Origin of the sequence: Natronohydrobacter thiooxidans (assembly GCF_001884735.1) — a bacterium.
Lineage (GTDB): Bacteria > Pseudomonadota > Alphaproteobacteria > Rhodobacterales > Rhodobacteraceae > Roseinatronobacter > Roseinatronobacter thiooxidans_A.
Window position 1 is genome coordinate 340899 of the sequence record NZ_MJAP01000034.1, and the last position, 56167, is coordinate 397065.

The window sequence follows — 56167 nt, forward strand, 5'->3', positions numbered from 1 at the left end:
ACCCCGTGGCCCGCGCGCAAGGGGGCCACCAGCGTCAGCGGCCCCGGCCAGAAAGCACCCGCCAGCGCCTCTGCCGGTTCGGGCAGATCCGCGAGCGCCCGCGCGCCCTCAATCGCGGCCAGATGCACGATCAGCGGGTTATGCGCGGGCCGCCCCTTGGCCGCGAAAATCCGCGCCACGGCTTCCCCGCTCCGCGCATCCCCCGCCAGCCCATAGACGGTTTCCGTGGGCATCGCCACCAGCTCGCCCGCCGCCAGGAGCCGCGCCGCTTGCGCGATCCCCGCATCCGAGGGCCGCAGGATTTCAGGCTTTTCGCTCATGTCGTGACGCCGCGTTTTTGTTCAGGACTGCGCCCAAAACCGTTATGGCTGGGGCAACGCGCTGTCTTTAGGCCCTCACGCCGGACTTGCCAAGCCAGCGCATGCCCTGACCCTGACGGAGCCTGCCCAATGCCCTACCGCGCCCCCCTTCGTGATTTCGCCTTCCTGCTCGATCAGATCGTGGGTTTCGATCAGGTCCGCGCGACCGAGCGTTTCACCGAGGCGACGCCAGAGACCACACAGGCCATCCTGACCGAGGCCGCGCGCCTCGCAGAAGAGATCATGGCACCGCTGCAGCGCGTGGGCGATCTGCACCCGGCGCGGCTGGAAAACGGCGTGGTGCGCACACCGCCGGGTTTCGCCGAGGCGTTCGGCGCCATTGCCGAAGGCGGCTGGCTCGGGCTCGCGGCCAGCCCCGATCATGGCGGCATGGGCCTGCCGCAGACGCTGGCCACCGCCGTCAATGACATGATGGCTTCGGCCTGCCTCGCGCTGCAACTCGCCCCCCTGATGGCACAGGGCCAGATCGAGGCGCTGGAACATCATGCCAGCGCCGAGATCAAGGCGCTTTATCTGCCGAAACTGGTCTCGGGCGAATGGCTGGGCACGATGAACCTGACCGAACCGCACGCGGGCAGCGATGTGGGCGCGCTGCGCACGAAGGCCGAACCGAATGAGGATGGCAGCTATGCGATTACCGGCCAGAAGATCTTCATCTCCTGGGCCGACAATGATTTCACCGAAAATGTCTGCCATCTGGTGCTGGCCCGGCTGCCCGACGGGGGCGAGGGGACGCGCGGCATCTCGCTTTTCATGGTGCCGAAATTCATCCCCGATGCGACCGGCAATCCCGGCACCCGCAACAGCCTGCGCGTGATCTCTCTCGAACACAAGCTGGGCCTGCATGGCTCGCCCACAGCCGTCATGGAATATGACCGCGCGACCGGCTGGCTGGTGGGGGCCCCGCACAAGGGCATGGCCGCAATGTTCACCATGATGAACAATGCCCGCGTCGGCGTCGGCGTGCAGGGGATCGGCGTCGCCGAAGGCGCCTATCAGCAGGCGCTGGCCTATGCGCTGGACCGCCGTCAGGGCAAGACCCCGCAGGGCGGCAGCGGCGCGATCATCGCGCATGCCGATGTGCGCCGCATGCTCGCCCAGATCAAGGCCGAGATCTTCGCCATCCGCGCGATCGCGCTCGCCAATTCCACCGCCATCGACATGGCCAGCGCCACCGGATTCGAGGAATGGGCCGCGCGCGCCGCCCTCCTGACCCCGATCACCAAGGCCCATGGCACCGATATTGGCGTCGAGACCGCAGGCATGGGCATTCAGATCCATGGCGGCATGGGGTTCATAGAGGAAACCGGCGCCGCGCAATATCTGCGCGATGTGCGCGTGACCACGATCTATGAGGGCACGAATGGCATTCAGGCCATGGATCTGGTGGGCCGCAAGATGATGGACGGGGGCGAGGCGGCGTTCCGTCTGCTGCAGGAAATCGAGGATGGGGCCGAAGCCGCCCGCGCCCAACTGCCCGATCTGGCCGAACCGGTCTGGCAAGCCGCCGAATCGCTGCGCGAGGCGACCGAATGGCTGGTCGCGCAGGAGATGCCCGACCGTTTCGCAGGCGCGACCTGCTATCTGCGTGCCTTCGCCCGCGTTCTGGGCGCGCATTACCACCTGAAAGCCGCGCAGACCGGGGAGGACGCGCGGCGCGCATTGGCGCAGGTCTTCATCACCCGCATCCTGCCCGATCATGCCGCCTGCCTTGCCGCCTTGCGCGCAGGCGCCGAAGGGCTCTATGCGCTGTCGGACGAGGATCTGGCCGCGTGAAGGATACGCCCTTGACCCTGCGCTACCCCATCGAGACCCCGCCCGACGAAGGCTGCGTCACCGAGATTGCCGAGGGCGTGCTCTGGGCGCGACTGCCGCTGCCGATGGCGCTCGATCACGTCAATATCTATGCGCTGGACGAGGGCGATCACTGGACCATCTTCGACACCGGCCTCAACACGACCCGCACGCGCGATATCTGGGCGAAACTTCTGGCCGGTCCTTTGCAGGGCAAGCCCGTGGGCCGGGTCATAGCCAGCCATCACCATCCCGATCATATCGGCCTTGCGGGCTGGTTTCAGGCGCAGGGTGCCAGCCTCTGGACCAGCCGCACGGCCTGGCTCTTCGCGCGGATGTTGGTGCTCGATGCGCAGGACAGGCCCTTGCCCGAAACCCTCGATTTCTGGCGCCGCGCCGGGATGGATGCCGCGATGCTCGCAAGCCGCGCGGCGAGCCGCCCGTTCAATTTCTGCGATGTGGTGGCCCCCCTGCCACTGGGCTTTCACCGGATGGAAGAGGGCCAGACCATCCGCGCTGCAGGGCGCGACTGGGAAGTACGGCTGGGGCAGGGGCATGCGCCCGATCAGATCACGCTCTGGAGCCGTGACTGCCCGCTGGTGCTGGGTGCCGATCAGCTTCTGCCCGGCATCTCGCCCAATCTCGGCGTCTATGCGACCGAACCTCAGGCCGATCCGGTGGCCGAATGGCTGGCAAGCTGCACCCGGTTCCAGCAGATCGCGCGCGAGGATCATCTGGTCCTGCCCGGCCACAAGCTGCCCTTCACCGGCCTGCCGCTGCGGCTGCATCAGAAGATCGAGAATCACCACGGCGCGTTGCGGCGGCTGCTGGATCATCTGCAGGAACCTCGTCGCGCATCCGACTGTTTTGCCTCGCTTTTCAAGCGCACGATCACCGAAGACACCTATGGTCTGGCGCTGGTCGAAGCGCTCGCCCATCTCAATCACCTTGTCGCACAGGGGCAGGCCAGCCGCCACGCGGGCCCGGACGGGGTCTGGCTCTGGCAGGCGATCTGAGACGCTCTGACCCGTCAAAGCAGGGGTGACAGGCGCGGAAAGATCGGCTATCGGAAGGCCAGACAACGCGATTGCAGGAGGCCGGTCATGGCAGAGCACAAGCACGGTTCGATGGATACCCGCGAACAGGAAAAAACCTTCAACGGCTTCATCCGTCTGGTCGTCTGGGGGGCAGGTATCAGCATCGGTATCCTGATCTTCCTCGCGCTCGTCAACGCCTGATCCGGGCAGAATTCTCAAGTACAAGGGTGTCGCGATGACACGGCTTTCCCGTGACCCGGCCTTGCTCCGGGCCTTCCTGCCTGTCCTTGCGCTGGCAGCGCTGCTGATCCTCTCTGCCTGCGGTCAGCGTATCTGGGCCAGTGACGAAGCCGTGCAGGCCGCGCGCTACCAGCATGGCGGGCAGGCGAAACTGACCCTTGTCACCATCATGAACTACAACACCAAGCGCGGCGATCACACGGCGCTCTTCATCAACGGCTCCGAGCGGGTGCTCTTCGATCCGGCGGGAAGCTGGAAACTCGACACCATCCCCGAACGCAATGACGTGCATTTCGGCATGACCCCCTCCGCAGGGGCGTCCTTCTATATCAGCCATGTGCGCCCCTCGCATTACGCCGTGGTGCAGCGCCTGATCGTCACGCCGGATGTGGCGGAGCAGGCCAAGGCGCTGGCGCTGCAGGCCGGTCCCGTGCCGCCCGCGCGCTGCGCCTCGGCCACCTCGGGCTTGCTGCGGCAATTGCCGGGCTTCGGCAATATCAGAAGCACATTCCACCCCCATTCCCTGATGCGCAGCTTCGGGCAGATCCCCGGCGTGCAGAGCTATGAGCTGCACCACGACGACCCCGAGATTCAGACGCGGATGCTGCATGTGCAGCGCCCGCTCTGACGCGGATCACAGGTCCGTTTCGGCAGCGCGCGCGGGGGCAGGCGGGATATCGCGGGTTTTCACATGGAAATCCCACAGCGTATCCGCCCACCAGGCGAATGTATCGTCCAGATTGTAGAGGCTCACACCCCGCGCAAGATTGATGATCAGATCCAGTGAGATTTTCGTGTCATCATGGTCGATATAGGCGCGTCCAAGCAGCCGGTGCCGGTTCCAGGCATTGACGAAAGCAAGCGTGTCGATCCCGTCATTATCCCATTCCGCCTTCAGCAGCAGATGCCTGCAATCCGCCCCCTCGATGCAGCCATAGAAATAGATCCGGTAGACCACGCCATGAATGCGGCCCTCGATCATCGGATCGCCCGCGTCATCGCGCTGGATCAGGGCCGAACCGAAACCCCGCGCGACCTCGGCAATCGCGGCAACATCGCGGCCATCGACCAGCGCGGCCTCAAATCCGGGCGCGGCGGCCTGCCGCTCAAACCTGTCCTGCCCGATCCATGCCGCCAGCACCGCGGCAGTCATCACCGCTCCGGCCGCTGCAAATCCGATCTCTCGCTTCACGTCCTGCACTCATAGGCTACCTGCTGCGCGACTATCGGCCATTTCCAAAGGCTTGGCCAGCCGCTAAAGGAGGGGGCGTGGTAAAGCCAGCCTGTTTCAGGCAAGAAAGCATCTATGTCCGGTTTCATCTATACCCCGCCCGCCGGTGATCCGGTGATCCTGCATGAAGATCATGAACTGGTCTTTGTCGACAAACCCTCGGGGCTTCTGTCGGTGCCGGGCAAGGGCGAGCACATGGCCGATTGCATGATCGCGCGGCTGCGCGCGGTCTTTCCCGAAATCCTGCTGGTGCACCGGCTGGATCTGGACACTTCGGGCGTGATGGTTTTCGCCCGCACCCCCCATGCGCAGCGCCATCTGGGCCTGCAATTCGAAAAACGCCAGACCCGCAAGATCTATGTCGCGCGCGTGGCGGGCCAGGTCGCGGGGCGCGAGGGCAGGGTGGATCTGCCGCTGATCGTCGATTGGCCCAACCGCCCGCGCCAGATGGTCTGCCACGAGACCGGGCGGCCTGCGCAGACCGACTGGGCGCTGATCCGGCAGGACGCAGACGAGTCGCGCCTGCGGCTGATGCCCGTCACGGGGCGATCGCACCAGTTGCGCGTGCATATGCTGGCCATCGGGCATCCGATCCTCGGCGATCCGCTCTATGCAACCGGAGCGGCATTGGCGCATCCGCGCCTGATGCTGCACGCCCAAAGCCTGCGCCTGCGCCATCCCGATGGCGGGAAGGGGCTGACAATCTCGGCGCCAGTTCCTTTCTGAGAGGGGGCAGGGGGCTGCCGCCCCCTCACCAGCCCCGCAAGGGGGCTGGTTTCACCCCTGCGAGTATTTTCCGGCAAGAAAATGATAGGCTATGTCTATCGAATAACGGATATTCAATATTGATTGCACGCCTGCACTTTGGCAGGGCTAGGGAAGCAAGCGAAAAGGGGTGCGCGCATGGCTCTCGATCAGGCAAGCGGCAAAGGCGTATGGAAATCCGGTCGCGGCAAGGGCCGCGCCACGCCCAAGGGGCGGCAATATGAGGATGCAGCACTGGATGAGGTGCTGGCTCTGCTGGGGGACCGGCCCCGCAACCGCGATCTGCTGATCGAATTCCTGCATCTCATTCAGGACGCCCATGGCCATCTCTCGGCCCGCCACCTGCGCGCGCTCGCGCATGAAATGCGCCTCTCCATGGCCGAAATCTGGGAAGTGGCGTCCTTCTACGCCCATTTCGATCTGGTCAAGGAGGGCGAGACCCCGCCGCCCGATCTGACGATCCGGGTCTGCGACTCGCTCTCCTGCGAACTGGCCGGGTCCGAGGCGCTTTATGACGCGCTCTCATCCGGCATGGACCCCGCGCACGTGCGCGTCTTGCGCGCGCCCTGCATGGGCCGCTGCGACACGGCCCCGGTGCTGGAACTGGGCCATAACCATATCGACCACGCGACCCCTGAAAAGGTCGAAGCCGCGATTGCCGCAGGCGACACCCATGCGCATCTGCCCGACTATCAGACGTTTGAGGCTTATGGCGCCGAGGGCGGCTATGCCGCCCTGACCGATCTGCGCGCGACCGGCGACTGGGAAGCGGTGCAGGAAAAGGTACTGGCCTCCGGCCTGCGCGGGCTGGGCGGCGCAGGCTTCCCCTCGGGCAAGAAATGGGGCTTCGTGCGCGCCAATCCCGGTCCCCGCTATCTGGCCGTGAATGGTGACGAGGGCGAGCCCGGCACTTTCAAGGACCGCTACTATCTGGAACGCACCCCGCATCTGATGCTGGAGGGGATGCTGATCGCCGCCTGGGCGGTCGAGGCCGCGCGCTGCTATATCTATATGCGCGACGAATACCCCGCAGTGCTGGAGATTCTGCGCCGCGAGATCGCCGCGCTGGAAGCCGCAGGGCTGGCAGAGCCGGGCTATATCGAGCTGCGCCGCGGCGCGGGCGCCTATATCTGCGGCGAGGAATCCGCGATGATCGAATCCATCGAGGGCAAGCGCGGTCTGCCGCGCCACCGCCCGCCCTATGTCGCGCAGGTGGGGATCTTCGACCGCCCGACGCTGGTGCATAATGTGGAAACCCTGCATTGGGTCGCCCGCATTTGCCGCGAAGGCCCGCAAATCCTCTCCGATGTGGAACTCAATGGCCGCAAGGGGCTGCGCTCCTATTCGGTGTCGGGCCGTGTGGCGAAACCGGGCGTCTATCTGCTGCCCGCAGGCTCGACCATCCGCGATGTGATTCAAGCCGCAGGCGGCATGGCCGCAGGGCATGAGCTCAAAGCCTATCAGCCCGGCGGGCCTTCCTCGGGCCTCTTGCCCGCGAGCATGGACGATATCCCGCTCGATTTCGACACGCTGCAGCCGCATGGCACTTTCATCGGCTCCGCCGCCGTGGTGGTGCTGTCGGATCAGGACTCGGCCCGCGATGCCGCACTGAACATGCTGCGGTTTTTCGAGGATGAATCCTGTGGCCAATGCACGCCCTGCCGCGCAGGCTGCGAAAAGGCCGTGAAGCTGATGCAGGCCGAGCATTGGGATCAGCCGCTTCTCGAAGAGCTCTGCACTGTGATGCAGGATGCCTCGATCTGCGGGCTGGGGCAGGCCGCGCCGAACCCGATCCGCCTTGTGATGCAACATTTCCCGCAGGAGATCTGAGCCATGGTCACATTCACCCTTGATGGCCGCGAAGTCACCGCAGAGCCCGGCCAGACCATCTGGGAAGTCGCCAATGGGCGCGGGCTGAAGATCCCGCATCTGTGCCATAAACCTGCCCCCGGCTACCGCCCCGACGGCAATTGCCGCGCCTGTATGGTCGAGATCGAGGGCGAGCGCGTTCTGGCCGCAAGCTGCATCCGCGAACCCTCCGAGGGCATGGTCGTCCATACCGAAACCCATCGCGCGAAAACCGCGCGCAAGGCGGTGATCGAGCTTCTGCTGGCCGACCAGCCCGAGCGCGCCGCCGCCCATGACCGCAGCAGCCACCTCTGGGACATGGCCGAGGCCACGGGCGTCAGCGAGAGCCGCTATCCGACGCTGGAAGCCGAGCGCATCCCGCTTCTGGATGACAGCCATGTCGCCATGCGCGTCAATCTCGATGCCTGTATCCAATGCGGGCTTTGCGTGCGCGCCTGCCGCGAGGTGCAGGTCAATGACGTGATCGGCATGGCCGGGCGCGGGCATGACGCCTATCCGGTCTTTGATTTCAACGATCCGATGGGCGATAGTTCCTGCGTGGCCTGCGGCGAATGCGTGCAGGCTTGCCCCACCGGTGCGCTGATGCCCGCAACTGTGCTTGATGATGCGCAGCAGGGCGACAGCCGCGATTTCGACCGCGAAGTGGCCTCGGTCTGCCCCTTCTGCGGTGTGGGCTGCCAGGTCAGCCTGAAAGTGAAGAATGACAAGGTGATCGCGGTTGACGGGCTGAACGGTCCCGCCAATGAAGGGCGGCTTTGCGTCAAGGGCCGCTTCGGTTTTGATTATATCCACCACCCCCACCGGTTGAACGTGCCGCTGATCCGCCGCGAGGGCGCGCCGAAGGGGCTGAATGTCGACCCCGGCAACTGGGGATCGGTCTTCCGCGAGGCGACATGGGACGAAGCGCTCGACGCCGCCGCCAGGGGCCTGGGCGGGTTGCGCGACAGCCATGGCGGCAAATCCGTCGCGGGCTTTGGCAGCGCGAAATGCTCGAATGAGGAAGCCTATCTGTTTCAACGGCTTATCCGCGAAGGCTTCGGCCATAACAATGTCGACCATTGCACCCGGCTCTGCCACGCTTCCTCGGTCGCAGCATTGATGGAAAATGTGGGCTCCGGCGCCGTGACCGCGACCTTCAACCAGATCGAACATGCCGATGTGGCGATTGTCATCGGCGCGAACCCGATCGAGAACCACCCCGTCGCCGCCACCTATTTCAAGCAATTCACCAAGCGCGGCGGCAAACTGATCGTGATGGATCCGCGCGGTCAGGCGCTCAAGCGCTTCGCCACCCATATGCTGCAGTTCAAACCCGGTGGCGATGTCTCCATGCTGAACGCGATCATGCATGTGATCGTCGAAGAGGGGCTGTTCGACACCCAGTATATTCAGGCCATGACCGAAAACTGGGACGCGATGCGCACCCATCTCGCCGACTATGCGCCCGAGAAAATGGCCCCGGTCTGCGGCATTGATGCGGATACCCTGCGCGCGGTCGCCCGCGATTTCGCGACCGCCAAGGCGGGCATGATCTTCTGGGGCATGGGCGTCAGCCAGCATATCCACGGCACCGACAATTCGCGCTGCCTGATCTCGCTCGCGCTGATGTGCGGCCATGTCGGGCGTCCGGGCACGGGGCTGCACCCGCTGCGCGGCCAGAACAACGTTCAGGGCGCCTCCGACGCCGGGCTGATCCCGATGTTTCTGCCGGATTATCAAAGTGTTACGGCGGAATCTTCACGTAACCATTTCGGCAATCTCTGGGGCACGGATATCATCCCGGAAAAGGGCCTGACCGTCACCGAAATCCTCGATGCGGTCCATGCAGGCCAGATCCGGGGCATGTATATCCTTGGCGAGAACCCCGCCATGTCCGACCCCGACGTGACCCATGCGCGCGAAGCCTTGGCCAAGCTCGATCACCTCGTGGTGCAGGATATCTTCCTGACCGAGACCGCGAATTACGCCGATGTGATCCTGCCCGCCGCCGCCTTCTACGAGAAATCGGGCACAGTGACGAACACCAACCGGCAGGTCCAGATGGGCCGCCCGGCTGTCTCCCCGCCCGGACAGGCGCGCGAGGATTGGGCGATCACCGTGGAACTGGCGCAGCGTCTGGGCCTCGACTGGGGCTTCACCCACCCGTCACAGGTCTTTGCCGAGATGAAACTGGGCATGAAAAGCCTCGACAATATCACCTGGGAACGGCTGGAGCGCGAAACCGCGGTCACCTATCCCTCGCTCACGCCCGAGGATCCCGGCCAGCCCATCGTCTTCGCCGATGCCTTCCCGCGCGAGAATGGCCGCGCGCGGTTTGCCCCGGCGAAAGTCATCGCCCCCGATGAACTGCCCGATGCCGAGTATCCGATGGTCCTGACCACCGGCCGCCAGCTGGAGCATTGGCACACCGGCGCGATGACCCGCCGCGCCAGCGTCCTCGATGCGGTCGAGCCAGAGGCGAATTGCTCGCTGCACCCCTCCACCCTGCGCCGCTTGGGCGTGGAACCGGGCGGCATGGTGCGGCTTTCGACCCGGCGCGGCGCGATCACGGTCATGGCCCGCGCCGACCGCGCGGTCAGCCCGGATATGGTCTTCCTGCCCTTCGCCTTTGTCGAGGCCGCAGCCAATATCCTGACCAACCCGGCGCTGGACCCCTACGGCAAGATCCCCGAATTCAAATTCGCCGCCGTGCGGGTAGAAGCGGCGGAAAGCCCGGTCGCGGCAGAGTAACTCTTCCACATTTTCTTGCCGGAAGTACTCCGGGGTCCGGGGCAGAGCCCCGGCCTTCCCCGAAACAAGAAAAAGGGCGCCCGCTTGGGGCGCCCTTCGCAATTTCAGGCCGATTTGCGCGACCGCTCGCGCCCGCCGCCGGGCTTGCCAAAGCTCTTGCGCGGCCCGCCGGGTTTCGCGCGCGCCGGACGCTGGCCTTGCCCCTCAGGGCGTGCACCCCCCCGACCGGGGCCTTTCTTGCGCGCGGCCGCGCGGGCTGCCACCGCCATGTCATCGGGCCATGCCGTGCCGCCCGCAATGGTCAGATCGCGCTTCATCAGCCGCTCGATGGCGCGCAGATCGCCCATTTCCGCAGGCGCACAGAAGGCAATCGCCCGGCCAGAGGCGCCCGCGCGCGCTGTCCGCCCGATCCGGTGAACATAATTCTCCGGCACTTCCGGCAGCTCGAAATTATAGACATGGCGCACATCGGGAATGTCGATGCCGCGTGCGGCCACATCGGTCGCGACCAGCACTTTCAGCTTGCCCTCGCGAAACGCTTGAAGCGTGCGCTCGCGCTGGCCCTGCGATTTGTTGCCATGGATCGAGCCCGCCTCGATCCCCCAGCCGGTCAAGAGCTTCATCAGCTTTTCCGCGCCATGTTTGGTGCGGGCGAAAACCAGCGCCAGTTCCTCGGGATGCTCTTTCAGATAGCCCTCCAGCACCCGCGCCTTGTCGCCTTGGCTGACGTAATGCACCGACTGGTCGATCTTGTCGGCAGGCTTGCCCGGCGCTGCCACCTGAATCCGCTCGGGCCGGTCCAGATAGGCGCTGGCGATCTCGTTCATCTGCTTGTTCATCGTCGCCGAGAACATCATGGTCTGGCGCTCTTTCGGCAAAAGCCCCGCGATCTTGCGCAGCGCATGGATGAAGCCCAGATCCAGCATCTGGTCAGCCTCATCCAGCACCAGCATCTGCGTCTCCGAGAGCGTCAGCGCGCGTCGCTCCAGCAGGTCCAGCAGGCGCCCCGGTGTCGCCACCAGAATATCGCAGCCCTTGGCCAGTTTCTGGATCTGCGGCTGCATACCCGCGCCACCGACGACGCGCTGCACTTTCAGCGGCGTCTTGCGCGCGAAACCATCGAGCGTGGTCGCGATCTGCGTCACCAGCTCGCGCGTCGGCGCAAGGATCAGCGCCTGCGTGGTCTTGGGGGCAGGGCGGCCCGCACTCAGCAGATTGTGCATGATCGGCAGGCCGAAGGCCAGCGTCTTGCCAGTGCCGGTCTGCGCCAGACCCAGAATATCACGGCCTTCCATGATCACCGGAATCGCGCGCGATTGAATGGGGGTAGGGGCCTTGAAACCTTGGGTTTCCAGGCCGGTCATCAGAACGGGCTTCAGCCCGAACATGGTAAAATCAGTCACGTCTCAGTCCTTTACTTGCCCGAACAAACAGGCGATTGGCCCCGGACGGATGCCGGGGCGGGTTTGGGGGCACATCGTCACATGCGCCGCCCCCCACGCGTGATGTCGGGAAGCAATTTGCGGGCAGGCTGCCCTGACCACAGCCGCGAATATGCTCACGCGGCATGGCTGTGGATGGCACGCAGATGGGGCCACCGGCGCGATAAGTCAAGCCTTTAGTGTGGATCGGGCTGCCGTGCGACCAGCGCCAGCACCCCGGCCAGCGCGCACATCGCAATCGGGAACATGGTGAACACCCCAAAGCCGAAGGTCACATACATCCCCGCGCTGGACGCCAAGAGCAGGATCCCGCCGACCATATTGACCGAGCGCGCCATAGAGGCCCCCGCAATCGCCAGAACCGGCGCGATCAGGCTCATCGCCCGGATCAGCGCCATATTCGCAACACCACCGGTAAACTCAGCCAGTTCCGGGTAGCGAATCAGCAGATCCGTATAACCGAAGCTGAAAAAGCCGACGATCATGCCCCATAATCCGCCGATCAGTCCAAGGGTCAGGGCCGCGTTGCGCATCTTCCGCTCATCCTTTCGCAATATTGGGCAATGCCTCGCCCGGCCTGTTCCATATAAGCAAATCTCTTGCGTTTTAACCCGGCTCTGGCAAAATCGCCCTCGGGATGACAGACTTTCTACGACCGCCTCTGTTTGACAGCCGGCAAAGGAAGACCTGGCTGAACGGCCCCGTGGCAATGACGCTATGGGTGGGACAAACGAGGAGAAGACCGATGCCGACAGGCACCGTGAAATGGTTCAACACGACCAAAGGCTATGGATTCATTGCCCCCGAAGGCGGCGGCAAGGATGTGTTCGTGCATATTTCAGCCGTCGAGCGTGCCGGACTGACCGGCCTCGCTGATGATCAGAAAGTCGCCTATGAGTTGCGCGCCGGGCGCGACGGACGGGAATCGGCCAGCGATCTCAGGCTGCTCTGAACGCGCCTCACGCCACCCCGAGGGCCGATTGCACATCGGCCTTCCACCCCAGATACAGCGCGTCGCCCGCACGGATCACCGGGCGCTTCATCAGGCTCGGATGCGCGGCCAGAAGCGCTTCGGGCGCGGTCGCGCGCTCTGTCTCCGACAGTCCGCGCCATGTGGTCGAGGCGCGATTGACCAGCGCATCCCCGAATCTGGCCAGAAATTCGGCGCGCTCCGCCTCGGACAGGGGTTCCGCGCGAATGTCACGCAACGTCGCCTCGGGCAGGGCTTTCAGCGCCTTGCGGCAGGTGTCACAGCTCTTGATGCCGTAGATCGTGAGTGTCATGGCGTCCTCAATTCGCGTCAAACAGCGCAAGGCTGCGGCGCAGGAAATCCGCGCGCACCTCGGGCAGTTCCATCATCAATTCATGCAGCGCGCCGGAATAGAGTTCAAGCGCGCCCCGCGCCCAGCCCTCCATCCGCGTCTTGATCGCCTCGGGCGAGACGATCATTTCGCGCGTGCCCAATCCGCAGAACGCAGGCAGATCCGGGGCGGGCAGATGCGCCAGCGCCCGCGTCTCGGCCAATGCGGCGGTCAGCCAGCGCAGGCTCGGGGCGCCAAGGCGCAGCGCCTCATGGCGCGCAACCTGTTCCTGCATCCAGGAATATGTCTCAAGATCGCGCGTCAACTCATTGTCATCAAAGACATTCTCCCAAAGCCGGAACTTGACGCCCGCCCCCGGTATCTCGCGCAGATCGCCCCCCGCCAGCCCCAGCGTCGAGGTGGCAAGCCGCACCGCCTGCGCCAGGGCCGTGCTCACCGGCAGCCCCCACATCGGCGCACTGAACGCACAGGCACGCGCCGGAAAGCCCGTGATCAGCGCCCGCAGCGCGATACAGCCGCCCATGCTATGCGACAGCAGGTAGCGCGGGGCCGCGTCGCCCGCCACATGATCCAGCACCGCGCGAAAGGCGGCCACATCCTGCTGATACTCGGCGAAACCGCCGACATGCCCGCGCAGCGGCAGGCCGGTGGGCCGGTCCGACAGCCCCTGACCGCGCCAGTCGATCAGCGCCGCACCATAGCCCGCCCGCGCCAGATCGGCGACGACCCGGCCATATTTCTCGATCACCTCGGTGCGGCCGGGAAAGATCGCGATCATCCCTTTCGGCCCGACCGGCCAATGCGCCACGCGCAGCCGCACGCCATCCGCCGCATGCACCCAGACCACCCCCGCAGGGGCGGGCGCCTCTGCGACATCCGCGAAAAACGGCGCGCCGTGCCCCATCAACTCAGCGCAGAGCCCAGCTTCATCGCCATGCCCATATTGCCCTCGATCTTCAGCTTGCCCGACATGAAGGCCATGGTGGGGTTCACATCGCCCTCGATAATCCCCTGAAAGGTCTCGGCGCTCGCGATCATGGTCACATCGGCCTCGTCATCGCCTTCCCGCACGCCGTTTTCATCGACCATGATGCAGCCTTCACCCTTGATGTCGAATTTTGCCGTACCGTCAAAGCCATTGGGCATGCGGTTTGAGAGCGCCTCGATGGCTTTGCTCAGGACGTCGCTCATGCAGGTCTCCTTGGTTTTCCGATTTGTGATGCCGCGCATATGGATTCGCGCAGCGTTTGCGTTACACTCCCTACTATGGATAGTCGGTGGCGCATTCTCAATCCTGTCGTTGCGGCATTGGCCGGGTTTTTGCTGACAGCCCCTGTGGCGGCCAGCGAAACCGGGGGCGGCGAGGATGTGGCCGCGCTGCTGGCAGAATTGCAAAAGCCCGATCAGGAGGGCTGGCGACGGCTGGAGCGCCAGATCACCCGCGCCTGGTCGCGCTCGGGTTCGGCCAGCGCCGATCTGCTGCTGCAGCGCGGGCGCGAGGCGATGCGCGCGGGCCAGACCGCTACCGCGCTCGAACATTTCACAGCGCTGATCGACCACGCCCCCGAATTTGCCGAAGCCTATCACGCCCGCGCCACCGCATGGTTCATGGATGGCAAACTGGGCCGCGCCCTCGATGATCTGCGCGCGGCGCTGGCCTATAACCCCAGCCATTTCTCGGCGCTGGCGGGGCTGGGGCGCATTTTCGAGGATCTGCAGCAATTCGACCGCGCGCGAGAGGCTTACCGCGCCGCGGCGACTATACATCCGCATCGGGCTGACGTAAAAACCGCCCTCGACCGGCTGAACAAACAGCTGGACGGCACGGCGCTGTAGCAGCGCGCGGCAAAAGGAAACAGGCGGATGAACATGCGCGCGCAGTCGCGGGCCGTCGCGGTGCTGGGGCCGACCAATACCGGCAAGACCCATTACGCCATTGAACGCATGCTCGCCCATCGCACCGGCGTGATCGGCCTGCCGCTGCGCCTGCTCGCCCGCGAGGTCTATGACCGTATCCGCGCGCTGCGTGGACCAGATTGCGTGGCGCTGGTGACGGGCGAGGAACGCATCGTCCCCGACCGCACCCAATACTGGGTTTGCACGGTCGAGGCGATGCCGCTGGAGATCGGCGCCGATTTCGTGGCCATTGACGAAATCCAGCTCTGCGCCGATCCCGAACGCGGGCATGTCTTCACCGACCGGCTGCTCTCGGCGCGCGGCTTGCATGAAACCCTCTTCATGGGCTCGGACACGATGCGCAGCGCGATTGCAGCGCTTGTGCCCGGCGTGCAGTTTCAGCGCCGCGAACGCATGTCGCAACTCAGCTATACCGGCTCGAAAAAGATCAGCCGCATGCCCGCGCGCAGCGCCATCGTCGGCTTCTCGGTCGAAAGCGTCTATGCCATCGCCGAACTGATCCGCCGCCAGAAAGGCGGCTGCGCGGTCGTCATGGGCGCGCTGTCCCCGCGCACCCGCAATGCGCAGGTTGATCTCTATCAGAATGGCGATGTCGATTATCTGGTCGCCACCGATGCCATCGGCATGGGGCTCAATCTCGATATAAAGCATGTGGCCTTTTCCGCCACGCGCAAATTCGATGGCCGCCGCATGCGCCCGCTGACCCCGGATGAGCTGGCGCAGATCGCGGGCCGGGCAGGGCGTTACCAGAATGACGGGTCTTTCGGCGTCACCGGCGAAGCCTCGCCCTTGCCCGATGAGGTGATCGCGGCCATCGAGAACCACCAGTTCCTGCCCCTGCGCAAACTCAACTGGCGCAATGCGCGGCTGGAATTCGGCACGCCAGAGCGGCTGATCGCCGCGCTGGAGAGCCACACCAGCAATGAATGGCTGTCGCGCGCCCGCGATGCCGATGACCTGCTGGCGCTGAAAACCCTGACCAGCCAGCCCGAGATTCGCGACCGCCTGACCCACCCGCGCGATCTGAAACTTCTGTGGGATATCTGCCGCGTACCCGATTTCCGGGGCATCTCGGCGGCGGAACATGCGGGGCTTCTGGGCCGGGTCTTTGACTTCCTGCAGGGTGACGGGCGGATTGACGCCGATTGGCTGGGCCGCAACATCCAGCGCATTGACCGGACCGATGGCGATATCGACACATTGTCGAAACGTCTGGCCTATATCCGCACCTGGACCTATATCGCGCAGCGCAAAGCCTGGGTCGATGATGAAAACCATTGGCGCGAGGCGACGCGCGCTGTAGAAGACCGCTTGTCAGATGCGTTGCACGAACGCCTGACCCAGAGATTTGTTGACCGCCGCACCTCTGTGCTGCTGCGGCGGTTGAAGCAGAAGGAGAGCCTTGTGGCTGAGGTGAACGACAAGGGCGAAGTGACCGTCGAGGGCGAATTGATCGGACGGCTGGAAGGGTTCCGCTTCCAGCCCGACAAGACGGCCCATGCCGATGAGGCGAAAACGCTGCGGCAGGCATCGCTGGCCGCGCTGACCCCGCTCTTCCATCTGCGCGCGGATAAATTCTACAATGCCCCCGATACCGAGTTCGAATTTACCGAACAGGGCGGGCTGATCTGGGGCACCACCGCTGTCGGCAAGCTGGTGAAGGGCGACGATCCGCTGCGCCCGCAGGTCGCGGCTTTCGTCGATGACGAAGCGGGCCATGACGTGACCGAAAAGGTCCGCCGCCGGTTGCAGCATTTCATCGACCGCAAGATCGCGGCGCTGTTTGAACCGCTGCTGAACATGACCCGCGACGAGACGCTCTCGGGCCTTGCGCGCGGCGTGGCCTTTCAACTGGTCGAGGCGATGGGCGTCATCCCGCGCGAAAAGATCGCCAATGACATCAAATCGCTCGATCAGGACGCGCGCGGCATGCTGCGCAAACATGGCGTGCGCTTCGGGCAATACACGATCTTCCTGCCGCTTCTGCTGAAACCCGCGCCGACCCGGCTGCGTCTGGTGCTGCGCTCGCTCACCGAGGGGCTGGAGAGCTTCCCCGAAAGCCCGCCGCCCGGTCTGGTGACGATCCCGCATATCCCGGAAGTGCCCGCGGATCACTATCTGATGGCAGGCTACCGCCCGGCAGGCGCCCGCGCCATCCGCATCGACATGCTGGAGCGTCTGGCCGATCTGCTGCGCGCCTGCGACAGCCGTGCGGGGTTCGAGGCGAAGCCCGACATGCTCTCGATCACCGGCACCACGCTGGAGCAATTCGCCGATCTGATGGGGGGTCTGGGCTACAAGGCCGAGCGCGGCGAACGCCCGAAGGTGAAACCCGAAGCCGAAGCAGGCGCCACGCCCGAGGCCACGCCCGAGACCGCGCCCGTGACCGAGGCCCCGGCGGAAGCGGTCGCTGATGCTGACACCCCGGTCGAAGCCGCACCCGCCCCGGAAACCCCGGCGGAAGAGCTGACCGAGGTCTATTTCACCTTCACCTGGGCCCCGCGCCCGCGCCGCGATCCCCGCCCCGAGCGCAAGCCCGAGGCCCGCAGCGACGCGAACCGCCCGCGCGAGAAACGCGGCGAGGGGCGGGCTGACGGTGACCGGCGCAAGGGCGGCAAGCCGAAACCCGGCAAGCCCAAGGACCGCAAGCCGGAACCGCAGCGCGAATTCTCCGCCGCGCCTTCGCGCAAATCCGACAAGATCGACCCGGATAACCCTTTCGCGGCAGCGCTGATGGGGCTGAAACTCAAAGGGTAGGCGCGTGGGGGAGGCCCGCCCGACGCTCCGCCTCGACAAATGGCTCTGGCAGGCGCGATTCGTGAAATCGCGCTCGCTGGCGGCGAAACTGATCGAAACCGCAGGCATCCGAGTCAATGGCCAGCGCATCGCCAAACCCGCCTATGCCGTGGGGCCGGGCGATGTGCTGACCTTCGCGCTGGGCACGCGTGTTGTGGTCGCGCGCATCCTTGCGCTTGGCACAAGGCGCGGCCCCGCCCCCGAGGCCCGCGCGCTCTACGAGGATCTCTCGCCCCCGCCACCGCCCCCGGACCTCTCGCGCCCCGTTCCCGCGCCCGGCGGACGCCCCGACAAGCGCGAGCGGCGCAGATTTCCCCCTGCGGCACCAGAGGCGCTTGATTGATCGCCAGCGCTGGATTATGTGCCCTCTCGACGCCGCTGCAACTATCAAGGACGCCTTCAATGACCTATGTCGTGATCGACAATTGTATTGCCTGCAAATACACGGATTGCGTCGAGGTCTGTCCCGTCGACTGTTTCTATGAGGGCGAGAACATGCTGGTCATCCACCCGGATGAATGCATCGATTGCGGCGTGTGCGAACCCGAATGCCCCGCCGACGCGATCCGCCCCGATACCGAGCCGGATATGGAAGACTGGGTGGAGTTCAACCGCAAATATTCCGAGATGTGGCCGGTCATCATCACCAAGAAAGACCCGCTGCCCGAAGCGACCGAGCGCGATGGCGAGACCGGCAAGCGCGACAAATATTTCTCCGAAGCACCGGGCGAGGGCGGCTGAACCTCTCGCAGTGCCTTGCCGGGCCGGGCCGCGCGGTCCCATATGCAATCGCGCGAATTTGTGACAGGGCGCTGGCCCAAGCCGCTTTGATTCGCGACGGTTTTATGATATAGAATCAGGAACACGTTAACAGTCCGGGATCGGCAGTGCTGCCAACTGCCGTTTTTTTGTCGCCAAATCCTAAGGATCAGCAGGAAATCCGGTTTCCTGTCGATTTTTTATGTGCCGCGCAGGGCCAGAAGAGGAAGATGTGAATGTCCAAAGCGAAGAAATCCGAGTTTCGTCCCGATGAATATGTCGTCTACCCCGCGCATGGCGTGGGCCAGATCGTCTCGATCGAAGAGCAGGAAATCGCGGGCCTGAAACTGGAACTTTTCGTCATTTCCTTCGAGAAAGAGAAAATGACCCTGCGCGTGCCGACCAACAAGGCCGCGACCGTGGGCATGCGCTCGCTCTCCTCGCCGGAGCTTGTGAACAAGGCCCTGGCCACGCTCAAGGGCAAGGCCCGCGTGAAACGTGCCATGTGGTCGCGCCGCGCGCAGGAATATGAACAGAAGATCAATTCCGGTGACCTGCTGGCCATTGCCGAAGTGGTGCGCGACCTGCATCGCAATGACGACCAGCGCGAGCAATCCTATTCCGAGCGCCAGCTCTATGAAGCCGCGCTGGAGCGGCTGACGCGCGAAGTGGCCGCAGTCGCAGGCGGGGACGAATCCGTGGCGCAAAAGCAGGTCAATGACATGCTGGTGTCGCGCGCCGCCTAAGCGCATCCGACAGATCATCCGCAAAACGCCCGCAAGCGCGGGCGTTTTCGCCTTTCAGACGTGGCGCCGGGGCTTGCCCAAGGGCTTGGCGCTGGTCTAAGAGAGCGCGCACAGAGCAGCGAGCCACCGGAGGGAACCATGGCAGGCCATTCCAAATGGGCCAATATCCAGCATCGCAAGGGCCGTCAGGATGCGGTGCGCGCGAAACTCTTTTCGAAACTCTCAAAGGAAATCACGGTCGCCGCCAAGATGGGCGACCCCGATCCCGACAAGAATCCCCGCCTGCGTCTGGCCGTGAAAGAGGCCAAGGCCGTCTCGATGCCGAAAGACAATATCGAGCGCGCGATCAAGAAATCGCAGGGCGGCGATGCCGAGAATTACGAGGAAATCCGCTATGAGGGCTATGGCCCGAATGGCGTCGCGGTGATCGTCGAGGCGATGACCGACAACCGCAACCGCACCGCCTCGAATGTGCGCTCGACCTTCGCCAAGAATGGCGGCAATCTGGGCGAGACCGGCTCGGTCGCCTTCATGTTCGACCGCAAGGGCCAGATCGTCTATCCCGCCAGCGCGGGCGATGCCGATACGCTCATGCTCGCCGCCATCGACGCAGGCGCCGAAGATGTCGAAAGCTCCGAAGATGGCCATGTGATCTGGTGCGCCGATACCGATCTCTCCGCCGTCTCCACCGCACTCGAAGAGGCATTGGGCGAGGCCGAAAGCACCAAGCTGGTCTGGAAACCCCAGACCACGACCGAGCTTGATCTCGACGGCGCGCGCGCGCTGATGAAGCTGATCGACGCGCTGGAAGATGACGATGACGTGCAGAATGTCACCGCCAATTTCGAAGTCGCGGAGTCGGTGATGGCCGAACTCTGACTGGCTATAATAGCGGCGCCGGACGGCTGATCTGGCGCCGCAGCACCGCCTCGCGCCAGGTGATGAAACCCACCGCTGCCATGATCACGCAGCCCCCCAGCACGACATAAAGATCCACCGCCTCGCCAAAGACCAGCGCACCCAGCGCCACCGCCCAGACCAGTTGCAGAAAGGTGACGGGCTGGGTGACCGTCACCGGCGCCGCGCGAAAGGCCAGTGTCATGGCGAAATGGCCTGCCGTGCCAAAGGCCGCGATCCAGAACAGCCAGAACATCTGCATCGGCGTCGGCGGCACCCAGACCGCAATCGCCAGCGGTGCAAGGCAGATCGTGACCGTGATCGACAGCATCGCGACCACCACCGCCGCATCGGACCGGCCCGACATGCGCTTGGCCATCAGATAAGAGGCGGCGAAGAAGATCGCTGTGCCGATCATCGCCAGATGACCGGGTGCGATCTCGCGCAGACCGGGGCGCAGGATGATCAGCACCCCGAGAAACGCCGCCGCAATCGCCAGCAGGCGCCGCAGCGCCAGTTTCTCGCCCAGAAACAGCGCCGCCCCCAGCGTGATATAGACCGGCGTGAGATAATTCATCGCCGTGACTTCGGCCACCGTGATCTGGGTCATCGCATAGAACCACAGGATCACGCCCAGCGAATGCACAGCGCCCCGCAGCCCGAAAAACCCCAAGCCCGCCCGGTCGGGCGGGTCGCGATAGAGCGCGCCCAGCATTGGCAGCACGAAGATCAGCCCCAGCAGATAGCGCAGAAAGCCGGTCTGCACCGCGGGCAGCTCATCGCCCAGATGCTTGACCAGCCCGGTCAGCGCGACAAAGCACAGGCCGGTGATGATCATCCAGCCAATGCCCAGCAACGGCCGGTGATCCGGCGCGCGCGGCAGGGGGGCGGTCTGGGTCTGATCGGGCAAAATGCTTCGCATGTTCACTATCTCGCATGCCAGGACCCGCAGAGCAAGAGGGCAGCGTCCCCGAATCGCACCCGTGCCCTTCCGGTGCCTCCTGGGCCGACTGCCCGCCCGCAGCGCTTCGACCCTGAAACAAGCTTCCGCCCTATGGGACTGTTCTGCGGGTCATTGCCGCCTTGCGCTGCGGTGATGAACAAGGTCTGGCTTAGAGACGCATCGGAAAGGCCGGTTTGGGAAAGCGGCGGGCAAGACTGGAGTCCCCACCACCGTATCAGCCCGCATTGCTGGCACTGAGCGCGGCCAGAACTGTATCCAACTCATCGAACTGTTCGGGATAAGCGCCCGTGCTGCCAGAGGCGATTGCCGCGTCGAGAGCGTCCTTGGAGGGGTAGAGGTCGGAAAGAACCAGATGCGTCTTTCCGTCTTTCTCCGTCAGGGTGAGCGTGGTCAGAGATCCGTCGTCGCCTTCCTCATTCGTCCAGACAATGCGCTCATTGGGCACAACCTCAATATATCTGCCGAAAAAAGCCATGGGCTGATCGAAGTCAGGATGACCGAAGACGAAGCGGTAGCTGCCGCCGGTGCGGATGTCTGCCTCACAGGAGATAAAGGTGATACCCAAGGAGTCCGGCGCCCACCAGCGCATCAATAATTCCGGCTTGGTCCAGGCCGCGAAAACCAGATGCGCGGGGCTGTCGAAGCTTCTGGTAATCACCAGTTCGCGGTCGGATCGCCGGGTCACATCCGTGCGGTTTTTCCTGAGGCCGGGGTCACTCTGCTTTGTTTCGTCCATTGGATGTCTCCTTCTGTTTCAACTCCTCGACAACCATATCCAGCGCGTCGAAACGCGCGCTCCAAAGCTGGCGATAGCGCTCGATCCAAGCCATTTCTTCCTCCAGTCGGCTGCGGCCAAGTCGGCAGTTTCGGACCCGCCCGACCTTTTCGGTGGTGACGAGGCCCGCGCGCTCAAGCACATTGACATGCTTTTTCATGCCGGTGAGGGTCATGTGAAATTTCTCGGCAAGCTCGGTGATCGACGCATCCGACCGTCCCAGTTGCTCCAGAACGCCGCGTCGCGTGGCATCCGAAAGCGCAGCGAAAGACGCATCGAAATGAGTTTGTGAATACTGAACCATATGGTTCAATATGGCGTGGGGATCAGCAGATGCAAGGGGCTGCGTCTGCCGGTTCGCGGGTTACAGCGCCGCTGTTGCTCAAAGCGATGCGCATCGAGGCTGGTGCTTATCTTCGCATTCGGCCGGATAGCCCCCACTAGCTGCCTTGCGCGAGATGCAGAAGCGAGGCGTCCTTCCCGGCCATCTCGGGTCGTCTGGACTCCCGCAGAGCGGGTTGCGCGCCTTTGCAAGCGCTTGCCCGCCTCTCAAGGCCGCATGTTGCGCGAAACCGGAAACCACGCTTGCGCTACATGCCCCAGCCATTGTTCCAACCCGCAGGGCCCGCGCGCCCCGCGCGCAGCGAAGGCCCCGTTGCACCCCATGCCCGCGCGCCTGTATCAGGCCGCTTCGGACCGGCGTTGCAACTGCGCATTCACGGTTTCGGTGAATTCGGCCAGCGAGAAGGGCTTTCCGATGAAGCTGGCATTGCTGATGCGCGCCTGCGCGGCCACGCGGCTGTCCTCGGCATAGCCCGACATGAACAGCACCGGCGTCTCGGGAAAGCGGTCGCGGATCTGCGCGATCCAGCCTGGCCCGTCCAGCCCCGGCATGATCACATCGGTCACGAAGAAATCCGGCCTGATCTCGGGATCGCTCAGGATCTCCAGCGCCGCCTCGCCGCAATCCGCCTCGATCACGCGATGGCCCTGCAATTCCAGAGCGCGCGCCGCAAAAGAGCGGACCGCGGCTTCATCCTCGACCAGAAGCACCAAGGCGCGCCGCGCCTGCAAGGCCGCGGGTGGCAGGCTCTTGCGCGGGGCTTCCTCGACCCTCTGCACGGCATCGGGCCGCTGCGCAGTGAAATACAGCGTGAAACTCGTGCCCACGCCTTCCTCGCTCTCGACAAAGATATAGCCGCCCGATTGCTTGACGATCCCATAGACCGTCGAGAGCCCCAGCCCGGTGCCCTCGCCGGGGCGTTTGGTGGTGAAAAACGGATCGAACACCTTGCCCAGCAGCGGTTGCGGAATCCCGGTCCCGTCATCGCGGATGCGGATCACCGTATATTCCCCGGCGGGCAGAAGCACCCCGTCGCGCAGAATGCCCTGTCGCAGGGTGATCGTATCCGTCTCGATCCGAATCTCGCCGCCCATGGGCAGCGCATCGCGGGCATTGACCACGAGATTCATCAAGACCTGCTCGAACTGGCGCTTGTCGGTGCGGATCGGGGCGACAGAGGCGCCATGGCGCAGCGAGAGCGTGATCTTCTCACCCACCAGCCGGTTCAGCAGATGGATCACATCCTCCATCATGTCCTGCAGATCGAGCGTGACGAATTTCAGCGTCTGCTGGCGCGACAGGGCCAGCAACTGCCGCACCAGCGCTGCGGCGCGATTGGTGTTTTGCTGGATCTGCATCAGATCGGGGTAATCCAGATCGCTGCGGTCATGGCGCAGCAGCAGCAGGTCGCAATGCCCCGTGATCGCGGTCAGCAGATTGTTGAAATCATGCGCCACCCCGCCCGCCAACTGGCCGATGGCCTGCATTTTCTGGCTCTGGGTGAATTTCGCCTCCAGCGATTTCAGTTCGGTCACATCGCTGAGCGCGGCAATCACCTCGCAGCCCGGGCCATGGCCGGGGCGCGCGAGCGTCACGCGCAGATAGGTCTTCTCGGCGTCATTGTGCAGCCGCAAGACTTCGGTGGAGCGCTTCAGCCGCCCCGAGGCGACATCGGCCAGCCATTCCAGCACCGGCCGGCCCAATCCTTCCAGCAGCGTGTTCAGCAGCGGCGGCTCCGGGCTGTGCAGCCGCAACAGGCGGCGGGCCTCGCGGTTGAGATAGGTGAAGCTGCCATCCGGGCGCAGCCGCGCGATCGCAACCGGCATGCTGTCCAGCGCATCGATATCGGCCCCGTCAAGGGGCGCGTCCTGCGCGAGGGTCATGGCGGGGGGCAGAAGCAGGAAAGCCTCGCCCTCCTGCCCGGCAGGGGCAGTAAGATGCAGCACCGACAGCCCTGCGGGCAGCGGCTCTGGCAGCGCGGCCAGCAGGGGCGCGGGATCGGAGCGCAGCGCCGCCCGAAACCCGGCCTCCTCCATACCCGCGCGATCCAGCGCGGCGCGCAGCGCGGGCGAGAGATAGGAGCCACCTCCCTCCGCATCGAATTGCGCGATGAAAAAGGGCAAGCTGTCACGCGGATCGCTATGGCTGCGGATCCGCAGCCGCCAGAGCATCACCTCCGGGGTGGCCCTCGTGACCATGTAGCAATGCATGTCCTGTCCGCAGAGCATCTCATGCCTGCTATGCCCCTGCACCAGCGCCTGCGCATGCAACCGCGCCACCAGCCCGTCGGGATCCGCGTTCAGCCCCTCGAACAGCGCGCCGATGCGGGGCCTGGCGGTCAGATCCAGCCGCTCCTGCGCGCGACGATTGCCCCGGAGCACAGAATGGTCCTTGCGGTCCACCAGCAGACAGACCGCATCCTCAGCGGCGATCAGATGATCGATCAGATCGATCTCGCGGCAGCGCAGATGCTGCGCCAGCGCGTTCAGCGAGAGCGCCCCCCCGACCAGCAGGATCACGGTCGCCGCAATGGTCAGCGCGGCCAGTGCGACCAGCGGCTGCGCGCCCACCAGTCCGACCAGCAGAAACCCAGCCGCCAGAGCCAGCGAGAGACGCGCCTGGACAGGGGTCAGCCGCCGCGCAAGGCGCAGGATCGGCTGATGAGCGGAAAGCAATGACGGTCCGGGCACGCGCATACCTCAACTGGTGGGTCAGCACATCCTCGCAGCACGAGGTTAAGCAATGTTTAATGCTCAACCGTAGCACCCCGGCGGAATGGCGCAACTTATAGTTGCCCCGGCGTCAGGCATCTCGTCTCAGAAGCGCCAGATAGAACCCGTCGCCGCCCTCCAGCGGCGTCAGGCTCCGGCTGCTTTGCAGGCTGAACTCCGCATGGCGCGCCGCGAAATCCGCGATCTGCGCCTGATTCTCAAGGGCGAACAGCGAGCAGGTGACATAGGCCAGCCAGCCGCCCGGACGCACCCGCGGCGCGACCTGATCCAGAATCGCGCGCTGGATCTGGCGCAATTGCGCCAGTCTCTCCGGTGTCAGCCCCCATTTGCCGCCCGGCGCGCGCCGCCAGCTGCCAGAGCCGGAACAGGGCACGTCGCACAGGACCAGATCGAACTGCCCCGCAGGCGCGGCAAGCATCGGCACCGTCACTCCGGCCCGCGCCGCGCGCGCGGGCAGATCGCGCATCCGCGCCGGATTGGCATCATGCGCCGTGACCTGCGCGCCCAGCGCTGCCATCGCCAGCGATTTGCCGCCGCCGCCCGCGCAATAATCCAGCACGCGCAGCCCCTCCAGCGCGGGCAGATCCGCAATCACCGCCTGCGAAGCGGCATCCTGCAACTCCACCAGCCCCTCGGCATAGGCGCCGGAGCGCTGCACTCCACGGGCGTTCCCGATAACCTCCAGCGCCGAAGGGGCGAGCGGATGCGGGCGCGTCGCAATCCCTTCTTCCGCAAGCCGCGCCATGGCCGCGTCGCGCCCGATGCGCGCCAGATTGACGCGCAGAAAAACCGGCGCACGCTGGCGCAGCGCCTGCAGCACCGCCACATGATCGTCGCCCAGGCTGGCCGTGAATGCGGGCATCAGCCAGTCGGGGCAATCCAGCGCAACCGGCTCGGGCAGGGGCGGGGGCTGATAGGCGGCTTCCTCTGCTGTCAGCGGGGGCGGGGCATGGGTCTGTCCGGTGAAGATCGCGCCCGCCTCCTGACCGGCGCTGCGCAACAGCCCCAGAATCAGCCCGCGCCCGGTCATGCTGCCCCCCAGATGCGCGCAGGAGCGTTTGCAGCGCAGCACGTCAAAGACCAGATCACGGATCGCGGCGCGGTCCTTGGCGCCGGCATAGCGCGCGCCCCGCGCCCAGCCGGTCAGGGCCTGTTCGGCGGGGGCTCCGCCAAGGATACGGTCAAGGATCTCGATGGCGGCCTGATGGCGGGCGGCAGGGGTCATGGGGGCGTCATCCGGTTGTTCTCGCCCGCCTCATATCAGGCGCGCGGGGCAGAGGTAAGGTGCGTGGTGACCACGCACCCTACGGCCCGCTCACCGCTCGGGCGGAATCGAATAGGTCAGCGAGGCGCGCGCGACCGGGGCCTCCATCCCCTCCGAGAAGATCAGGCAATCCCCCACCGCCAGCACCCGCCCCAGTTTCAGAAGCCGCGCCTTGCAGATCAGATCCACCCCGGCGGCGGGTTTGCGCATGAAATCGATCGCGCAATTCGTGGTGACACTCAGCGCCTTTGGCCCGACCATCGCCAGAATCGCCAGATAGACCGCCACATCCGCCAGCGCGAACATCGCCGGGCCGGAAACCGTGCCCCCCGGTCGCAGATGGCGCTCGTCATGCAAGAGCCGCACTGTCACGCGCATCGGCGCCACCTCGTCAATCGCGAACATGCCCGCCACCTGCGCGAAATCAGAGTGCAGAAAGGCCGTAAGCGCCGCGCGGTCCATTTGCATGGGGGATCCTCCGCAAAAGGGTTTTCCTGAACATGTTATCTGCCTACAGTCGCGGAAAATGCGGAGGATATGCAAGATGATCGAGCCCATTCTGCAATGTGACGTCGCGGCGGGCGTGGCGCGGCTGGTGATGAACCGCCCCGGCAAGCTCAATGCGCTCTCGGATGCGATGCTGGCGGCGCTGAAAGACAGATTGACCGAAATCGGCAATGATCCGGCCATCAGGGTCGTTATACTGGCGGGCGCAGGCAAGGCCTTCTGCGCGGGCCATGATCTGGCCGAGATGCAGGCCGGACGCGCGGCGGCGGATAAGGGCGCGGCCTATTTCAAAGATCTCTTCTCCCGCTGCGCCGAGGTGATGCAACTCATCCCCGCCCTGCCGCAGCCGGTGATCGCCGAGGTGCAGGGCATCGCCACAGCGGCGGGCTGTCAGCTTGTGGCCTCCTGCGACATGGCGCTCGCCGCCGAGGGCACGCGCTTTGGCGTCAATGGCGTCAATATCGGCCTGTTCTGCTCCACCCCCATGGTGGCGCTGACCCGCAATATCCCGCGCAAACAGGCTTTCGAGATGCTGACCACGGGCCAGTTCATCGACGCCGCCCGCGCGCGCGAGCTGGGGCTGGTGAACCGCGTCGTACCCCCCGAGACGCTGGCGGCCGAGACCCGCGCGCTGGCCGATCTGGTGGCGGGCAAACTCGCCTCTGCGGTGAAGATCGGCAAGCGCGCCTTCTACCAACAGGCCGATATGAGCCTTGCCGAGGCCTATGCCTTCACCGGCGCGGCGATGGTCGAGAACATGCTCTGGCGCGACACGGATGAGGGGATCACGGCATTCCTTGAGAAGCGCAAACCCGACTGGGCGTCCTGAGCGCGCGCCGCGCCGCAGCCGGATTTTCGCAAGGCCGAGAAGCAGGGCTGGTGTTCGCCACCTGACACAAGATACCCTAGGACGGGTTGGAGCCCGGAGCGGACGGTCAGTTGCTCTCGGCGTAGCAGCTACCGGCATGACAGCGATCCAGTCCCAAACAGAAAGGAAGCGACAGGCTAAGTCCGCCCGCCGCTCTGAAAAACTCCGCCGCAGAGCAAGAAAGCAGCGGCTTCGTGGCACCAAGCGCCCATTCCCAGCAACCTACGCAACCGTCGACACCGCTCGGGAGAAAAAGCTTGTCACTTGATTAAACTCAGGCGAACATCATATCGCTCAGGGAATTTTGAACGATTTGCAAATGAGAGATTGGGATTGATGTAATGGAAAAGAAAAATCTTGAAAAAGCTCTTGATGCTGCGATTGCGGCGGCAAACGATTGTTTGGTCAAGCATGGTGTTGAAGAATTAATGGTTATCGAACTAGGACTCGCAGAGCCTTCTCATGTCCGCGATCACCCAACGGCTGTTCAAACAACGTCGACTTGGAAATGCAGTTGTTGGGATTGCGTGAACACGAACGGCGGAATCTGCACTTGCAATGGTCCCGCCTGCCAACAGCGATAATGAGAACAGAGTGTAAAAGATGTTCACAGATGTGGCCCAATGCGTCCCATGCGGTCAGTGAAGCCCGTGAAATCAGCGCGCCGCGTTCGTCCCGTCAAAGCGGTTCGGCACGCCCCTCACATGAAACCAACGCGCAGTATCAGCTGGTCTGACTGCGCCAGTCAGCTTTATTTCCGGCAGTGACTGGACGGCGAGCGCCAGCTTCGTCCCGCTTTGCCGACACTCACCACCCCCGCGCGGAATCAAGGCCGCAGGCCGCCGCGCAGCGCCCGACCGCCCCCCGGGCGGGCGCTTCTCGCTGTCGGGCATCTCAAATCCGCTGGAATAGGCCGCAGCATAAACTGCCCGTCAAAACCGGCAGGAGCGCCCACCCGCGGTCGGGCGCTGCACGGCTTTCTCCCACGGTCAACTGTCTGCATAGTCCCGATAGCTGCCTGTCGCGACCGCATCGCCTGGGGCGCGCGGGGACCTTTCGTCAGGTGGCGAACACTAGGCTACTGCCCGCCCCGCCGGTCCACCAGCGCCGCCATCACCGAGGCGCGCGAGACATGGCCCAGCACCCGCCCGGCTTCGGTTACGCCCAGCCGGTCATGATGCGCATCCATCTGCTCCATCACCGCGCGGATCGGCGTGTCGATATCCACCGCGCGCGTCGGCACAGGACCGGGGCCCGCCACCAGCGCATCACGCGCGCGCAGCACCAGAAGCGGGTTCATATTGGCCACGAAATCCGCGACATATTGATTGGCGGGCCTGGCATAGATCTCGGGCGGGGTGCCGCATTGGATCATCCGCCCGCCCTCCAGAATCGCGATCCGGTTGCCCAGCTTGAAGGCCTCATCCAGATCATGGCTGACAAACAGGATCGTGCGCTTCAGCCGCTCCTGCAATTCCAGCAATTCATCCTGCAGCCGCGCCCGGATCAGCGGGTCCAGCGCCGAAAACGGCTCATCCATCAACAGGATCGGCGCATCTGTGGCGAAAGCCCGCGCCAGCCCCACGCGCTGCTGCATGCCGCCTGAAAGCGCGCTCACCGGCTGGTCGGCCCATTGCGCCAGACCCACCAGCTCCAGCTGCGCCTCGACCTTCTCGCGCCGCGCGCGACGGCTCATCCCCGCCAGTTCCAGCCCCAGCCCCACATTCTCGCGCACCGAGCGCCATGGCAGCAGGCCGAATTGCTGAAACACCATCGCCACGGACGTCATCCGCAGCTTGCGCAACTGCGTGCGCCCGGCTTTCGGGACGGAAACCAGCCCCGAGCCGTCATTGACCAGCACATCGCCCTGCACGATGGGGTTCAGCCCGTTCACCGCCCGCAACAGCGTCGATTTGCCCGAGCCTGACAGGCCCATCAGCACCACGATCTCGCCCATGCCCACATCCAGCGTGCAATCATGCACCCCCAGCACCTGACCGGTGGCGCGCTTGATCTCATCGCGGCTCTGGCCGCATTCCATCAGCGGAATGGCCTTATAGGGATTCGCCCCGAAAACAATCGAGACATTCTGAAACCGGACCGCCGGATCGCTCATCGGCTCACCTCCACCCGCAGCATCCGGTCGAGCATGATCGCAACCGCGACAATCACCGCGCCTGCTTCAAACCCCAGGGCCGCATTGACCGTATTCAGCGCCCGCACCACCGGCACACCCAGACCCGGTGCGCCCACCAGCCCCGCAATCACCACCATCGACAGCGACAGCATGATGGTCTGGTTCAGCCCGGCCATGATCTGCGGGAACGCATAGGGCAGTTCCACCTTCACGATCCGCTGCCGCGTCGTCGCCCCGAACGAAGTTGCGGCCTCGCTCAGCGCTTTCGGCGTCGAGCGGATACCCAGTTCCGTCAGCCGGATCGCGGCGGGCATTGAAAAGATCACCGTCGCCACCAGCCCCGGCACCATGCCCAGCCCGAAAAGCACCAGCACCGGGATCAGATAGACGAAAGTGGGCAGGGTCTGCATCAGATCCAAGACCGGCGTCAGCGCCCGGTAAAACCGCGGATGATGCGCCGAATAGATGCCGAGCGGCACGCCCACACCCATGCAGACGACGCAGGAGGCAATCACCAGCGTCAGCGTCTGCATGGTCAGCACCCAATAGCCCTGATTGAGCGCGAAAAATGCGCAACCCGCGACGATGACCACCGGTACAAACCGGCGCTGCAAGAGATAAGTCAGCGCACAGAATCCCGCGATCACCAGAAACGGATGCGGCGTCTGCAGCGCATTGCCCAGCGCGCCGATCATGCCGCGCAGCACCGCCTCCAGCCCGTCGAAAAAGCCGATGAATGTATCCTGCATCCAGCGAAACGCCGTCGCGACACTGCGCCCGACCGGAATTTTCGCATCCGTAATGATCTGGGTCAGGCCGTCCGCCATGAATTACGCCCCCTCGCGCAGCAGGTCAGGGCCCCGCCCGCAAGGGCAGGGCCGGCATGTCGGTAAATCAGCCTTCGAGCGCTGCCGTGACGACCGGCAGGGCCTCCTCGCCCTCCAGCGTGGTCACGCCCTCCAGCCAGGGGCCAAGCGCATCGGGATTGGCCGCGAGCCAGGCCCGCGCCGCCGCATCCGGGTCGGTCCCGTCATTCAGGATCGCGCCCATGATCTGGTTTTCCATCTCCAGCGTGAATTCCAGATTGTTCAGGAAAGTGCCCAGATTGGGGCACTCATCCACAAAGCCGGCGCGGGTATTGGTATAGACCTCGGCGCCGCCGAAATCCGGGCCGAACCACTCATCGCCGCCCGCCAGATAGGTCATCTCGAAATTGGCGTTCATCGGATGCGGCTCCCAGCCCAGAAAGACGACCGGCTCATTGCGCCGGTCCGAGCGCTCGACCTGCGCCAGCATCCCCTGTTCGGAACTTTCCACCACCTCGAAACCCGACAGGCCGAAAGCATCCGCCTCGATCATGTCGAGAATCAGCCGGTTGCCGTCATTGCCCGGCTCGATCCCGTAAATGCGGTTTTGCAGCGCATCCGCATTGGTGGCGATATCGGCGAAATCCGTGATCCCCAGTGCCGCACCCGCAGCATTGGTGGCCAGCGTGTATTTCGCGCCTTCCAGATTGCGCCGCACTGTGTCGACTGTGCCCGCGTCGCGATAGGGCGCGATATCGGCCTCCATCGTCGGCATCCAGTTGCCAAGGAAAATATCAATATCGCCATTGGCCATCGAGGTATAGGTCACAGGCACCGACAGCACCAGCGTATTGGTCTGATAGCCCATCGCCTGCAGAATGGTCGAGGCGACAGCGGTCGTGGCGGTAATATCCGTCCAGCCCACATCCGAGAAAGTGACGGAGGTGCACTCGGCAAAAGCAGGCGCAGCAACAAGGCTTGCAGCCAAGAGGGCAGGGGTCATGCGAAGGGTCATGTCGGGTCTCTCTCTGTTGCGGTCGTTTTTGTTGATTGACCAATCAATAAACAATCGGCTAGGCATAAAGCAACGAAAATTCGTCTCTCATCTGCAGGAAATACCATGCCGAAGCTGGGAATGGAGCCTATCAGGCGTGACGCGCTGATCAAGGCCGCAATTATCGAACTGGGGCAGGTCGGCTCGCTTGATGTGACGGTCAGCCGGATCGCCAAGCGCGCAGGCATGTCCTCGGCCTTGGCGCATCACTATTTCGGATCGAAAGAGCAGATGTTCCTCGCCGCCATGCGCCATGTGCTCTCGGTCTATGGCGCCGAGGTGCGCGGCGCGCTGTCGGTGGCCGAAACCCCGCAGGCGCGGGTCAAGGCGCTGGTGCACGTCTCCTTCACCGGCAGCAATTTCCGCCGCGATGTGGTCGCGGCATGGCTGAATTTCTACGTCATGGCCCAGCGCAGCCCAGAGGCCGAGCGCCTCTTGCGCATCTATCAGGCGCGGCTGCGCAGCAACCTGCGCCATGCGCTGCGCCCGCTTGCAGGCGCGCGCGCCGCCAGCCTTGCCGATGGCGCAGCGGCGATGATCGATGGCGTCTATCTGCACGAGGCGCTGGGCAGTGGCGAGCCGAATGGCAAACGCGCCGTGGCGCAGGTCATGGGCTGGCTCGATGCCGCTCTGGTCGCACAGGAGTAGAGACCGATGACCAGCAAGCTCAATATCCTGATCCTGATGGTGGACCAGCTCAATGGCACGCTCTTCCCCGACGGGCCAGCCGATTGGCTGCACACACCCAATCTGCGCCGCCTCGCCGCGCGTTCAACCCGCTTCGCCAATGCCTATACCGCAAGCCCGCTCTGCGCGCCGGGGCGCGCCAGCTTCATGTCCGGGCAACTGCCCTCGCGCACGCGCGTCTATGACAATGCCGCCGAATTCGCCTCGGATATCCCCTGCTTCACCCATCACCTGCGCCGCGCGGGCTATCATACCTGCCTCTCGGGCAAGATGCATTTCGTGGGCCCCGACCAGCTTCACGGATTTGAACAGCGCCTGACGACGGATATCTACCCCGCCGATTTCGGCTGGACCCCCGATTACCGCAAACCCGGCGAGCGGATTGACTGGTGGTATCACAATATGGGCTCGGTCACCGGCGCGGGCGTGGCCGAGATCACCAATCAGATGGAATATGACGATGACGTCGCCCATCACGCCAAGGCCAAGCTCTATGATCTGGCGCGCGGCCATGATGCGCGGCCTTGGTGCCTGACCGTCAGCTTCACCCACCCGCATGACCCCTATGTCGCGCGGCGCAAATACTGGGATCTCTACGAAGATTGCGCGCATCTTGCCCCCAGCCAGCCCGATCCGGGTTACGCTGCGCAGGATCCGCACAGCAAACGGCTGTTCGACGCCAATGACTGGCGCAAATTCGACATCACGCCCGAGGATGTCGCCCGCTCCCGCCGCGCCTATTTCGCCAATATCAGCTATCTCGACGACAAGATCGGCGAGATCCTCGACGTGCTGGACACCACCCGTCAGGAAGCCGTGATCGTCTTTGTGTCAGACCACGGCGATATGCTGGGCGAGCGCGGCCTCTGGTTCAAGATGAGCTTTTACGAAGGCTCCGCCCGCGTGCCGCTGATGATCGCCACGCCCGATGGGGCAGGGCGCTTCGTGGCCGATCCGGTCTCGACCATGGATCTGCTGCCGACGCTCGCGGATCTGGCGGGGATTGATCTGTCGGAAATCGCGCCATGGACGGATGGCGAAACCCTGCTGCCGCTGATGCAGGGCAGCCCCCGCACCAGCCCCGTGGCGATGGAATATGCCGCCGAAGGCTCGATCACGCCGCTGATATGCCTGCGCGCGGGGCGCTGGAAATACACTGCCTGCCGCGCCGACCCGGAACAGCTTTTCGATCTCGACGCCGACCCGCAAGAGCGCGTCAATCTGGCGACCGACCCCGCCCATGCCGCGACGCTGGAAGACCTGCGCGCACAAGCACAGGCGCGCTGGGACCTCGACCGTTTTGACGCCGAGGTGCGCCAAAGTCAGGCCCGCCGCTGGGTCGTCTATGAAGCACTGCGCAACGGGGCCTATTTCCCATGGGATTTCCAGCCGCTGCAACAGGCCTCCGAGCGCTACATGCGCAACCACATGGATTTGAACGTCGTCGAGGAAAACCAGCGTTTTCCAAGGGGGGAATGATGCGCGCACAACCCAAAGCCAGCCATTTCATTGCCGGGGAATGGATCGAAGACACCGCAGGCGCGGTGATTGAGAGCATCTATTCCGCCACCGGCGAGGTGATCGCGCGGCTGCACGCCGCCACGCCTTCGGTGATCGACCGCGCCCTGAATGCCGCGCGCGACGCACAAGCCGATTGGGCCGCGCGCGCGCCGGTCGAGCGTGGCCGCATCCTGCGCCGCGCCGCCGAGATTCTGCGCGAACGTAACCGCGAATTGTCGGAACTCGAAACCCTCGACACCGGCAAACCGCTGCAGGAAACGCTGGTCGCGGATGCGGCCTCCGGCGCCGATGCGCTGGAATATTTCGCAGGCTTCGCCGCCACTGTCACCGGCCAGACCATCCCCTTGGGCCGCGACATGGCCTATACTTTGCGCGAACCCTTGGGCGTCTGCGCGGGCATCGGCGCGTGGAATTACCCGATCCAGATCGCCTGCTGGAAAGCCGCCCCGGCGCTGGCTTTCGGCAATGCGATGGTGTTCAAACCCTCGGAAGTGACCCCGCTATCAGCCCTGGCACTGGCCGAGATCCTGATTGAGGCGGGCCTGCCTGCGGGCCTCTTCAACGTCCTGCAGGGGCGCGGCGAAGTGGGGGCGGCGCTCGCCTCCGACCCGCGCGTGGCCAAGGTCTCGCTCACCGGCTCTGTGCCGACAGGCCGCAAGGTCTATGGCGCCGCGGGCGAGGCGCTGAAAGCCGTGACGATGGAACTGGGCGGCAAATCCCCCCTGATCATTTTTGACGACGCCGATCTCGACGATGCTGTGGGCGCGGCCATGCTCGCGAATTTCTATTCCGCAGGGCAGATCTGCTCGAATGGCACGCGGGTTTTCGTCCATCGCAAGGTGAAAGACGCCTTCTTGGAAAAACTCGCCAGCCGCGCGGGCAAGATCACGCTGGGCGATCCGCTGGATGAAGCGACGCAGATGGGCCCGCTGGTGTCAGAGCCACAGATGGCGCGCGTCCTTGGCTATATCGACCAGGGCAAGGCGGAAGGCGCGCGGCTTGTCTGCGGCGGCGCCCGCGCGGGCGCGACCGGCTGTTTCATCCAGCCCACGGTCTTCGCCGATGTGAAAGACGGGATGACCATCGCGCGCGAAGAGATTTTCGGCCCGGTCATGGCAGTGCTGGATTTCGAGGAGGAGGCCGAGGTCATCGCGCGGGCCAATGCCACCGAATACGGGCTGGCGGCGGGGCTTTTCACCCGCGACATCACCCGCGCGCATCGCGTGATCGCGCAATTGCAGGCCGGCACCTGCTGGATCAACGCCTATAACCTGACTCCGGTCGAGATGCCCTTTGGCGGCGTCAAAGCATCGGGCGTGGGCCGCGAGAACGGCCATGCGGCGCTGGAGCATTATACCCGTGTCAAATCGGTCTACCTTGGCCTCGGCCCGGTCGATGCGCCTTACTGACCCGGTTTGATCCAGCGGACGCGCCCCTTCGGGGCGCGAAGTGATTGTTTTTGGCATGGCTTTGCCATGCGCGCGCGCAATGGATGGATGATGATGACAGAGGCGGATTATATCGTCGTGGGGGCCGGATCAGGCGGCTGTGCCGTAAGCTACCGGCTGGCTGAGGCTGGCCATTCCGTGCTGGTCGTGGAAGCAGGCGGCAGCGATTTCGGCCCTTTCATCCAGATGCCCGGCGCGCTGTCTTACCCGATGAACATGCGCCGCTATGACTGGGGCTTCCAGTCCGAGCCCGAGCCGCATCTGGGCGGTCGGGTGCTGGCCACCCCGCGCGGGCGTGTGATCGGCGGATCCTCCAGCATCAACGGTATGGTCTATGTGCGCGGCCATGCGCGCGATTTCGACCATTGGGCGGAAAGCGGCGCGCAGGGCTGGGGCTATGCCGATGTGCTGCCCTATTTCCAGCGCATGGAAGACTGGCATGGCGGCGAGTCCTCCGAATGGCGCGGCCAGGGCGGTCCCTTGCATGTCAGCCGCGGCAAGCGCGACAATCCGCTGTTTGACGCTTTCATCGAGGCCGGGCGTCAGGCAGGCTATCCGGTGACCCCGGATTACAATGGCGCGCAGCAGGAAGGTTTCGGCGCGATGGAGGCGACGATCTGGCAGGGAAACCGCTGGTCCGCCGCCCGCGCTTACTTGCGCCCCGCACTCGCCACAGGCCGCGCGACGCTCCTGCGCGGCGAAGTGGCCGAGGTGACATTTGATGCCGCCAACCGCGCGACCGGGGTGCGCCTCACCGATGGCCGCACCCTCACCGCCCGCGCCGAGGTGGTGCTTGCGGCGTCCAGCATCAACACACCCAAAATCCTGATGCTCTCCGGCATCGGCCCCGCCGCGCATCTGGCCGAGCATGGGGTATCCCTGCGCGCGGAGCGCGCGGGCGTCGGCCAGAACCTGCAGGACCATCTGGAACTCTATCTGCAATATGCCGCCCACCAGCCGATCACGCTTTATAAATACTGGAACCTCTTCGGCAAAGCCTGGGTCGGCGCGCAATGGCTGTTCCTGCGCGCGGGGCCCGGGGCCTCGAACCAGTTCGAAGCCTGCGCCTTCATCCGCTCAAAGGCGGGCATCGACTATCCCGATATCCAGTATCATTTCCTGCCCATCGCCGTGCGCTATGACGGGCAGGCCGTGGCCGAAGGTCATGGCTTCCAGACCCATGTCGGCCCGATGCGCTCGAAAAGCCGCGGCTGGGTGAAACTGCGCTCGCCCCATGCGCAGGACGCCCCGCGCATCCAGTTCAACTATATGAGCCATGCGGATGACTGGAACGAATTCCGCTCCTGCATCCGGCTGACGCGCGAGATCATGGGGCAGGCGGCCTTTGCCCCGCATGTGAAGCATGAGATCCAGCCGGGCGCAGAGGTGCAATCGGATGCCGCACTCGATGATTTCATCCGTGCCCATGTCGAGAGCGCCTATCACCCCTGCGGCACCGCGAAAATGGGCAGGCGCGATGACCCGATGGCCGTGGTCGATCCCGAGGGAAAGGTGATCGGCGTCGAGGGCCTGCGCGTGGCCGACAGTTCGATCTTCCCGCGCATCACCAATGGCAACCTGAACGCGCCCTCGATCATGGCGGGCGAGAAGATCGCCGATCATATCCTCGGTCGCCGCCTGCCGGGGGCCAATCTGCAACCCTGGATGCACCCGAACTGGCAGGTCGCGCAGCGGTAGGGGAGACTGCCGCTTCCCGCTTGCGAGCGAGGGGGGAGACGGGGTGTCGGTTTTGCGGGGCAAGAGCTGCCGGTCAGGTTACCCCGCGTCTGGCAGGAAAATCGTAGCTTCCATGAATGTTATGGCATTGCCAGTCAGTAGCACGCGCTTTTCGGTCAGTTCACAGTCAAGCCATCCACCGCGCGCCGAAGCCTGAAAAGCCATCAGCCTATTTCGGCCAAGCTTTTCAGCCCAGTATGGCACGAGTGTTGCGTGGATTGAACCGGTGACCGGATCTTCGGGTATTCCTGCGCCGGGTGCGAAATAGCGGGATACGAAATCCGCCCGCGCGTCTCCGGTATCCGCCCCTGTCACCACAAGACCGTCAGAGCCGAACTTCGCGATAGCTGCGAGATCGGGTACGAAGCTGCGGACGGCCTCTGCGCTGCCAAGGTCCACGAAGTAATTCTCAAAGTTGCGAAAGATGCGAATGGGCGGCGTCAGAAAAATGCTCGCGATTTCCGGAGGCAGACTTTCGATGGCTTCTGGCGCCAAGCGGGGAATATCGAGCCGATATCCCTCCGCTTCCTTTGAGACTTTCAACTCACCGACGCGGGTATGAAAGACAAGATCAGAGTCCACTCCCTGCTTTGTGAACAAAATATGAGCCGTTGCCAGAGTGGCGTGCCCACAGAAATCCACCTCATGCGCAGGGGCGAACCAGCGCAAATCCCACTCACCATCCGGGCGAGGTTTGACAAAGGCCGTCTCGGCCAGGTTATTTTCCTGCGTGATCGCCAGCATCAGGTCGTCAGGAAGCCAGTCCTCAAGTACCAAAACAGCGGCCGGATTGCCCGCGAAAAGCTGATCGGTAAAGGCATCGACTTGATACATGCGCATGGAAAAACCTCACATTGGACGGCGTTTCCTCACTTTATAGCGAGAAACAACGACCATGCGCAAAGGGCTCCTACCCGCTTCAGTCCGTGCCATGCGCCCCCACCCCACCCCCACCCGGATCCGCCGCGCCCTCGCGCGCAGATAGAGCCGCAAGAGCGGCCCCGCGATCCGCGCGATCTTGTCCCGGGGGGAACGCGCCGCGAAAGCCCGCGATCAGCGTCCAAGGCCCACCCGCGGCCAGGCGCGGCGCGGCTTTCTCCCAGCGTCAAGTTTACGCCGCGCTCCTCACCACTCATGGCGACCCTTGCACCGGGTCAGGACGCCGGGAAAAAAGGCGCCCGCCGAAAAGGCAGATTTGCCCGGCCCGCACGACCATGACCGCGTAAGCAGGCACCGCCCCGAGGCGCGTGGGTTCTGCTCCGGGGCCGGGATCCGCGCGGCAGATGCGCGGCGCGCAAGGCCGCTGAACCCGAGAGGGGGTCAGCTGCGGCAGTGCAGCGATTAAGGCTCGCCTGAGAGCTTAATCCTGTTTTAAGGTGGCGGGATTACGATCCAACAGGTTCATGGCAGAGGCCGCATGACAAATTATGCGCAGATGGATACCATTCTGGTCGCGGCTGCTGTTGCGCTGCTGACGCTGGCCTGCCTGATTATCGCCTATAACATGCGCCGCGGCGCCACCGATCCCGATACCCATGCCGGGCTGGCCTATATCCTTGCGGCCAATGTCGCGATGATGATCGGCACCATCTCGCTGGTCCTGCATCAGCTTTTCTCCGACTCTTTCACCGCCCTGACCGTCGCCATCACCTTTCACGCGACCTTCATGCTGGGCGCGGCGGGCATCCTGCGGGGCATGGGGCGGGCGCCGCCGCATGCGGCTCTCGCGCTGGTCACGCTCCTGTTCATCGCCAGTCAGGGCATTGTCGCCCGGATCGACCCGGATATCCGCTGGGTCATCCTGACCTCGCTTCTGGTCAATGGTGTCATCTGCGCCGTCTTCGCCATCACTCTCAGGCGGGCGGCAGTCCGGCTGGGCAGGGGGGTGGATCTGCTGGTCGCGCTGCCCTTCGCCATCATGGCCGCCGTCTATGCGGTGCGGCTGCTGGGGATTGTGCTCGATCTCTCGGAACCGGTGCTCGCCTTTGGCGTGCTGATGACCAGCTTTGCGCTGACCTTCGCGCTGCTGGTCTGGTGCTTCACGCTGCAGACATTCGGCAATGTGCGACTGGCGCGCAAACTCGTGGTCGAGCGCGGCCGCGCCGAAGAGGCGAGCCGCATGAAATCGCGGTTTCTCGCCAATATGAGCCATGAAATCCGCACGCCGCTGAATGGCGTACTCGGAATGACGGAAATCCTGCGCGATCACGATCTCGGCCCCGAGGAACGCCGCATCGTCGGCGTGATCCATGACAGCGGTCGTACGCTGCTGCACCTGCTCAACGATATTCTGGATCTCTCCAAGGTCGAGGCGGGGAAACTGGTGCTGGAAGAGACGGTGTTTTCACCCTTCGACATGATCACCTCCTGCGCCGAACTCTACCGCATCCCTGCGGCCGAAAAACAGATCGAGCTGGATCTCGACATCGCACCCGCGCTGCGCACAGGCTGCAAAGGCGATCCGCACCGGATCGTGCAGGTGCTCAATAACCTGCTGAACAACGCGATGAAATTCACCCAGAAGGGCAGGATCACCCTGCGCGCCGATCTGGCGCGCGAGACCATGGCAGAGGATGCAAGCGCATGGCTTCTGGTCAGCGTCGCTGATACCGGCATCGGCATGACGGATGCGCAGGCCGCGCGCATTTTCGACGATTTCTCGCAGGCCGAGGACAGTATCGCGCGCAGATTCGGCGGCACCGGTCTGGGTCTGGCGATCAGCAAGCGGCTGATCGGGCTGATGGGCGGGCATATCTCGGTCACCACCGCCCCCGGCAAGGGCACGGAATTCCACCTGCGCCTGCCCCTGACCTGCGCCCCGCGCAGCGCGCTGCCGCCCGTCCCGCCTCTGCACGCTCCCGCCACGGATCCGAGCGGCAGCGCAGCCGCGACGCCCTCGCTCGCAGGGATGCGGATCCTGCTGGCCGAGGATAACCGGACCAACCAGCTTGTGGTTCAGGGCATGCTGCGCAAGGAAGAGATCGCGCTGACCATCGTCGAGGACGGGCGCGACGCGGTGGCGCTGGACGAGGCGATCGCGCGCGGCGAGATCGCCGATTTCGACCTTTTTCTCTTCGATATCCAGATGCCGGTCATGGACGGGCCCGAAGCTTTCGCGCTGATCCGCGCGCGCCGCGCGCAGGCCGGGCGCGCGCCCGCGCGCGCGGCGGTCCTGTCGGCCAATGCGTTGCCGCAACAGATGCAGGCCTATCTCGACATGGGCTTTCTCGAATGCCTGTCGAAACCGGTGCAGAAAGCCCGGCTGATCGCCATGCTTGGCCGCATCGCCCGCAGCATGGAAGACGAAGCCCGGAGCCGCGCCAGGGGCCGGGAGCAGGGTGCGGGCGAGGAAAGCCTGCCCTCCCCGGCGCTTCGCTAAATCGGCCTGCAAGCCAGCCCCGCGCATGCGCGCGCCAGCGGCTAGCCGTAGGGTGCGTGCTCAGCACGCACCCTACACCGCGCGCTCGCGCGCAGGACGCACAGCCCCGCCGCCTCCGGCCCATGCGCAAAGAAAAACCCCCGCAGGCCCAGGCCTTCGGGGGTCGCTCTCTGGCCGCAGGGCGCGAATGCCCCGCAGACCGGATGGCCGCTGTCTCTCAGAGACCGCCTTCGCGCTGCGCCTTCTTGCGCGCAAGCTTGCGCGCACGGCGGATCGCTTCAGCTTTCTCACGGGCTTTCTTCTCAGAGGGCTTCTCGAAATGCTGCTTGAGCTTCATCTCGCGAAACACACCTTCACGCTGGAGTTTTTTCTTCAGCGCCCGAAGAGCCTGATCGACATTATTGTCGCGAACCGATACCTGCATGTGGTTTTCACCACCTTTCCAAGTTAGAGTTGCATCATTCAGCAGGAACCGCCCGCCTAGCAGAGCTTGCGGATTATGTCCAGCACCTCGCGCAACCTGGCCCAACACGGAGCACCAGACATGACCCGTACCAAAGACCAGATCCTCGACGCAGCACTCCTGCATGTGCCCTTTGATGGCTGGAGCGCCGCTGCCCTGCGCGCCGCCGCCGCTGATTGCGGCATGGACGAGGCCGCGGTCCGCGCGCTCTTCCCGCGCGGCGGCGTCGATCTGGCGCTGGCCTTCCACCAGCGCGGCGATGCGCGCATGGCCGCGCGGCTGGCCGCCAGCGATCTCAGCGCGCTGCGCTTTCGCGACCGCGTGGGCTTTGCCATCCGCGCCCGGATCGAGGCCGCAGAGGATCGCGAACTCGTGCGCCGCGGCAGCACGCTTTTCGCGCTGCCCCCCTATGCCGCAGATGGCGCGCGCGCGATCTGGGGCACCGCCGATCTGATCTGGACCAGCCTTGGCGACAGCGCCGAGGATTACAACTGGTATACCAAGCGCCTGACCCTCTCGGGCGTCTATTCCGCAACGGTCCTGTTCTGGCTGGGCGACGAGAGCGCAGGCGCGCAGGAGACCTGGAATTTCCTCGACCGCCGCCTCGACGGGGTGATGCAATTCGAAGATCTCAAACGCGCGATCGAACGCAACCCGCTGGGCCGCGCGCTCAGCGCCGGGCCGCGCGCGCTCCTGTCGTGCATCCGCGCGCCCCGGCGCGATCCGGCGCGGGATCTGCCCGGCAGGCTGCGCCCGCAGGCATCGCAACAGGGTTGACGCGGACCCGATTGCGCCGCAGTTTGCCCGCCACGGGAAACGGGCAGGACAGAAGAAATGGCAGTCGGAACGGAAATCGTCACCTGGGTGGATGGCCAGTGGCACAGGGGCAGCGCGCCGATCATCGGGGCTGCGGATCACGCCGCATGGCTGGGCAGCCAGGTCTTTGACGGCGCGCGGCAATTCGAGGGCGTGCGCCCCGATCTCGACCTGCATTCCGCGCGCATCATCCGCTCGGCCGAAGCCATGGGCATGATCGCGCCCGTGGACGCCGCAACGGTGCAGGGGCTGCTCGAAGAGGGCTGCAACCTCTTCGCCCCCGAGGCCGCGCTTTATCTGCGCCCGATGATGTGGTCGCGCGAATCGACCCCCGGCATCATCGACGCCGTACCCGAAGCGACGGGCTTTGCCATCTGCATCGAGGCGCTGCCCATGCCGGAACCGGGCGCCTTCACGCTCACCGTCTCGCCCTATTGCCGCCCGCGCCCGGACATGGCCCTGACCGAGGCCAAGGCCGGATCGCTCTATGCCAATAACGCGCGCATCATGGCGGACGCGCGAAAGCGCGGCTATTCCAACGCGCTCTCGCTCGATATCGACGGGCATGTGGCCGAAACCGCCTCGACCAATGTCTTCATGGTCCGCGACGGGGTCGTGTTCACCCCGGTCCCCAATGGCACCTTCCTCAATGGCATCACCCGCCAGCGGGTGATCACGCTCCTGCGCGCCGAGGGGATCGAGGTCATCGAGACCTCGCTGACACTCGCGGATTTTGACGAAGCGCAGGAGATTTTCGTCACCGGCAATATCGCCAAGGTCATGCCCGTCGCGCGCTATCTCGACCGCGATCTGGGCGCGCCGCGTCTGGGCGCAAGGGCGCGGGAACTCTACTGGGATTACGCGCTCTCTGCACGGAGGTAGCAGGGGGCGCTGCCCCCTCACCAGCCCCGCAAGGGGGCTGGTTTCACCCCCGGAGTATTTGGGGCAAGAAAATGGAAAGGGATGGGGATGGACCTGCCAAGCACCATGCGCGCGATCGAGATTTCCGAACCCGGCGGGCCCGAAGTGCTGCGCCTGACCGAACGGCCGGTGCCGGTGCCGGGGCCGGGCAAGCTGGTGGTGCGGCTGGCCTATGCCGGTGTGAACCGCCCCGATGCGCTGCAACGCGCGGGCGCCTATGATCCGCCCGCCGGTGCCAGCGATCTGCCGGGGCTGGAAGGGGCAGGGACCATTGCCGCCATCGGGGCAGGGGTGACGGGCTGGAAGATCGGCCAGCGCGTCTGCGCGCTCTTTCCCGGCGGCGCCTATGCCACCCATGCCGCGACCGATGCGGGGCAGGTGCTGCCGGTGCCTGCGGGCATGGGGCTGCGCGAAGCCGCCTGCCTGCCCGAGACGTTTTTCACCGTCTGGTCCAATGTCTTCATGCGCGGCGGCTTGCAGGCGGGCGAGCGCTTTCTGGTGCATGGCGGATCCTCCGGCATCGGCACCACCGCGATCCAGCTTGCGCATCTCTTCGGCGCGCGGGTCTTTGCCACGGCGGGATCGGACGCGAAATGCGCCGCCTGCACCGATCTGGGGGCCGAGCGCGCGATCAATTACCGCCATGAGGATTTTGTGAAAATCCTGCAGGCCGAGGGCGGGGCGAACCTGATCCTCGATATGGTGGGGGGCGAATATCTGCCGCGCAACCTGAAATCACTGGCCGAGGATGGGCGGCTGGTGCAGATCGCCTTTCTGCAAGGCCCCAAGGTTGCGGTGAATTTCGCGCCCCTGATGGTGCGCCGCCTGACCATCACCGGCTCGACCCTGCGCCCGCAATCGGATGCGACCAAGGCGCAGATCGCCCAAGCGCTCCTGCGCGAGGTCTGGCCGCATCTCGCCGCAGGCCGCCTGCGCCCCGTCATGGACAGCGAATTTGCGCTGGAAGAGGCCGCACAGGCCCATGCCCGCATGGAAAGTTCGGCCCATATCGGCAAGATCGTGCTGCGCATCGAAGCCTGAGCGGCGACTGTTTTTCCGACAGACTCGCATGATTTGATCAAATTTTGCGCTGCCGGGTGAATTGAGGCTTGCCAAGTCGCGTGGTTTTCCTGTCGTATGGTGGGGCAATGAGAGGCGAAGCCGTGCGACAGGCGGCGAACGCCCGCAATGGGAGAAAGACATGCAACACCTATTCAAACCGCTGATGATCGGTGCCGCCGCGCTTGGGCTTCAGGCAGGGATCGCTCAGGCCAATTCGATCAATGTGTTCAACTGGTCCGACTATATCGCGCCCGACACGATCGAGAAATTCACCGCCGCGACCGGGATTGCCGTCAATTACGATGTGTTCGATTCCAATGACACGCTTGAGGCCCGCATGCTCGCAGGCTCTTCGGGCTTCGATGTGGTGGTGCCGACCTCGGACTATATGCAGCGCCAGATCATGGCCGGGGTCTATCAGCCGCTGAACCGCGATCTGCTGCCCAACTGGGACAATATGGACCCCGATCTGATGGCGCTCGCCGCCGCCTTTGACGAGGGCAATGAGCATTCCGCCATCTATCTCTGGGGCACCACCGGCATCGGCTATAATGCGCAGGCCGTGGCTGAGCGGCTGGGCGAGGATTACGAGGTCAATAGCTGGTCCATTGTCTTCGACCCGGAAAAAGCCGCATTGTTTCAGGATTGCGGCATCGCATGGCTCGATACCGAAAAGGAAATGTTCCCCGCCGCCATGCGCTATCTGGGCCTCGATCCCACCTCGACCAGCGAGGATGATTTCAACGCCGCTGTAGACCTGCTGCTGGGCGTGCGCTCGACCGTGCGCTATTTCCACTCCTCGCAATATATCTCGGATCTGGCTAATGGCGAGATTTGCCTCGCGGTCGGCTGGTCGGGCGATGTGCTGCAGGCGGCAGAACGCGCCGATGACACCGGTCAGCCGTTCGAAGTGGGCTATGCCATCCCCGATGAAGGCGCGCATCTGTGGTTCGACATGCTGGTGATCCCGGCAGACGCGCCCAATCCCGAAGGGGCGCATGCCTTCATCAACTTCCTGATGGAGCCGGAAATCGCCGCCGATATCACCAATTACGTGATGTTCCCCAATGCGAATTCCGCCTCGACCCCCTTCGTTGACGAGGAAGTGCTGAACGATCCCACCATCTACCCGTCAGCCGAGGCCAAGGCCGGGTTCTGGACGCTCCAGCCCTATGACAACCGCACCGAACGCACCAGCACGCGGCTCTGGACGCGCGTGCGCACAGGTCAATAAGCGATCTGCCCCCTGCCCGGTGCTCTGGGCGGGGGACTTTTTCATGGGGTGGGTGCCATGCCGGACGCAGCGATGATTGACGCCAGACAACCCGCAATCGCGGCAGAGACGAAGCCGTGGCGCAGCGCGGGCACGCGCCCCTTCATCTCGGTGAAGAATATCGTCAAGCGTTTCGGCGATTTTACTGCCGTCTCGAATGTCGATCTCGATATCTACAAGGGGGAACTCTTCTGCCTCCTGGGCGAATCGGGCTGCGGAAAATCGACCCTGCTGCGCATGCTGGCAGGCTTCGAGCAACCGAGCTCGGGCACGATCACCATTGATGGCGAGGATATGGCCCGCGTCCCCCCGGACCGTCGCCCCACCAATATGATGTTCCAGTCCTATGCGCTGTTTCCCCATATGACGGTGGAAAAGAATGTGGCTTACGGCCTCTTGCGCGAAGGGCTGTCGCGCGCGGCAGCCTATGAGCGTGCGGGCGAGATGCTGCGCATGGTCAAGCTGGAAAAACAGGCGCGGCGCAAACCTGACCAACTCTCGGGCGGGCAGCGCCAGCGGGTGGCGCTGGCGCGCGCGCTGGTCAAGAAACCGAAACTCCTGCTTCTGGACGAACCTCTGGGCGCGCTCGACAAGAAACTGCGCGAGGAAACCCAGTTCGAGCTGATCAAGATTCAGGAAAGCCTTGGCGTCACTTTCATCGTCGTCACCCATGATCAGGACGAGGCGATGACGCTGGCCACCCGCATCGGTGTGATGAAGGACGGCATCATCGAACAGATCGGCGAGCCGCGCGAGATCTATGAGACCCCCAATTCGCGCTTTGTCGCCGATTTCATCGGCTCGGTGAATCTGGTCGAAGGCAGGATCGACGCGGTAGCCCCCGATCTCATGCGCATCCAGACCGAGGAACTTGGCCCCGTCCTGCTGCCCCCGCAAACCGGCTATACCCGCAATCAGCAGGTCTGGGGCGCGGTGCGGCCCGAACGCTGGGCGCTGTCGCGGGCCAAGCCCGAAGCCAACCCGAATGCGTGGCAAGGGGTGGTCGAGGAACTGGGCTATATCGGCCATATGTCGCATTACCGGATCCGGCTCGATAATGGCGTGCTGATCCGCGCCAGCCAGTCGAACCGCTTGCGCGATGAAGACCCGATTTCATGGGATGAACGTGTCTGGATCTCGGTCCAACCCGCCGCCTTCCGGGTGCTCACAAGATGAACGCGCTGACCCGCTCTGCGCCATGGCGCGGCACTGCATGGATCATGGGCAAGCTCGGCATCTCCGGGCGCACGCTGGTGATCGCCATCCCGATGCTCTGGTTGCTGATTTTCTTCCTCGCACCTTTCTTCGTGTTGGGCCGGATTTCGCTGGCAGAGGCGATCATCGCCCGCCCGCCCTATACGCCGCTCTTTGAACGCGGCCCCGACGGCACGCTGGAAATCATCGCGAGCTTCGAGAATTACCGCTTCCTGCTCGCGGATGCGCTCTACCGCAATGCCTATCTCTCCTCGATCCAGGTGGCGCTGATCTCGACCATCTTCGCGCTCCTGATCGGCTATCCCATCGCCTATTACATCGCCCGCGCGCCGGAACCCAAACGCTCGATCCTGCTTTTGATGGTGATCCTGCCTTTCTGGACCAGCTTTCTGTTGCGCGTCTATGCATGGATGGGCTTTCTGCGCTCGAACGGCGTGATCAATAACACGCTGATCAGCCTTGGCCTGATCGACAGCCCGATCCAGATGATGCAGACCGATTTCGCCGTCTATATCGGCATCGTCTATACCTATCTGCCCTTCATGATCCTGCCGCTTTACGCCAATCTGACCAAGCTCGATGGCGCGCTGCTGGAAGCGGCGGGCGATCTCGGCGCCTCGCCCATGACCACCTTCTTCACCATCACGCTGCCCCTGTCACTTCCGGGCATCGTCGCAGGCTCGATGCTCGTTTTCATCCCGGCCATCGGCGAATATGTCATCCCCGCACTCTTGGGCGGCCCCGACACGCTGATGATCGGGCGTGTGCTCTGGGATGAGTTCTTCTCCTCGCGCGACTGGCCCGTGGCCTCGGCCGTGGCGATTGTCATGCTGTTTCTGGTCGTGGCCCCGATCATGTGGCTGCAATCGGTGCAGAACCGGCGGGAGGAATCGTGATGCGCGGCTGGTTCCTGCCTCTCGCCGTCCTTTTCGGCTTCATCTTTCTCTACGCCCCGATCCTCTCGCTGATCGTGTTTTCCTTCAATGAAAGCCGCCTTGTCACCGTCTGGGGCGGCTTCTCGACCCGCTGGTATGGCGAACTCTTGCGCGACCGCCAGATCCTGAACGCCGCATGGATCAGCCTCAAGGTCGCCTTCTGGTCGGCCACACTCGCCACGATCATCGGCACGCTCGGCGCCTTTGTCCTGACCCGCTTCAGCCGTTTCACCGGCAGGCTCCTGCTGACCGGCATGATCACCGCGCCCCTCGTCATGCCCGAGGTGATCACCGGCCTCTCGCTGCTTCTGTTGTTCGTGTCGATGGAACTCACCCTCGGCTGGCCCGCAGGCCGGGGCCTGACGACCATCGTCATCGCCCATACCACCTTCTGCGCGGCCTTCGTCGCGGTGATCGCCCAATCCCGCCTGCGCCAGATGGACGAATCCCTCGAAGAAGCCGCGCGCGATCTCGGCGCGGGCCCGGTGCGGGTGTTTTTCGACGTCACGCTCCCGGTAATCATGCCCGCGCTGGTCGCAGGCTGGCTTCTGGCCTTCACGCTCTCGCTCGATGATCTGGTCATCGCCAGCTTCGTCTCCGGCCCCGGCGCCTCGACCCTGCCGATGGTGATCTTCTCCAAGGTCCGGCTCGGCGTCAGCCCCGATGTGAACGCGCTGGCCACGATCATCATCGGCATCGTGCTGGTCGCAGTGCTGATCGCCGGATGGCTGATGCGCCGGGCGATGCGCAACCCGTTATAGCGATCAGAATTTCTGATGCAAATGATCAGAGAATTCAACTTAACCTGATCACGCGTCCCTGTTAGAACGATTCCAGAAATCCACAGAAGGAGGGAATCATGGACGGTTCTGACAAGGCTGGCAAATGCCCGGTCATGCATGGCGGGCAGACCACAACCGGCACGCAGGTGATGGATTGGTGGCCCAAGGCGCTCAATCTCGACATCCTGCACCAGCATGACAGCAAATCGAACCCGCTGCAGGGCTTCAACTACCGCGAGGAAGTGAAGAAACTCGATTTCGCGGCACTCAAGGCCGATATCCACGCGCTGATGACCGACAGTCAGGACTGGTGGCCTGCCGATTGGGGCCATTATGGCGGGCTGATGATCCGCATGTCCTGGCATGCCGCAGGCACCTATCGCGTGCAGGATGGCCGTGGCGGCGCAGGCACCGGCAACCACCGTTTCGCGCCGCTGAACTCCTGGCCCGATAATGCCAATCTCGACAAGGCCCGCCGCCTGCTCTGGCCGATCAAGAAGAAATACGGAAACCAGATCAGCTGGGCCGATCTGATGGTTCTCGCAGGCACCATCGCCTATGAAAACATGGGGCTGAAAACCTTCGGCTTCGCCTTTGGCCGCGAAGATATCTGGGGCCCGGAGAAGGATGTCTACTGGGGCTCCGAGCGCGAATGGCTCGCGCCCTCGGACTCGCGCTACGAGAATCTCGGCGATGCCAGCACCATGGAAAACCCGCTCTCGGCGGTGCAGATGGGGCTGATCTATGTCAACCCCGAAGGTGTGAACGGCCAGCCCGACCCGTTGAGAACCGCCCAGCATGTGCGCGAGACCTTCGCCCGCATGGCGATGAATGACGAGGAAACCGTGGCGCTGGCCGCAGGTGGCCACACCGTCGGCAAGGCGCATGGCAATGGTGATGCGGGCAATATCGGCCCGGCCCCCGAAGGGGCAGAGCTGGAAGAAGCGGGCCTTGGCTGGATGAACCACAAGACCCGTGGCATCGGCCGCGATACTGTGACCTCGGGGATCGAAGGTGCGTGGACCACGCACCCTACGAAATGGGACATGGGCTATTTCAAGCTGCTCTTCGGCTATGAGTGGGAATTGAAGAAATCCCCCGCCGGTGCATGGCAATGGGAGCCCATCGACATCCGCGAAGAAGACAAGCCCGTCGATGTCGAAGACCCCTCGATCCGCTACAACCCGATCATGACCGATGCCGATATGGCGATGAAGATGGACCCGGCCTACCGCGCCATCTGCGAGAAGTTCATGGCCGATCCGGCAAGCTTCGACGACGCTTTCGCGCGCGCTTGGTTCAAGCTGACCCATCGCGATATGGGCCCGCAGGAACGCTATATCGGCCCCGATGCGCCCAGCGAAGTGCTGATCTGGCAAGACCCGGTTCCGGCTGGCAACAGCGATTATGATGTGGCAGCGGTGAAAGCGAAGATCGCCGCAAGCGGTCTCTCGGTCTCGGAAATGGTCGCCACCGCATGGGACAGCGCCCGCACCTTCCGCCAGTCCGATTATCGCGGCGGCGCGAATGGCGCGCGCATCCGCCTCGCCCCGCAGAAGGACTGGGAAGGCAACGAGCCCGCCCGCCTGCAAAAAGTGCTTTCGGTGCTGGAACCGATCGCGGCGGAAAGCGGCGCCTCGATTGCCGATGTGATCGTGCTTGCGGGCAATCTGGGGGTTGAGCAGGCCGCGAAAGCGGCGGGTTACGACATCGAAGTGCCCTTCGCACCGGGCCGCGGCGATGCCACGGACGAGATGACCGATGCCGACAGCTTCAAATGGCTGGAGCCGCTGGCGGATGGTTTCCGCAACTGGATGAAGAAGGATTACGTCGTCACTGCCGAGGAGATGCTCCTCGACCGCGCATCGCTCATGGGCCTGACCGCGCCTGAAATGACCGTGCTTCTGGGCGGCATGCGCGTGATCGGCACCAACCATGGCGGTACGGCGCATGGTGTCTTCACCGACCGCGTGGGCGCGCTGACGACCGATTTCTTCGTCAACCTGACTGATATGGCGTGGAAATGGGTGCCCAAAGGCACGAACGCTTACGAACTGCAGGACCGCAAGACGGGTGCCGCCAAATGGACCGCGACCCGCGCTGATCTGGTGTTTGGATCGAACTCGATCCTGCGCGCCTATGCCGAGGTCTATGCTCAGGACGATGCCGGCGCGAAATTCGTGCAGGATTTCGTCGCGGCATGGGTCAAGGTGATGAACGCGGATCGCTACGATCTGGCCTGATCCGGTCTGACAATCTGCAAGCGGCGTGCCCTCGGGCGCGCCGCTTTTTCATGGCCCTGGGCCAGATGCATGACGTTTTGCGCCGGGTCCGATCAGCTCGCGCCACAGCCCGCTTGCAGCCCCCAACTTCATCTTGCCGAAAAATACTCTCACTGAGTGGCCACGGGCCGCCCTGTTAAAAGCGCGGGCGGCACAGCCTGCCCAAGCTGGTCGGAATGCACTCCAGCGTTCCGCACCCGACGAAACGCGCCGCGACTGTCAGCAATGCGGACGGAGCTGCCGTTCGCTGCGGTTGCAGTATGGGCTGAACTGCGCGGCGGCAGTGCGCAAAAGCGCCCTTTGAAAAACCCGACTACCGGCCTGGTTCTGCCGGTGTCGAAAACTTCTCCGTTTGCCTGGCCCGACCTGAGGATGAATACGTTTATACGGTTGCGAGCGGAACAGTTAGCTGTGATACTATGTGGAACCTGTATAAAGGCAAAGACACTTTCATGAACTTCACGGACGCGCTAAAAACCCGACAATCTCTAATCGCCAAAATTGGCCACGACGAAGCGTATCTTTGTCTTGCGGTCGCGCTCTTCATCGAGGAGCCAGACGTCGATTTGTTGGCGAGTGAAGGTCTTACCGAAGGCGGAAATGATAAGAAAATCGACTTCATTTATCACGATCCGAATTCAAAGCGTTTGGTTTTCGCCCAAGGCTATCTGGCGAAAAAGCCGAAAGACGAAGCCCCGAGCAACAAAGCCTCAGACCTCAATACGGCTTGTGCTTGGCTTCTGTCTGGAGACCTGACAACGGTACCAGAAAAGCTGCGGGAAATCATTATAGGCTTCCGCGCTGCAATAGATGCAGGCGAAATCGAATCAATTGACCTTTTATACGTCCACAATTTACCGGAATCAGTGAACGTAACTCGCGAGCTTCAAACAGTCGAAAGCCATCTACGTACAACGCTCGCGGACGATAAAATTACGGTTCGTTCACATGAGCTCGGTAAGGCTAAGATTGAGCATCTGTTTACAGCTCAAGACTCCCACATTGAAGTGATTGACGACATTGATTTCCCTTGGGAAATTGGCATCACTCAAATAGGAGACAACTGGACAGCTGGTGTTGCCACAGTAGAGGCGAACTGGTTGCATGGTCTCTACGAGAAATACGGCGACAAGTTATACAGTGCGAACTATCGTGGATTCCTCGGTGCCGACGGTCGAAAACGAGTCAACTCTGGAATCCGCGAAACTGCTGAAAAGGAGCCCAAAGACTTTTGGGCCTACAACAACGGCATTACAGTGCTAACCCTTTCTATAGGCGATAAGAAAAAGGGTAAAAGAACTTTGCGGGGAGTTTCCATCATCAACGGAGCGCAAACTTCCGGAACTATTGGTTCAATTGATAAATCTAAAACGTCACTCGATGAAGTGAAGCTGCTTTGTCGGGTCATTGAATGCTCTGATCAAGCAACCATCGACAAGATTGTTCGCTTCAATAATACTCAAAACGTTATCACCACGTGGGATCGATTCAGCAATGATGCTGACCAGAAGCGGCTGTCTGACGAGTTTGATGAACTCGGGTACGCTTACAATCGCAAGCGTGGCTTCAATGCCCACGGTGACCAGATTGGAATTGAGCAAGTACTGCAACCCTTGCTTGCATTCCACGGCCGTCCTACAGATGCGGTTCGAGGTAAGGCACAGCTTTTTGTTCAAGGGCACTTATACAGGAGCGCATTTGAAAACAAGAAAGCCAGACATATTTTGCTCGTATACTCTCTCGCCCGCGCAATCGATAACAAAAGGCTTGAGTTAAAGGCTAAATCAAATGAGGGTGCTCTAATATCGGTCGAGGCCAGGCAGTTGGCACTCCTGAGGAACCTCAATTTCAAACCGTTTCTCATTGCTGCAATAGCGAACAGTCTTGAAACCATTGTCGGCACCTATTGCGACCCTCTGACGGTCAGCTTCAAACCCGCTGCCATCAAGGGCACAGTATTGACCGATCTCTCAGCAAGATGGCTGCCAATAGTAGAAGCTGTACTTCCACTTCTCACAGCCATTGTCCAACCAGATACATTTTTCAAGAAGCTTAGTTCGGAAGACGACTTTATGAGCCAAACAAAAGCTCAGTTAGACGCCATGCTCGTCGCGACCGGGCAACCCGAAAAATGTTCTGATTTTTCATCGATGGTGGCATCAACCTGAGCGGCGGCGATTGATGTTTTGTGTGACGCAGCTCCGAGTCCATCTTCTTCGTTGGCATCCCCGAAGTTTGAAATCGTTTCGGGTATCAGATTCTATCCGGCTTTCGTGCGAGATGAACGAGGATGATTGTGTCTGCTATAGGCTGGCTGCGGCCCGATGCACCCGCAGAATTTTAAGCGGCCTGTGCGTCCGCTCAGGGCTCGAAGCCGTCATGGGGTATCTTGTGTCAGATGCAGAGTACTAGCGCCTGCCATTCCGGGGGCTTTCGCATTCGGGCCGCAATTATCCCCCCGGATCATTTCCGGACGCCCCTCATCACTGGCGCGACGCTCCCCCGTCATCCCGGCAGGCGCTGCCCTCACCCGGGCTCCGAACCGGGTGATGCAGCCGTCGCGGGCCGCAATCTGTAGCGCGCCGGATGCGCGTAATGGGGCAGGGCCGCCTCGCTGATCCGGCGCAACTCGGGCGGCAGATCCGGCAGCGGCGCTTCCGCGCCCCCAAAGCCCGTGGAGCGATTACCAGACCGGCGCCCGGATCCCGTCATAGGGTTTCGGACCAGCAGACCGGCGCAGCATCCGGGCGCGATACTCCAGCCCCAATCCTTGACAGAGCGCAGGCATCATCCCCTCGGGATCGGCGCGGATATCGGCTCGGTCGAACACCAAGCGCGGATTTTTCGCCTGATGAAATCGATTTTCAGAATTTGCGGGTGTTTTGCCCGGACTCTCCGACCTGGCCCGTCCAGAATGAAAAACGCTTTCAAAAACCCCGGCTTGTTGCACAGAATCGATATTCTCCAGCGTCACCCCGGCATATTTCGCCCCGAAACTTGCCAAAACCCGATCCGGGTGCCGGATCAGCCCAACGCCCCGCGAGCCTCTGAAAAGCCCTTGTTCATGCCCGCGCGATCAGCGCCCGCGTGGCCCGGATCGCGGCATATTCCGAGCGGGTCTTGCCGCGCAGACGGTGCAGCCAGACGCCCGGTTGCGCGAGATATTCCAGCCACCACAGGTTTCTGGACAGGCTTTGGGTCTTGCGCCAGACGGTCTCGGACCCCGCGGCGCGATAGCCTTGCAGGGCCAGTTCCGCGAGCTCTGTCTCGGTGCCAAGCGTGGCATAGACCGAATGCAGCAGCAGCGAGAGGTCACGCGCCTTGTCGCGCGTGCGGGCATGCAACCTGGCCCCGGCTTCGAGGTCGAGAAAGGTCAAGTCCTTGTCATTCCAGCAAATATCGCGCAGCGAAGGGCGCCCATGCGCCAACCCGCGCGCATGAAGTTCGGCCAGCGCCGCGCCCGTGCGCTGCATCAGGCTGGCATCGGCCTGCCCGCGATAGACCAGCGATTGCAGCGGTGTGCCATGATCGGCGAGCACGATCCTGTCGCTCTCCGCAGCCACAATCCGCGCGACCGCCGCCCCCTTTGCCGCGAAGCCCCGCAGCAATTCCACCTCGCGCGCGAAGGCGGCTTTCGGATCACCTTTCTGAAGCCGCCAGCGCAGCGACGCGTGCTGTTCGGGCATTTTCACGAAATAGGATTTCCCCTCATGCGTGATCGGGGTCAGACGGCGCGGGGGCAGAGCGCGCGCGATCTGCAACAGGCGCTCGGCCAGCGTGCTTTCCGTGTCAGTTGGCGGCATGCAATTCCCCGAAGCCCTGTGAATTGATTGACAGTCTTTGGGTGGTTGGCGCAAAACTCCGGCCACGGCAACCCGAATGTGACCTGCAAATGACGATCACGCTTTCAGATTTTCTGCTGATCTGCCTTGCCGGGGGTTTGGGTAGCATGCTCAGGGCCAGCATGACCTCGCTTCTGTCGCATCGGCTGCACCCGGCGGGCACGATATTTGTTATCAATGCCTTAGGCAGTCTTCTGATCGGCTTTGCCTTTGGCTTCGCGCTCGGTCTCGCCCCGTCCACAGGCGCGGCTGACCTGCCGAAAGCCTTTATCCTCTTCGGCATGGGGCTTTTGGGCGGGTTCACCACGGTCTCGACCTTCGCGCTGCAAGTGCATGAGCTGTGGTTGGCCGGGCGCGGGCGCGCGGCGCTGATCACGGCAGGCGGATCAGTGCTGTTATGCCCGCTGATGGCGGCGCTGGGGCTAATCCTGGCGCTGGGGGCCGGGTGATGGGGCTTTGGGCGGTCGGACTGGGGGGCGCTCTGGGCACGGGGCTGCGGGGCGCGCTCAGCCTGCTGGCGCTGCATCTGCTGGCCGAACACGCCTATCTGGCGACGCTGGTTGCCAATGTGCTGGGCGCGGGGCTGATCGGCTATCTGGCGACGCGCAGCCTGTCACTCGGGCGACGCGCCTTCTGGATGACCGGGTTCTGCGGCGGTTTCACCACCTTCTCATTGTTTTCGCTGGAGATTGTGACTCTGCTGGAGCGATCCCTGACCGGGGCGCTCGCCTATGGCAGCGCCTCGCTGGTGCTGTGGATGCTCGCTGTCTGGGGCGGCTGGCGCTGGGGTCGGGGCTAGATATTATCCACCTGCGGCATGCCCATGACGTGATAGCCGCCATCGACATGGATGATCTCGCCGGTGGTATGCGCGCCATAGTCGGACGCCAGATAAACCGCTGTTCCGCCAACACTTTCCAGCGTCGCATTGGTGCGGAGCGGCGCATTTGCCTCGGCATGGCGGAAGGTCTTGCGCGCGCCGCCGATGGCCGCACCCGCCAGCGTTTTCATCGGGCCGGGGCTGATCGCATTCACGCGGATGCCCTCTGGCCCAAGGTCATTGGCCAGATAGCGGACCGAGGATTCGAGCGCGGCCTTGGCCACGCCCATGACATTGTAGAAGGGTGTCACGGTGTTCGAGCCCTGAAAGGTCAGGGTCAGGAGCGCGCCGCCATTCGGCATGAGTTCCGAGGCGCGGCGGCCCAAGTCGATGAAGCTGTAGCAGGAAATTTCCAGCGAATGCTTGAAATTCGCGCGGCTGGTGTCGCGGAAGCGTCCGGTCAGTTCAGTCTTGTCCGAGAACGCGATGGCATGGACGAGGAAATCCATGCTCCCCCAGCGCGATTTCAGCGCGTCAAAGGCCGCATCGAGCGAGGATTCGTCGGTGACATCCACATCAAGCAGCAGATCCGAGCCGAGCGAGGCGGCGAGCGGTTCTACCCGCTTGCCGAAAGCCTCGCCCTGATAGCTGAAGGCCAGTTCCGCGCCCTGATCGGCCAGTGCTTTCGCAATGCCCCATGCGATCGAGCGCTCATTGGCCACGCCCATGACCAAACCGCGTTTGCCTGTCATCAATCCCGACATGATCCGCTCCTCAGTCGCGCCAGGCGCTCATGATGAGCGTGGCATTGGTGCCGCCAAAGCCGAAGCTGTTGGACAGGACCGAGTCGAGTTCAATGTTTTCAACGAGTTGCGTGGCGATCTCACCCTCGCGGATGGCGGGGTCAAGCTCGGTCACATTGGCGGAGGCTGCGATGAACCTGCCCTGCATCATCAGCAGGCTGTAGATCGCTTCCTGCACGCCGGTCGCGCCAAGCGAGTGGCCGGTCAGCGATTTGGTCGAGGAGATCGGGGGCACATTGCCTTCGCCCCAGATGCGGCGGATCGCCTCAACCTCCGTCACATCGCCTGCGGGGGTCGAGGTGCCATGGGCGTTGATATAGCTGACCTTGCGGTCCGAGGGCAGGGTGTCGAGGGCAAGGCGCATCGAGCGCTCACCGCCTTCGCCCGAGGGGGCGACCATATCATGCCCGTCCGAGGTCGCGCCATAGCCGGTCACTTCGGCATAGATTTTCGCACCGCGCGCCTTGGCGTGTTCAAGTTCTTCCAGAACCAGCACGCCGCCACCGCCGCCGATCACAAAGCCGTCGCGGGTCACGTCAAAGGCGCGGGCGGCGGTCTCTGGCGCGTCATTATATTTCGAGGACATCGCGCCCATCGCATCAAACAGGCAGGAGAGGGTCCAGTCCAGTTCTTCGCCGCCACCGGCGAAGATGATATCCTGTTTGCCCATCTGGATCAGTTCGGCGGCATTGCCGATGCAATGTGCCGATGTCGAACAGGCCGAGGTGATCGAGTAATTCACGCCCTTGATCCTGAAGGGCGTCGCCAGACAGGCCGAGTTGGTGGAGGACATGCAGCGCGTGACC

54 protein-coding genes and 1 pseudogene (2 of these 55 only partly in view) are annotated in these 56167 nt (G+C 63.6%); 33 read left to right on the plus strand and 22 right to left on the minus strand.

From position 1 onward, the window contains the following. Positions 1-320, minus strand: partial view of an L-threonylcarbamoyladenylate synthase gene (locus BG457_RS16285; protein WP_071798546.1) — the beginning only. 631 nt of this gene lie to the left of the window's left edge; only the first 320 of its 951 coding nucleotides appear in the window; its start codon is at positions 318-320; its stop codon lies beyond the left edge, outside the window. 129 nt (positions 321-449) lie between these two features. Here BG457_RS16285 and BG457_RS16290 point away from each other — a divergent pair, with 129 nt between their 5' ends. The 4 genes from BG457_RS16290 (at position 450) to BG457_RS16305 (ending at position 4079) form a co-directional block, all read left to right on the plus strand. Then, a complete protein-coding gene (locus tag BG457_RS16290) occupies positions 450-2156 on the plus strand; it encodes an acyl-CoA dehydrogenase (RefSeq protein WP_071798548.1) in 1707 nt (568 codons plus the stop codon). Continuing rightward, on the plus strand, positions 2153-3190 hold the full coding sequence (locus BG457_RS16295; RefSeq protein WP_245771023.1) for an MBL fold metallo-hydrolase: 1038 nt from the start codon (positions 2153-2155) through the stop codon (positions 3188-3190). The genes BG457_RS16290 and BG457_RS16295 overlap by 4 nt, the downstream gene beginning before the upstream one ends. A gap of 87 nt (positions 3191-3277) precedes the next feature. Further along, complete coding sequence (locus tag BG457_RS16300) at positions 3278-3412, plus strand: aa3-type cytochrome c oxidase subunit IV (RefSeq protein ID WP_071798550.1); 135 nt, start codon at positions 3278-3280, stop codon at positions 3410-3412. Positions 3413-3446: 34 nt separating this feature from the next. After that, positions 3447-4079 (plus strand): hypothetical protein, encoded by a 633-nt coding sequence (locus BG457_RS16305; protein WP_071798552.1) that lies wholly within the window; start codon positions 3447-3449, stop codon positions 4077-4079. A 6-nt stretch (positions 4080-4085) separates the two neighbouring features. Here the strand turns inward: BG457_RS16305 and BG457_RS16310 are convergent, their stop codons facing one another. Beyond that, complete coding sequence (locus tag BG457_RS16310) at positions 4086-4604, minus strand: YbjN domain-containing protein (protein WP_071798555.1); 519 nt, start codon at positions 4602-4604, stop codon at positions 4086-4088. Between the two features lie 153 nt (positions 4605-4757). Here BG457_RS16310 and BG457_RS16315 point away from each other — a divergent pair, with 153 nt between their 5' ends. The 3 genes from BG457_RS16315 (at position 4758) to fdhF (ending at position 10046) form a co-directional block, all read left to right on the plus strand. Further along, positions 4758-5408: a pseudouridine synthase gene (locus tag BG457_RS16315; RefSeq protein WP_071798557.1), complete on the plus strand. Its 651-nt coding sequence runs from the start codon at positions 4758-4760 to the stop codon at positions 5406-5408. Positions 5409-5585: 177 nt separating this feature from the next. Then, positions 5586-7277: an NAD(P)H-dependent oxidoreductase subunit E gene (locus BG457_RS16320; RefSeq protein WP_071798559.1), complete on the plus strand. Its 1692-nt coding sequence runs from the start codon at positions 5586-5588 to the stop codon at positions 7275-7277. 3 nt (positions 7278-7280) lie between these two features. Continuing rightward, positions 7281-10046 (plus strand): formate dehydrogenase subunit alpha, encoded by a 2766-nt coding sequence (fdhF, locus tag BG457_RS16325; RefSeq protein ID WP_071798561.1) that lies wholly within the window; start codon positions 7281-7283, stop codon positions 10044-10046. Positions 10047-10150: 104 nt separating this feature from the next. Here the strand turns inward: fdhF and BG457_RS16330 are convergent, their stop codons facing one another. Both BG457_RS16330 and BG457_RS16335 read right to left on the minus strand, forming a co-directional pair. After that, positions 10151-11449 carry a DEAD/DEAH box helicase gene (locus BG457_RS16330; protein ID WP_071798563.1) on the minus strand — a complete coding sequence of 433 codons (1299 nt, stop codon included), beginning with the start codon at positions 11447-11449 and terminating at the stop codon, positions 10151-10153. Between the two features lie 215 nt (positions 11450-11664). Next, complete coding sequence (locus BG457_RS16335) at positions 11665-12021, minus strand: hypothetical protein (protein WP_071798565.1); 357 nt, start codon at positions 12019-12021, stop codon at positions 11665-11667. Positions 12022-12233: 212 nt separating this feature from the next. Between BG457_RS16335 and BG457_RS16340 the strand changes: the two genes are divergently transcribed. Then, the gene (locus BG457_RS16340) at positions 12234-12440 is read left to right on the plus strand and encodes a cold-shock protein (protein ID WP_071798567.1); all 207 of its coding nucleotides are present in this window, start codon (positions 12234-12236) and stop codon (positions 12438-12440) included. A gap of 7 nt (positions 12441-12447) precedes the next feature. Here BG457_RS16340 and BG457_RS16345 read toward each other — a convergent pair whose 3' ends face one another. Genes BG457_RS16345 through BG457_RS16355 form a run of 3 tightly spaced genes read right to left on the minus strand, consistent with a single transcriptional unit; the run spans position 12448 to position 14001 of the window. Further along, positions 12448-12771, minus strand: a complete 324-nt coding sequence (locus BG457_RS16345) for an arsenate reductase family protein (protein WP_071798569.1) — start codon at positions 12769-12771, stop codon at positions 12448-12450. 7 nt (positions 12772-12778) lie between these two features. Continuing rightward, complete coding sequence (locus BG457_RS16350; RefSeq protein ID WP_084657686.1) at positions 12779-13714, minus strand: alpha/beta fold hydrolase; 936 nt, start codon at positions 13712-13714, stop codon at positions 12779-12781. Continuing rightward, on the minus strand, positions 13714-14001 hold the full coding sequence (locus BG457_RS16355) for an SCP2 sterol-binding domain-containing protein (RefSeq protein ID WP_071799253.1): 288 nt from the start codon (positions 13999-14001) through the stop codon (positions 13714-13716). The genes BG457_RS16350 and BG457_RS16355 overlap by 1 nt, the downstream gene beginning before the upstream one ends. Positions 14002-14076: 75 nt before the next feature. Here BG457_RS16355 and BG457_RS16360 point away from each other — a divergent pair, with 75 nt between their 5' ends. The 6 genes from BG457_RS16360 to BG457_RS16385 all read left to right on the plus strand — a co-directional run bounded on the left by BG457_RS16360 (position 14077) and on the right by BG457_RS16385 (position 19907). After that, on the plus strand, positions 14077-14646 hold the full coding sequence (locus tag BG457_RS16360; protein ID WP_084657687.1) for a tetratricopeptide repeat protein: 570 nt from the start codon (positions 14077-14079) through the stop codon (positions 14644-14646). Positions 14647-14679: 33 nt separating this feature from the next. Continuing rightward, positions 14680-17484 carry a helicase-related protein gene (locus BG457_RS16365; RefSeq protein ID WP_071799255.1) on the plus strand — a complete coding sequence of 935 codons (2805 nt, stop codon included), beginning with the start codon at positions 14680-14682 and terminating at the stop codon, positions 17482-17484. A gap of 4 nt (positions 17485-17488) precedes the next feature. Beyond that, positions 17489-17866, plus strand: coding sequence for an RNA-binding S4 domain-containing protein (locus BG457_RS16370; RefSeq protein ID WP_071798571.1), 378 nt, complete (start codon positions 17489-17491; stop codon positions 17864-17866). 59 nt (positions 17867-17925) lie between these two features. Beyond that, positions 17926-18264 carry a ferredoxin FdxA gene (gene fdxA, locus BG457_RS16375; protein WP_071798573.1) on the plus strand — a complete coding sequence of 113 codons (339 nt, stop codon included), beginning with the start codon at positions 17926-17928 and terminating at the stop codon, positions 18262-18264. A gap of 254 nt (positions 18265-18518) precedes the next feature. Then, positions 18519-19028 carry a CarD family transcriptional regulator gene (locus tag BG457_RS16380; protein ID WP_071798574.1) on the plus strand — a complete coding sequence of 170 codons (510 nt, stop codon included), beginning with the start codon at positions 18519-18521 and terminating at the stop codon, positions 19026-19028. A 138-nt stretch (positions 19029-19166) separates the two neighbouring features. Beyond that, entirely contained in the window at positions 19167-19907 is a 741-nt protein-coding gene (locus BG457_RS16385; RefSeq protein WP_071798576.1) for a YebC/PmpR family DNA-binding transcriptional regulator, read from the plus strand. Positions 19908-19911: 4 nt separating this feature from the next. On the opposite strand, the gene BG457_RS16390 is transcribed toward BG457_RS16385, so the two are convergent. The 6 genes from BG457_RS16390 to BG457_RS16415 form a co-directional block, all read right to left on the minus strand. Further along, positions 19912-20847, minus strand: coding sequence for a DMT family transporter (locus tag BG457_RS16390; protein WP_084657688.1), 936 nt, complete (start codon positions 20845-20847; stop codon positions 19912-19914). Positions 20848-21103: 256 nt separating this feature from the next. Further along, positions 21104-21625 (minus strand): SRPBCC family protein, encoded by a 522-nt coding sequence (locus BG457_RS16395; RefSeq protein WP_071798578.1) that lies wholly within the window; start codon positions 21623-21625, stop codon positions 21104-21106. Continuing rightward, the gene (locus BG457_RS16400; protein WP_071798580.1) at positions 21603-21968 is read right to left on the minus strand and encodes an ArsR/SmtB family transcription factor; all 366 of its coding nucleotides are present in this window, start codon (positions 21966-21968) and stop codon (positions 21603-21605) included. Before BG457_RS16400 ends, BG457_RS16395 begins: the two co-directional genes overlap by 23 nt. A 377-nt stretch (positions 21969-22345) precedes the next feature. After that, positions 22346-24682 (minus strand): hybrid sensor histidine kinase/response regulator, encoded by a 2337-nt coding sequence (locus BG457_RS16405; RefSeq protein WP_071799257.1) that lies wholly within the window; start codon positions 24680-24682, stop codon positions 22346-22348. A gap of 127 nt (positions 24683-24809) precedes the next feature. Then, positions 24810-25964, minus strand: coding sequence for an RsmB/NOP family class I SAM-dependent RNA methyltransferase (locus BG457_RS16410; RefSeq protein WP_071798582.1), 1155 nt, complete (start codon positions 25962-25964; stop codon positions 24810-24812). 90 nt (positions 25965-26054) lie between these two features. Then, entirely contained in the window at positions 26055-26471 is a 417-nt protein-coding gene (locus BG457_RS16415; protein WP_071798584.1) for a PaaI family thioesterase, read from the minus strand. A gap of 76 nt (positions 26472-26547) precedes the next feature. Here BG457_RS16415 and BG457_RS16420 point away from each other — a divergent pair, with 76 nt between their 5' ends. The 3 genes and pseudogenes from BG457_RS16420 to BG457_RS20765 all read left to right on the plus strand — a co-directional run. Then, positions 26548-27339, plus strand: a complete 792-nt coding sequence (locus BG457_RS16420; protein ID WP_071798586.1) for an enoyl-CoA hydratase — start codon at positions 26548-26550, stop codon at positions 27337-27339. 380 nt (positions 27340-27719) lie between these two features. After that, the gene (locus BG457_RS20055) at positions 27720-27962 is read left to right on the plus strand and encodes a hypothetical protein (RefSeq protein ID WP_139257812.1); all 243 of its coding nucleotides are present in this window, start codon (positions 27720-27722) and stop codon (positions 27960-27962) included. Between the two features lie 27 nt (positions 27963-27989). After that, positions 27990-28145: pseudogene (locus BG457_RS20765) on the plus strand (4-fold beta flower protein); the annotation flags it as partial. Between the two features lie 311 nt (positions 28146-28456). Here BG457_RS20765 and choV read toward each other — a convergent pair. From choV to choX, 3 genes are all read right to left on the minus strand, one after another. Further along, complete coding sequence (gene choV / locus BG457_RS16425) at positions 28457-29494, minus strand: choline ABC transporter ATP-binding protein (RefSeq protein WP_071798588.1); 1038 nt, start codon at positions 29492-29494, stop codon at positions 28457-28459. Then, the gene (gene choW, locus BG457_RS16430; RefSeq protein ID WP_071798590.1) at positions 29491-30342 is read right to left on the minus strand and encodes a choline ABC transporter permease subunit; all 852 of its coding nucleotides are present in this window, start codon (positions 30340-30342) and stop codon (positions 29491-29493) included. The genes choV and choW overlap by 4 nt, the downstream gene beginning before the upstream one ends. Before the next feature lie 67 nt (positions 30343-30409). Then, entirely contained in the window at positions 30410-31336 is a 927-nt protein-coding gene (choX, locus tag BG457_RS16435; protein ID WP_071798592.1) for a choline ABC transporter substrate-binding protein, read from the minus strand. Between the two features lie 105 nt (positions 31337-31441). Here choX and betI point away from each other — a divergent pair, with 105 nt between their 5' ends. From betI to betA, 4 genes are all read left to right on the plus strand, one after another. Beyond that, entirely contained in the window at positions 31442-32023 is a 582-nt protein-coding gene (gene betI, locus BG457_RS16440; RefSeq protein WP_139257814.1) for a choline-binding transcriptional repressor BetI, read from the plus strand. Positions 32024-32029: 6 nt separating this feature from the next. Beyond that, complete coding sequence (gene betC, locus BG457_RS16445) at positions 32030-33541, plus strand: choline-sulfatase (protein ID WP_071798596.1); 1512 nt, start codon at positions 32030-32032, stop codon at positions 33539-33541. Beyond that, positions 33541-34992: a betaine-aldehyde dehydrogenase gene (betB, locus tag BG457_RS16450; RefSeq protein ID WP_139257816.1), complete on the plus strand. Its 1452-nt coding sequence runs from the start codon at positions 33541-33543 to the stop codon at positions 34990-34992. The genes betC and betB overlap by 1 nt, the downstream gene beginning before the upstream one ends. Positions 34993-35085: 93 nt before the next feature. Then, positions 35086-36729 (plus strand): choline dehydrogenase, encoded by a 1644-nt coding sequence (gene betA, locus BG457_RS16455; protein WP_071799258.1) that lies wholly within the window; start codon positions 35086-35088, stop codon positions 36727-36729. Positions 36730-36807: 78 nt separating this feature from the next. Here betA and BG457_RS16460 read toward each other — a convergent pair whose 3' ends face one another. Beyond that, a complete protein-coding gene (locus BG457_RS16460) occupies positions 36808-37608 on the minus strand; it encodes a PhzF family phenazine biosynthesis protein (RefSeq protein WP_071798601.1) in 801 nt (266 codons plus the stop codon). A gap of 577 nt (positions 37609-38185) precedes the next feature. Here BG457_RS16460 and BG457_RS16465 point away from each other — a divergent pair. Continuing rightward, positions 38186-40147 carry an ATP-binding protein gene (locus tag BG457_RS16465; RefSeq protein WP_071798603.1) on the plus strand — a complete coding sequence of 654 codons (1962 nt, stop codon included), beginning with the start codon at positions 38186-38188 and terminating at the stop codon, positions 40145-40147. Positions 40148-40364: 217 nt separating this feature from the next. Here the strand turns inward: BG457_RS16465 and rpsU are convergent, their stop codons facing one another. Next, the gene (rpsU, locus tag BG457_RS16470) at positions 40365-40571 is read right to left on the minus strand and encodes a 30S ribosomal protein S21 (RefSeq protein WP_037207819.1); all 207 of its coding nucleotides are present in this window, start codon (positions 40569-40571) and stop codon (positions 40365-40367) included. A 120-nt stretch (positions 40572-40691) separates the two neighbouring features. Between rpsU and BG457_RS16475 the strand changes: the two genes are divergently transcribed. The 9 genes from BG457_RS16475 to BG457_RS16515 all read left to right on the plus strand — a co-directional run bounded on the left by BG457_RS16475 (position 40692) and on the right by BG457_RS16515 (position 52064). Next, entirely contained in the window at positions 40692-41387 is a 696-nt protein-coding gene (locus BG457_RS16475; protein ID WP_071798605.1) for a COQ9 family protein, read from the plus strand. A 57-nt stretch (positions 41388-41444) separates the two neighbouring features. Continuing rightward, positions 41445-42308, plus strand: coding sequence for a branched-chain amino acid aminotransferase (locus tag BG457_RS16480; RefSeq protein WP_071798607.1), 864 nt, complete (start codon positions 41445-41447; stop codon positions 42306-42308). Positions 42309-42401: 93 nt separating this feature from the next. Beyond that, positions 42402-43388 (plus strand): NAD(P)H-quinone oxidoreductase, encoded by a 987-nt coding sequence (locus BG457_RS16485; RefSeq protein ID WP_139257853.1) that lies wholly within the window; start codon positions 42402-42404, stop codon positions 43386-43388. Between the two features lie 160 nt (positions 43389-43548). Then, positions 43549-44643 (plus strand): polyamine ABC transporter substrate-binding protein, encoded by a 1095-nt coding sequence (locus BG457_RS16490; protein ID WP_071798609.1) that lies wholly within the window; start codon positions 43549-43551, stop codon positions 44641-44643. Positions 44644-44715: 72 nt separating this feature from the next. Further along, complete coding sequence (locus BG457_RS16495) at positions 44716-45858, plus strand: ABC transporter ATP-binding protein (protein WP_071799260.1); 1143 nt, start codon at positions 44716-44718, stop codon at positions 45856-45858. 44 nt (positions 45859-45902) lie between these two features. Beyond that, entirely contained in the window at positions 45903-46793 is an 891-nt protein-coding gene (locus BG457_RS16500) for an ABC transporter permease subunit (RefSeq protein WP_217649537.1), read from the plus strand. After that, positions 46793-47593 (plus strand): ABC transporter permease subunit, encoded by an 801-nt coding sequence (locus BG457_RS16505; protein ID WP_139257818.1) that lies wholly within the window; start codon positions 46793-46795, stop codon positions 47591-47593. The genes BG457_RS16500 and BG457_RS16505 overlap by 1 nt, the downstream gene beginning before the upstream one ends. 98 nt (positions 47594-47691) lie before the next feature. Next, complete coding sequence (gene katG, locus BG457_RS16510) at positions 47692-49857, plus strand: catalase/peroxidase HPI (protein WP_071798614.1); 2166 nt, start codon at positions 47692-47694, stop codon at positions 49855-49857. A 491-nt stretch (positions 49858-50348) separates the two neighbouring features. After that, positions 50349-52064: an AIPR family protein gene (locus tag BG457_RS16515; RefSeq protein WP_175546819.1), complete on the plus strand. Its 1716-nt coding sequence runs from the start codon at positions 50349-50351 to the stop codon at positions 52062-52064. 515 nt (positions 52065-52579) lie between these two features. Here BG457_RS16515 and BG457_RS20340 read toward each other — a convergent pair. Both BG457_RS20340 and BG457_RS16525 read right to left on the minus strand, forming a co-directional pair. After that, positions 52580-52726, minus strand: coding sequence for a sulfotransferase-like domain-containing protein (locus tag BG457_RS20340; protein ID WP_245771039.1), 147 nt, complete (start codon positions 52724-52726; stop codon positions 52580-52582). Between the two features lie 232 nt (positions 52727-52958). Next, positions 52959-53699, minus strand: coding sequence for a lipopolysaccharide kinase InaA family protein (locus tag BG457_RS16525; protein WP_071798620.1), 741 nt, complete (start codon positions 53697-53699; stop codon positions 52959-52961). Between the two features lie 89 nt (positions 53700-53788). Here BG457_RS16525 and BG457_RS16530 point away from each other — a divergent pair, with 89 nt between their 5' ends. Both BG457_RS16530 and BG457_RS16535 read left to right on the plus strand, forming a co-directional pair. Continuing rightward, on the plus strand, positions 53789-54187 hold the full coding sequence (locus BG457_RS16530) for a fluoride efflux transporter FluC (RefSeq protein ID WP_071798622.1): 399 nt from the start codon (positions 53789-53791) through the stop codon (positions 54185-54187). Next, positions 54187-54537 carry a fluoride efflux transporter FluC gene (locus BG457_RS16535; RefSeq protein WP_071798623.1) on the plus strand — a complete coding sequence of 117 codons (351 nt, stop codon included), beginning with the start codon at positions 54187-54189 and terminating at the stop codon, positions 54535-54537. Before BG457_RS16530 ends, BG457_RS16535 begins: the two co-directional genes overlap by 1 nt. Here the strand turns inward: BG457_RS16535 and BG457_RS16540 are convergent. Further along, entirely contained in the window at positions 54534-55322 is a 789-nt protein-coding gene (locus BG457_RS16540; RefSeq protein ID WP_071798625.1) for an enoyl-ACP reductase FabI, read from the minus strand. The genes BG457_RS16535 and BG457_RS16540 overlap by 4 nt on opposite strands. Before the next feature lie 10 nt (positions 55323-55332). Beyond that, positions 55333-56167: the 3' portion of a beta-ketoacyl-ACP synthase I gene (gene fabB / locus BG457_RS16545; protein ID WP_071798627.1), read on the minus strand. 395 nt of this gene lie beyond the right edge of the window; only the last 835 of its 1230 coding nucleotides appear in the window; its start codon lies beyond the right edge, outside the window; it ends in the stop codon at positions 55333-55335.

What these genes read in the sequence shown, in the direction of transcription:
- BG457_RS16290 (WP_071798548.1), top strand. Translation starts at nt 450, where the DNA reads ATGCCCTACCGCGCCCCCCTTCGTGATTTCGCCTTCCTGCTCGATCAG.
- BG457_RS16300 (WP_071798550.1), top strand. Translation starts at nt 3,278, where the DNA reads ATGGCAGAGCACAAGCACGGTTCGATGGATACCCGCGAACAGGAAAAA.
- BG457_RS16305 (WP_071798552.1), top strand. Translation starts at nt 3,447, where the DNA reads ATGACACGGCTTTCCCGTGACCCGGCCTTGCTCCGGGCCTTCCTGCCT.
- BG457_RS16310 (WP_071798555.1), bottom strand. Translation starts at nt 4,604, where the DNA reads ATGACTGCCGCGGTGCTGGCGGCATGGATCGGGCAGGACAGGTTTGAG.
- BG457_RS16315 (WP_071798557.1), top strand. Translation starts at nt 4,758, where the DNA reads ATGTCCGGTTTCATCTATACCCCGCCCGCCGGTGATCCGGTGATCCTG.
- BG457_RS16320 (WP_071798559.1), top strand. Translation starts at nt 5,586, where the DNA reads ATGGCTCTCGATCAGGCAAGCGGCAAAGGCGTATGGAAATCCGGTCGC.
- fdhF (WP_071798561.1), top strand. Translation starts at nt 7,281, where the DNA reads ATGGTCACATTCACCCTTGATGGCCGCGAAGTCACCGCAGAGCCCGGC.
- BG457_RS16335 (WP_071798565.1), bottom strand. Translation starts at nt 12,021, where the DNA reads ATGCGCAACGCGGCCCTGACCCTTGGACTGATCGGCGGATTATGGGGC.
- BG457_RS16340 (WP_071798567.1), top strand. Translation starts at nt 12,234, where the DNA reads ATGCCGACAGGCACCGTGAAATGGTTCAACACGACCAAAGGCTATGGA.
- BG457_RS16345 (WP_071798569.1), bottom strand. Translation starts at nt 12,771, where the DNA reads ATGACACTCACGATCTACGGCATCAAGAGCTGTGACACCTGCCGCAAG.
- BG457_RS16350 (WP_084657686.1), bottom strand. Translation starts at nt 13,714, where the DNA reads ATGGGGCACGGCGCGCCGTTTTTCGCGGATGTCGCAGAGGCGCCCGCC.
- BG457_RS16355 (WP_071799253.1), bottom strand. Translation starts at nt 14,001, where the DNA reads ATGAGCGACGTCCTGAGCAAAGCCATCGAGGCGCTCTCAAACCGCATG.
- BG457_RS16360 (WP_084657687.1), top strand. Translation starts at nt 14,077, where the DNA reads ATGGATAGTCGGTGGCGCATTCTCAATCCTGTCGTTGCGGCATTGGCC.
- BG457_RS16365 (WP_071799255.1), top strand. Translation starts at nt 14,680, where the DNA reads ATGCGCGCGCAGTCGCGGGCCGTCGCGGTGCTGGGGCCGACCAATACC.
- fdxA (WP_071798573.1), top strand. Translation starts at nt 17,926, where the DNA reads ATGACCTATGTCGTGATCGACAATTGTATTGCCTGCAAATACACGGAT.
- BG457_RS16380 (WP_071798574.1), top strand. Translation starts at nt 18,519, where the DNA reads ATGTCCAAAGCGAAGAAATCCGAGTTTCGTCCCGATGAATATGTCGTC.
- BG457_RS16385 (WP_071798576.1), top strand. Translation starts at nt 19,167, where the DNA reads ATGGCAGGCCATTCCAAATGGGCCAATATCCAGCATCGCAAGGGCCGT.
- BG457_RS16390 (WP_084657688.1), bottom strand. Translation starts at nt 20,847, where the DNA reads ATGCGAAGCATTTTGCCCGATCAGACCCAGACCGCCCCCCTGCCGCGC.
- BG457_RS16395 (WP_071798578.1), bottom strand. Translation starts at nt 21,625, where the DNA reads ATGGACGAAACAAAGCAGAGTGACCCCGGCCTCAGGAAAAACCGCACG.
- BG457_RS16400 (WP_071798580.1), bottom strand. Translation starts at nt 21,968, where the DNA reads ATGGTTCAGTATTCACAAACTCATTTCGATGCGTCTTTCGCTGCGCTT.
- BG457_RS16410 (WP_071798582.1), bottom strand. Translation starts at nt 25,964, where the DNA reads ATGACCCCTGCCGCCCGCCATCAGGCCGCCATCGAGATCCTTGACCGT.
- BG457_RS16415 (WP_071798584.1), bottom strand. Translation starts at nt 26,471, where the DNA reads ATGCAAATGGACCGCGCGGCGCTTACGGCCTTTCTGCACTCTGATTTC.
- BG457_RS16420 (WP_071798586.1), top strand. Translation starts at nt 26,548, where the DNA reads ATGATCGAGCCCATTCTGCAATGTGACGTCGCGGCGGGCGTGGCGCGG.
- BG457_RS20055 (WP_139257812.1), top strand. Translation starts at nt 27,720, where the DNA reads ATGGAAAAGAAAAATCTTGAAAAAGCTCTTGATGCTGCGATTGCGGCG.
- choV (WP_071798588.1), bottom strand. Translation starts at nt 29,494, where the DNA reads ATGAGCGATCCGGCGGTCCGGTTTCAGAATGTCTCGATTGTTTTCGGG.
- choW (WP_071798590.1), bottom strand. Translation starts at nt 30,342, where the DNA reads ATGGCGGACGGCCTGACCCAGATCATTACGGATGCGAAAATTCCGGTC.
- choX (WP_071798592.1), bottom strand. Translation starts at nt 31,336, where the DNA reads ATGACCCTTCGCATGACCCCTGCCCTCTTGGCTGCAAGCCTTGTTGCT.
- betI (WP_139257814.1), top strand. Translation starts at nt 31,442, where the DNA reads ATGCCGAAGCTGGGAATGGAGCCTATCAGGCGTGACGCGCTGATCAAG.
- betC (WP_071798596.1), top strand. Translation starts at nt 32,030, where the DNA reads ATGACCAGCAAGCTCAATATCCTGATCCTGATGGTGGACCAGCTCAAT.
- betB (WP_139257816.1), top strand. Translation starts at nt 33,541, where the DNA reads ATGCGCGCACAACCCAAAGCCAGCCATTTCATTGCCGGGGAATGGATC.
- betA (WP_071799258.1), top strand. Translation starts at nt 35,086, where the DNA reads ATGACAGAGGCGGATTATATCGTCGTGGGGGCCGGATCAGGCGGCTGT.
- BG457_RS16460 (WP_071798601.1), bottom strand. Translation starts at nt 37,608, where the DNA reads ATGCGCATGTATCAAGTCGATGCCTTTACCGATCAGCTTTTCGCGGGC.
- BG457_RS16465 (WP_071798603.1), top strand. Translation starts at nt 38,186, where the DNA reads ATGACAAATTATGCGCAGATGGATACCATTCTGGTCGCGGCTGCTGTT.
- rpsU (WP_037207819.1), bottom strand. Translation starts at nt 40,571, where the DNA reads ATGCAGGTATCGGTTCGCGACAATAATGTCGATCAGGCTCTTCGGGCG.
- BG457_RS16475 (WP_071798605.1), top strand. Translation starts at nt 40,692, where the DNA reads ATGACCCGTACCAAAGACCAGATCCTCGACGCAGCACTCCTGCATGTG.
- BG457_RS16480 (WP_071798607.1), top strand. Translation starts at nt 41,445, where the DNA reads ATGGCAGTCGGAACGGAAATCGTCACCTGGGTGGATGGCCAGTGGCAC.
- BG457_RS16490 (WP_071798609.1), top strand. Translation starts at nt 43,549, where the DNA reads ATGCAACACCTATTCAAACCGCTGATGATCGGTGCCGCCGCGCTTGGG.
- BG457_RS16495 (WP_071799260.1), top strand. Translation starts at nt 44,716, where the DNA reads ATGATTGACGCCAGACAACCCGCAATCGCGGCAGAGACGAAGCCGTGG.
- BG457_RS16500 (WP_217649537.1), top strand. Translation starts at nt 45,903, where the DNA reads ATGGGCAAGCTCGGCATCTCCGGGCGCACGCTGGTGATCGCCATCCCG.
- BG457_RS16505 (WP_139257818.1), top strand. Translation starts at nt 46,793, where the DNA reads ATGCGCGGCTGGTTCCTGCCTCTCGCCGTCCTTTTCGGCTTCATCTTT.
- katG (WP_071798614.1), top strand. Translation starts at nt 47,692, where the DNA reads ATGGACGGTTCTGACAAGGCTGGCAAATGCCCGGTCATGCATGGCGGG.
- BG457_RS16515 (WP_175546819.1), top strand. Translation starts at nt 50,349, where the DNA reads ATGAACTTCACGGACGCGCTAAAAACCCGACAATCTCTAATCGCCAAA.
- BG457_RS16525 (WP_071798620.1), bottom strand. Translation starts at nt 53,699, where the DNA reads ATGCCGCCAACTGACACGGAAAGCACGCTGGCCGAGCGCCTGTTGCAG.
- BG457_RS16530 (WP_071798622.1), top strand. Translation starts at nt 53,789, where the DNA reads ATGACGATCACGCTTTCAGATTTTCTGCTGATCTGCCTTGCCGGGGGT.
- BG457_RS16535 (WP_071798623.1), top strand. Translation starts at nt 54,187, where the DNA reads ATGGGGCTTTGGGCGGTCGGACTGGGGGGCGCTCTGGGCACGGGGCTG.
- BG457_RS16540 (WP_071798625.1), bottom strand. Translation starts at nt 55,322, where the DNA reads ATGTCGGGATTGATGACAGGCAAACGCGGTTTGGTCATGGGCGTGGCC.